This is a genomic window from Loigolactobacillus binensis, assembly GCF_005405165.1.
GTDB classification, from domain to species: Bacteria; Bacillota; Bacilli; order Lactobacillales; family Lactobacillaceae; genus Loigolactobacillus; species Loigolactobacillus binensis.
The window spans coordinates 1-57,671 of the sequence record NZ_BJDN01000017.1 but is presented as its reverse complement, the minus strand read 5'-3'; the positions used below and the strand labels follow the sequence as shown (position 1 = coordinate 57,671).

Below are 57,671 nucleotides of genomic sequence, written 5' to 3'. Positions count from 1 at the left end.
GCATCATTGAATATACTAATTATTGTCGCAATGATTGTAAATATTGCGGCATTCGCCGTTCTAATCATCAGGTACAGCGTTATCGTTTGACTAAAGAAGATATCTTATCCTGCTGTGCCGATGGTTATGCCAGCGGTTTTCGGACCTTTGTTTTACAAGGCGGTGAAGATATCTTTTTCACCACTGATATGTTTACCGACATTATTGCTACTATTCGGCAGCAATATCCGGATTGTGCCATTACGTTGTCAATCGGTGAAGGCAGCCGTGAAGCTTACCAACAGTATTTTGATGCTGGGGCGAATCGCTTTTTACTGCGCCACGAAACTGCATCGGCGGCTTTATACCGGCGCTGGCATCCGGCGTATCAAAAGTTTGAGCACCGAATGGAATGTTTACGTGAACTCAAGGAGATCGGCTACCAAACCGGTTGCGGCTTCATGGTGGGGGCACCATTTCAAACTGCAGACGTTTTGGCGGAAGACATGGAATACGTTACCGCATTTAAGCCGCAAATGCTGGGGATCGGACCCTTTATTCCACATAGCCAAACACCATTTCGCGATTTTTCACCAGGCAACGAGGAATTGACCTTATTTATCCTCAGCCTCTGTCGTATTTTACAGCCGGATGTTTTATTACCGGCCACCACAGCACTCGGAACGGTTCAGGGTAATGGCCGCCAGCTCGGCGTTTTAGCTGGCTGTAACGTGGTCATGCCCAATCTATCACCGCTGCGGGTACGCAAGCAATACCTGCTTTACGATAACAAAGCCGGGATCAGGGATGATGCCGCCTCTGGGATCAAAAAATTAACCGAACAAATGAACCAAATCGGTTATAAAGTTGTTAGTAGTCGTGGAGATTATCAACCGAATACTGGAAAGAAGGGTTAAACATGCTAAAAATAGCTGTTTATGGAAAAGGTGGTATTGGTAAATCAACAACCGTTTCAAATGTGGCGGCTGCCTTAGCTGATAAAGGATTACGGGTCATGCAGATTGGCTGTGATCCTAAAGCTGATTCAACGATTTTATTGCGTGGTGATCAAGGTGAAATGAAAACTATTTTGGATCTAGTTCGCGAAAATGAAGATCAAAATAGTATTACTTTAGATGATATGGTACGGATCGGCTACAAAGATATTGTATGTGCCGAAGCTGGTGGGCCAACACCAGGGTTAGGTTGTGCTGGTCGTGGGATCATCGCGGCGTTGACTAAGTTAGCTGAAAAGGGTGCCTATGATAAATACAAACCAGATGTCGTCTTATACGATGTTTTAGGTGATGTGGTCTGTGGTGGTTTCAGTATGCCGATGCGTCCTGGCTACGCTGACTACGTTATGGTGGTCACTTCTGGTGAAAATATGTCAATTTATGCGGCGGCTAATATTTCGATGGCGGTGGAACAGTTCAAAAACCGGGGCTACGCAAAATTTGCTGGTTTAATTTTAAATCGACGCAAGGTTAAGGATGAAGACGAAAAAGTTGCTGAATTCGCTAAAGAGATCAACAGCAAAGTCGTCGGTAGCATCAACCGTAGTGATTTGATCCAATCCGCTGAAGAACTGAATAAAACCGTTGTCGAAGCTTTTCCAGATTCATCCTTATCAGATGAATACCGTAAACTAGCTGATCAAATCATGGCTAGCTGTGAGGCATTGGTATGCTAAGAAATATTCGCACTGATACTAAACAAATCAGTGTGCCGGTCAGCCAAGCTGAATTTCCTGAACCGTTTCCGATCGGATTAGAATATTCAGCACCAGCGCGCGGCCACTGGACCATTGCGCATGTTGCATTATCGCTACCTGAAGCACACATTATCTACGTTTGTCCCCAAGGTTGTTTACGTGGTGTGGTTCTAACTGCAGCCGAATTAAATGTATCCCAGCGCTTCTCCACCATTGAAGTTGGCGAAGAAAATGTGCTGGAAGGCGATATGGAAGATCAAGTGATCGATGGTGTCGGGCATATTCTCGAAGAATTACCCTACACGCCACCGGCTGTTTTAGTGTTCACCAGCTGCATTCATCAGTTTTTAGGGATCGATCTCAATATGATCTACAGTACTTTGCGGCAACAACACCCTGGCATTCAATTTACAGATTGCTACATGAACCCGATCATGCGTAAAGGTAATTGGAATCCCGATCAAAAAATGCGGCGGCAACTATTTACGTTACTGAAGCCAGCACCACTTGATCAGCACTCTGTTAATATTGTTGGCAATGATTTTCCACTGGATCGCACCAGTGATCTTTATCGGTTGTTAAACGACAATCATTACACTGTCCGCGAAGTGGCGACTAGTCGGAATTACGCGGAGTATCAAAAAATGGCTACCAGCGCTGTTGCCATCACCACGCGCTATCCGGCAGAAGCTGCAGGTAAATTATTACAAACAAAATATGGTCAAAAGTATTTACACCTTCCATTTAGTTATGATTACGCTGAAATTATCGCTAATTTACAAAAATTAAGTGCCGAATTAGGCATTACTTATCAACCAGATCCCAACGCAATTACCGCTACCGATCAGGCTTTGGCGGCTGCCCAGCAGGTGATCGGTGATACTCCGATCGCCATCGACTATACCTTTAGTACCAAAGCATTGGGACTGGCACGGTTATTACTGGATCGTGGCTTTAATGTGACCGATGTTTACGTGGATGAGTTTGATAAAGAAGACCAAGCAGATCTGGCAGCATTAAAGGCTAGCGCACCGAATTTAACCTTGCACCCAACGATCGATGTGGGCATGCGAATTGCACCGCGCCAGAGTTCAGAAAAACTTTTGGCGTTAGGTCAAAAGGCCGCTTACTTTAATGGTAGTCCTTATTTTGTCAATATTGTTGAAGGTGCCGGCTGGTACGGTTTTGATGGTATTCAGCGGATGGCGAAGTTGATGATCGAAGCTTACAACGAACCTAAGGATATTGAATCCGTTATTCAGGTCAAAGGTTTAGGTTGGGGGTGTGGTTGCATTTGAAACATACAGCACAGATTATTTCAACCTATTCGTGTGACACTTCCGGTGTTTGTTCCGCCTTGTACGAATTAGGTGGCATGACCGTAATGCATGATGCTTCTGGTTATGCCGGGATCTACACGACACACGATGAACCACGCTGGTATGAAATGGATAGTCTGATCTTTGTTTCTGGGCTAACTGAAACGGAAGCAATTTTAGGTGATGACGAGAAATTCATTAATGATACTGTGAATGCTGCTAAACGATTACAGCCTAATTTCATTGCATTGACTGGCTCGCCGATCCCAATGGTTATCGGGACTGATTTTCCAGCGTTGGCGCGTGAAATCGAGCTAGCTACCGGGATCATGACCTTTGGCTTCGATACCACGGGGATGAATTCTTATATTTCTGGCGTTGGCTTAGCCTTTGCGGAGTTGGCGAAACGAGTTTGTCAGGAGCCCACTACAAAAAGTGACCAACTAGCGATCAATTTACTAGGAGTTACACCGCTGGACTTCTCGATCAATGACACCGTTGCGTCAATGGAAAAAGTATTGCAAGACCAAGGACTGAAAATACAATCTAATTGGGCAATGGGTGGTTCGTTTGCAGATATCAAAACTGCCAGCGCGGCTCAAGTCAATCTAGTCGTTTCTGCCGGCGGCCTACCTGCAGCTAAAATTTTACAAAAGCGTTTCGGAATACCTTACGTGATCGGTACACCTTATGGGGCTGCCTTTACGACTAAAATTGTTAACGCCATCAAGCAAGCAGCGGCGACAGGTGAGAATCAGTTAGTTTGTCCACCGCAGGGTAATGCCAAAACGGTGATCGTTGGGGAAAGTGTTAACCGGCTTTCACTGGCCAACGCTATATATGATGCAACTGGTGAGGCAGCAACAGTGCTTTGCCCAGTGGATTCGGCACCAGAGCTGTTGACTGATGGCTGTATTTCAGCAGTTGATGAAGATGAGCTTAAACCTTACTTTGCTGAAGCAACCACGATCATTGCTGACCCCTTATATCAGCCGATCTGTCCGGATACTGCCCGGTTCATTCCTGTGCCGCACGAAGGCTTTTCTGGCCGTGTTTATCATGGTTCGATGCCGAATTTAGTGACCGGTTTTGAAAACTTACTAATGAAAATAAATAACGAAACGAAGAAAGGGTAGGTGGGTTCATTATCGAAATTATAGATCAAGCAGGCGTTAAGGTGGCGTTGCCAAACGCGATCCAGCGCATTGGTGTCGTTGGTATCTTACCCTTACCGGCGGTACTAGCCATGTTTTTTGATGTTGCGGACAAAATTGTCACCATTTCGCACCCCAGTATGTTAGCGGCGCAACACGGTCCATTAGCGCAGCTTTATCCCGAAATTTTAAAGGCGGATGATAGCTTTAATCCTGGCCTCGATGTGGACACGACTGCACTTAAAAAACTGGCGCCAGATGTGGTCTTTTATCGGGCTGAAGCCACTGCTATGCAGCAAAAATTAAGGGCCGCTGGGTTTACGGCCGTCGGTATTTCGACGGAAAGTTGGAACCATGATCCGATCGAAACTTTGCGACAGTGGATCATGTTGTTAGAAAAAATATTCCCGAAGAATGCGAAAGCACAGATCGTCGCCGATTACAATATTGCTATGCGCGATCGTGTGCAACAACGCGTTAGTCAAATCAGTCCAGAACAGCGTAAAACTGTCTTTTTCCTTTCCCAATACAGTGCAACCAGATGCGCAACTTCTGGACGTACGCATTGGGGCCAATATTGGGCCGAAACCGTTGGTGCTAAAAATGTGGTGAACGATCCGGGTGGTGCCATTCAGGTAACCATGGCGCAAATCAACCAGTGGAATCCTGAGATCATTTTCATCACTAATTTCACACCAGCACAACCGACTGATCTGTATAACAATACGATTGGTGATTATGACTGGAGCAAAGTTGCCGCAGTTAAAAATAAACAAGCTTATAAAATGCCGTTAGGAATGTACCGCAGTTATGCACCAGGTGGCGATACACCGTTGACGCTGTTGTGGATGGCAAAAACCGTTTATCCAACACAATTTGCGGATATCAATATTATTGAAGAAACGAAAACTTACTATAAAAAGGTGTTCAACGTTACTTTAACGGATCAGCAGGCCGCGAAGATCTTCAAGCCATCATCGGCCGCTTCCGCTTATTAACGTTAATCTAGTTGGGGGAACATGGGGTTATGAAAAAGTGGGTCAAATCGCTGATCACATTGTTGGCAATTGTAACGTTAGTAGTACCGCTTGCTGGGTGTGGTAGCGGTAATAAAAGTAGTGCTAAAAGTCAAAGCACCACAACTAGTAAAACAATTACTGATGAAGCCGGGGATAAAGTACAGATACCTAAGAAAGTTAATCGCATTGCAGTTTTAGTTTTACCGTTGCCTTCTTTTCTGGCAGTATTCTTTAATGCAACTAAAAAAATTGTGACAATGCCACAACCCAGCATGGCGGCTGCAAAAAATAGTTTGTTATCTGAGTTATACCCGGATATTTTGAAAGTTAATACCAAATATAACAAAGGAACCGACATCAACATCGAAGAGTTAAAGAAATCTAAGCCTGATGTTGTACTTTATAATGCTGACGATACGCATATGAAGAAGAAATTACTAAACGCAGGTTTTACCGCAGTTGGTTTTTCAATGAGTAATTGGCATTATAATGCGATGGAAACGCAGAAGCACTGGATCGCGTTATTATCTAAAATGTTCCCAGAAAACAATAAGGTTAAGCTAGTTGACGACTATAGTGATAAAATCACAAATTTAGTACAAAAAAGAGTTAAGAAAATTAGTCCAGCCCAGCGCCAAAAAGTACTTTTCTTATTCCAATACGATAATTCCATGATAGTGACTTCTGGAAAAGATAATTGGGGTCAGTATTGGGCGGATGCTAGTGGCGCTATTAATGTTAGCAAAGGGCTTAAAGGCGCAGCAACAGTCAACATGGAACAGATCTATAAATGGAATCCGCAGCGAATTTTTATCACTAATTTTACTACGGCACAACCGGCGGATTTATATAACAATACGATTGGCAATTATGACTGGAGTAAGGTTGCCGCAGTCAAAAATAAAAAAGTCAGTAAAATGCCTCTAGGAATGTATCGTGGGTATACACCTGGTGCTGATACACCAGTGACATTACTGTGGATGGCTAAAACGGTCTATCCAGATCAGTTTAAAGACATCAATATTCTTAAAGAAACCAAAGCTTACTACAAAAAGGTGTTCAACGTTACTTTAACGGATCAGCAGGCAGAAAAAATTTTTAAAGCACCTTCTGCCGCTTCCGCTTATTAATTAGATCAATAATGAAATTATTCAAATTTATTTTGGGGGGTAGTTTGACATGAGCAAACTTAAAAGAAGAATCATCACGATAGTGGCAGCAATAACCATGGTTTTACCATTTGCCACTTTGGGGAACAGTGCATCAACTAATGCCGCCAGTACCGTTAATGCGGCAGCAACTAGTAAAACGGTGACAGTTACCGACCAAGCTGGGGATAAGGTAACTGTACCTAAGAACAGTAAACGAATTGCCGTTGTCGGCATCTGGCCGTTGCCAGCTGTCATTACAACTTTCTTCAATTCATCCAGCCGTTTAGTTTACATGCCACAAGCTAGTATGGCTGCGGCTAAAAACGATTTACTATCTGAATTGTATCCTAATATTACCAAGGTCAAAGCAGTCAATGATAATGGTGGGGCAACTTTCAATACTGAAGAATTAAAGAAAGCTCGGCCAGATATTGTTTTCTATACAGCAGAAAATCCTAAAACTAAAGCAAAATTGGAACAGGCTGGTTTTAAGGCAGTTGGTGTTTCTACTAGTAAATGGCATGGTAACACAATTGAAACTTTGGATAACTGGTACAGTCTGCTTTCTAAGTTGTATCCGCAAAAGAAGAGCCAGGCAAAGGTTATCAAGAACTACAGTGACAAAACGTACAATCGCGTTCAAAAACAAGTTAAAACCATCCCAACTTCTCAGCGTAAGAGCGTCTTCTTCTTACACCAGTACGCTGCTAGCACACTTTCTACAGGCGGTTCCAACTCGTTTGCCGATTATTGGGCTAAAGCTACTGGCACAAAACAAGTCGTTAAAAATGCTGGTGCCGGCAATGGTTTAGCCGTTACGATGGAACAAATTTATAAGTGGAATCCACAACTGATTTTTGTCACTAACTTTACAACCGCTCAGCCAAAAGATTTGTATAACAATACGATCGGTAACTATGACTGGAGCAAAGTTGCTGCTGTTCAAAATAAACATGTTTATAAGATGCCACTAGGAATGTATCGTAGCTACACACCAGGTGTTGATACACCACTTACTTTGTTATGGATGGCCAAGACTGCTTATCCAAGCAAATTTAAGGATGTCAATATGGTTAAAGAGGCCAAAACTTACTATAAGAAAGCCTTTAAAGTTAACTTAACTACAAAACAGGCTAAGTCGATCTTTAATCCATCTTCTGCAGCTGGGAAGTCAACAATTTCTACACAACAATAAGCAGTAGATCTACAAGCTCGGGGCAATACGTGAAATTATTTTTGGGGGAAACTTGACATGAACAAATTAACCAAACGCATTATCACTTTACTGGCAGTACTAGTGATGGTTCTGCCGTTAGCCACTTTTGGCAACCGCGCTGCTAGCAGTGTTCAGGCGGCAACTACTAGTAAAAGCACCCACGTCATTACTGATCAGGCCGGTAATAAAGTAGCCGTACCGAAAAAAGTTAAACGGGTCGCTGTGGTCGGTTCTGTTTGGCCATTACCATCAGTTATCGCTGTCTTTTTCAACTCGGCCGATAAAATCGTTAGCATGCCGAAACCAAGTATGGTTGCAGCCAAAAGTAGCTTACTATCTGAATTATATCCAGGTATTTTAAAGTCTAAAACGAGTTCTAATGATGGCGTCAGCATCAACACCGAAGAACTTAAAAAGTCAAAACCTGACGTTGTCTTTTACGGTGCTGACGATCCTAAACTAGGTAAACAATTACAAAGCGCTGGTTTTGCTGCAGTTGCCGTTTCTGTCAGCAAGTGGCATTTTGATACGATTGCGACCCAAAATCACTGGATCGATCTATTATCGAAGATCTTCCCGAAGAACAACAAGGCAAAAGTGGTCAAAGATTACAGTAACCAAGTTTACCAACGTGTTCAGAAAAAGGTCAAAAATATCAAACCAGCTGATCAACAAACTGTTTTCTTCTTACGTCAGTATAGTAGTAGTGCCATTACAACTGGTGGGGTCGATTCATTTGGTCAATATTGGGCTAAAGCAATTGGTGCAAAAAACGTTGTCAATACACCTAATTCAAATAATTCAACCATTGTAAATATGGAACAGATCTACAAGTGGAATCCAGACAAGATCTTGATCACTAACTTTAACACTGCTCAACCTAAAGATCTGTATAACAACACTGTAGGTAACTTTGATTGGAGCAAAGTTAAGGCCGTTAAGGACAAACAAGTTTATAAGATGCCATTGGGGATGTACCGTAGTTACACACCAGGTATTGATACGCCACTAACGCTATTATGGATGGCAAAAACTGTTTATCCAAAACAATTTAAAGACGTTAATATCATCAAAGAGACTAAAACGTATTATAAGAAAGTCTTTAAGATCAATTTGACGGATAAACAAGCCAACAAGATTTTTAATCCAGGTAAGTCAAGCTGGAAAAATTAAGGAGTGAACGACCATGAGCCTAAATGTAACCCAAACAGGTAAAGACAGTTACAGTGGCTTCTTGGACCGTCAGCTAAGAAATTGTCAACATATATCTTCGACAGTTACCAGTGGCGGTCAGATCCAAGTTCATTGTGAGGTGGGCACATGCTAAAGAATATGCATACAGCACCTAAGCAAGTCAGTGTACCCATTGCTCAAGCTGAATTTCCGCAGCCTTTTCCTGTGGGTTTGGAGTATTCAGCACCAGCGCGGGGAACCCAGAACATTGTTTTCACTGGCCTCTCGATTCCTGAGGCACATTCGATTTTCGTTTGTCCACAAGGTTGTTTACGCGGGGTAGTTTTAACGGCGGCAGATATTGGTGCATCTGATCGCTTTTCAACGATCGCTGTTGGTGAGAGTAATGTGCTGGAAGGCAATATGGAAGATCAGATCATTGACGGTGTTGGTCATATTATTGATCAATTACCCGTTACACCACCTGCTGTGTTAGTGTACACCAGTTGTGTTCACCAATTTTTAGGGATTGATCTGCACATGGTATTTGGCACCTTGCGGGCAAATTATCCGGCGATTCAATTTACTGATTGTTACATGAATCCAATTATGCGCAAAAGTGGTTGGAATCCGGATCAAAAAATGCGGCGTCAATTGTATAGCCTGTTAAAGCCAGCGCCATTAGATGAACATGCGGTCAATATTTTAGCCAATGATTATCCATTGGATCATAGTAGTGATCTGTATCAATTGTTAAGCCAAAATCATTACACCGTGCGGGAAGTGGCGACTTGTAAAAGCTACGCTGATTATCAGAAAATGGCAACGAGTAAAGTCGCTATCGTCACACGACCTGCTGGTAAGCCTGCCGGTAAATTAGTGGAAAAGAAATTAGGGCAACAATTGTTGTATTTGCCGTTGAGCTACAATTATGAAGAAATCATTCAGAATCTGCAAAAATTAAGTGCAGCGCTGGGATTGAACTATCAACCGGATCCGCAAACGATCGCAGCCTGTGACCAAGCACTGGCGGCGGCGCAGGCAATCATTGGGAATACGCCGATCGCGCTTGATGGCACCCTTGGTCCGCGACCATTAGGATTAGCGCGTTTATTGTTGGAACATGGTTTCCGGGTAACGGATATTTATATTGATATGTTTAACAAGGAAGAAAAGGCTGATTTTGCTGAATTACAGGCCATTGCACCTGACCTAGCTATTCATTCCACGTTGGCGGTAGGTATGCGGGTAGCGCCGCGTACCCGGGAAGAAAAGGTATTGGCGATCGGTCAAAAGGCTGCCTATTTTACTGCGACGGCGTACTTCGTTAATTTGATCAAAGGGTCTGGCCTATATGGCTTTGATGGTATTCAGCGTTTGGCCAGTTTAATGGTTGCGGCCTATCAAGAACCTAAAGATACACAAGCGCTTATTCAGACTAAAAGTTGGGGGTGTGGTTGTCTATGAAAGACGTAGCCCGCATTATTTCAACTTATACTTGTGATACTTCTGGGGTGGCCTCGGCACTGTATGAACTTGGCGGTATGACGGTCATGCACGATGCCGCTGGCTATAATTCGACTTATAGCACTTACGATGAGCCGCGTTGGTACGATACCGAAAGTTTGGTATTTACGACAGGCTTGACCGAAACGCAAGCAATTTTAGGTGATGACAGTAAATTTATTAATGATACTATCGAAGCGGCACAAGAATTAAAGCCGAAGTTTATTGCCTTAACTGGGTCACCAATTCCGATGGTAACCGGTACAGACTTTCCAGCAATTGCGCGGGAAGTTGAGTTGGCCACCGGGATCACAACGTTTGGTTTTGATACCAATGGCATGCACTCATACGTTGCCGGAGTTGGCTTAGCACTAAAAGTTTTAGCTGAACGGATTTGCCAAGCACCAACTCATAAAAGTGAAGCGCTGGCCGTTAATTTACTAGGCATAACGCCGCTGGACTTTTCGACCAATGGTACGGCTACTGCACTGGAAACAGTTTTAGAACAACAAGGTATCAGAATTCAATCAAATTGGGCGATGGGGAGTTCATTTGCCGCGATTCAAAATGCTGGTGCGGCGCAGGTTAATCTAGTGGTTACTGCAGGTGGTTTGCCTGCAGCTAAAGTATTACAAAAACGGTTTGGCATGCCCTATGTTATTGGCACGCCTTACGGAGCTGCTTTTACGGCACAAATTGGGGCAGCTATTCGAAAGGCTGCCACTAGTGGTGAAAATCAAGTTGTTTGTCAACCGCGAGTTAATGCCAAAACGATTATTATTGGTGAAAGTGTTACTGGATTATCGTTGGCCAATGCGCTTTATGCCGCTACTGGTGCGGGTGCAACAGTGCTGTGCCCGGTTACCCCTGCGGTTGAGTTATTAACTACCGGCTGTATTGCGGCGCGGGATGAAGATGAATTGATTCCCCATTTAGCTGCAGCAACCACGATCATTGCGGACCCGTTGTACCAACCGATCTGCCCAGCCACTGCCAAGTTTGTGGCGTTACCACAGGAGGCCTTTTCGGGACGCATTTATCATCAAGTCATGCCGAATTTAGTTAGTCATTTAGGAACACTTTTGGAGGAGTTGGGGTCATGAAAAAATTAAGTAAAGCAAAATGGATCAAAGCAATCGTCACAATTTTGGCGATCGTTACCTTAGTCGTTCCGTTAGCAGGGTGCGGTAGCAGCAGTAGTAGTTCGAGCAAAAGCAGTCAGGTCAGCAAAACAATTACGATCACCGATCAGGCTGGTGATAAAGTAACTGTTCCTAAGAAAATCAAACGTATTGCGGTAGCAGGTATTTTACCATTACCATCGTTCTTAACGGTTTTTTTCAATTCCGCCAGCAAATTGGTTGGTATTCCTAAAGCCAGTATGATCGCTGCTAAAAGTGGCTTATTATCTGAACTGTATCCAGACATTTTAAAGGCCAAAACGAATTACGATAATGGCGATACGGTCAATACCGAAGAATTAAAGAAGCTTAACCCCGATGTTGTTTTCTACAGTGCTAATAACCCGGCTTTGAAGAAGCAACTAAAAAATGCTGGGTTTACGGCCGTTGGTATTTCGGTTGATAAATGGCATTATAATACGATCGAGACACAAAAACATTGGATCGCGCTATTGTCCAAAATGTTCCCGCAAAATAACAAGGCCAAAATTGTCAATAACTATAGCGATAAAATGTATAATTTAGTTCAAAAGCGAGTTAAAAATATCAGTGCTGATAAGAAACAAAAAGTCTTCTTCTTGTTCCAATACAGCAACTCGATGATTGCAACTTCAAGTGATAAGTTCTTTGGTCAATACTGGGCTGACGCTGTTGGGGCAACTAATGTGGGTGAGACATTAAAAACCGACAATGCAACAACCGTTAACATGGAACAAATCTATAAGTGGAATCCGCAAAAGATTTTCATCACTAACTTTACAACGGCACAACCGAACGATTTGTATAACAATAAGATCGGTAATTACGATTGGAGTAAAGTTGCGGCGGTGAAGAATAAGCAAGTTTACAAGATGCCATTAGGGATGTACCGTAGTTATACGCCAGGAGTTGATACGCCGATCACCTTATTGTGGATGGCGAAAACCGTTTATCCTGATCAATTTAAAGATATTAACATTATTAAAGAAACCAAAACTTATTACAAGAAAGTCTTTAACGTTAATTTAACCGATAAACAAGCCCAAAAGATCTTTACACCACCGGCATCTGCATCAGCGTACTAAAAGTTATTTAAGCAAAAATATGAGGTGATAGATTTTGATCACAATTACCGATCAGGCTGGGGATATCGTGACGGTACCGCAGGAGATCAAGCGAATCGTAGTGGCGGGAATCTTGCCGCTGCCATCGATTTTAGCAACTTGTTTTAATGCGGCTGAAAAAGTTGTGGGTATGCCGGTGGCTAGTTTGACTGCCGCTAAGCATGGTTTATTAGCAGCGGCTTACCCGGCGCTTTTAAACGCCAATACCGCTTTTGATCAGGCCGGGGAAGTTGATATTGATAAGTTAGCGGCACTGGCACCAGATGTGGTTTTCTACGCTGCACGTAATCAAGCGCAAAAACGGCAGTTGCAAGCGGCTGGTATTCCGGCTGTTGGCTTTTCTGTTAGTCATTGGCAGTACAATGCGATTGCGACTTTAAAAGGTTGGCTTGATTTATTAGCCCAACTTTTACCACCAGCACCGAAGGCTAAGCAAGTAATTGATTACAGCAATCAAGTTTACCAGCGCATTCGGCAGCAAAGCGCGCTGATCCCTGCGGCCAAACGGCAAAAAGTTTTCTTCCTGTTTCGTTATGATCAAGCTGGCATCACAACATCCAGTGGTCAATTTTTTGGTCAGTACTGGGCGGACAGTGTCGGCGCAACTAACGTAGGTGCGGCTTTGAGCAATGATAATTCAACACCAGTTAGTTTCGAGCAAGTACGGCAGTGGAATCCGCAACAGATTTTGATTACTAATTTTACCGCAGCGCAACCAACTGATCTCTATCACAATACTTTAGGCAATGAGGACTGGCAACAACTTGCTGCAGTTCAACAGCAGCAAGTTCACAAAATGCCCTTAGGAATGTACCGCAGCTATTCACCAGAGGTTGATACTCCGATCACTTTGTTGTGGTTGGCTAAAACAATTTATCCGGATCAATTTTCAGCGCTTGATCTTGATCAAGAAGCGAAGGCTTATTACCAAACTGTATTCAATCTTGAGCTAACCGACCAGCAGGTGGCGAAAATGTTTACACCACCTGCGGCCGCCTCAGCGTATTAATGATTTAGAAAGAGGGAACAACCATGGGCTTAAATGAAACACCCTCCAGCGAACGTGTCCACATTGGTTTTTTCGGGCGGCGCAACGCCGGTAAATCTAGCTTAGTTAATGCGATCACTAATCAGGATCTGGCAGTGGTTTCTAGCAAGAAAGGGACCACGACTGATCCTGTGCACAAAGCAATGGAATTGTTGCCATTAGGGCCTGTGGCGATCACCGATACACCGGGTTTCGATGATTCCGGTGACCTTGGTGAGTTACGTGTTCATAAGGCTCAGCAAACGTTGAACAATACCGATATTGCAGTATTAGTGGTGGATGCTACCGTTGGTGTACAAGCCAGTGAACAGCAGCTACTGCAACTTTTTGCCGCGAAAAAGGTTAACTATTTAGTTGTGTTCAATAAGGCCGATTTGGTGCCTGATCATCTGGCACCGGCTAAAAATGAAATCTATGTCAGTGCGCAAACCGGGGTGGCGATCGCCGCTTTAAAGGAGCGGTTGGCCCATTTAGTTCCCCAAGGTCGCCAGCAGCCACCTTTAGTCAGTGATTTATTAAAGCCACACGACCTGGTCGTACTAGTGACACCAATTGATGCAGCGGCACCAAAAGGTCGGTTGATCTTGCCGCAACAAATGACGATTCGCGATATTTTAGACCACGATGGTATTTGTATGGTGACCAAGGAGACCGAGTTGGCTGCTACTTTAGCTAGTTTGAAGAATCCGCCAGCAATGGTGATCACCGACTCACAAGCTTTTGCCCAAGTTGCTAAGATCACACCGGCGACGATTCCGCTGACTTCATTTTCAATTTTAATGGCCCGTCGCAAAGGCATTCTCAACAGTGCCGTTCAAGGGGTTGGTACCATTGATCAATTACAAGATGGCGATAAAGTCTTGATCGCTGAAGGGTGTACACATCACCGCCAGTGCGGAGATATCGGCAGTGTTAAGTTACCAGCGTGGCTGAAAAAGCGCACTGGCAAAAAATTGACGATCGAACTGTCCAGTGGTCATGGCTTCCCCGAAGATTTAAGTCAGTATGCGTTGGTGATCCATTGTGGTGGTTGCATGCTTAATGCCCGTGAAGTCAGCAATCGGATGCAAACGGCAAATACCCAAGGAATTCCGATGACAAATTATGGGACAGCGATCGCTTATATGAAAGGTATTTTACCCCGCAGTATCGCGATGTTACCGGAAGCTTTAGCCAGCTTTCAAAGCCCGGTAGCGGTGACCAATTAATTTTTACAAAAAGCTAAGTTCTGCTGTCGATCGCTGAAAAGCGATTAATGGCAGAACTTTTTTGTTTACAAGATCGGTTTGGGTGCGCGTGTCAGTAATGTTTGAAACCAATAAGCGACTAGTGTTTTGTCGCGGTCTTTTTACATCTGGTATAATAAGAGTCAGTGAGCTCAATAGCGGACGAAATTTGGGGTAATCAAATGAATAGAAGAAAAATGCCAGTTAAAATTTGGAATCGCGGTAAAAAAATCGCTGTGAATGGTGCTGTGGAAATCCAATATGTAGATAATACTAATCAAGAAGTGGACGCCACGGTTTTTGGAACACATCCGTACGGGGTCACAGTAGGCGCCGATCCAGAGGCTGACTTTTGTGAATGCCCATTTTTTCCTGGTAATGGCTACTGCAAACATATTGCGGCGGTGGTTGACTTATTAAAAGCACAGCAGCGGCCAGTTGAAAAGTTATTTGATCGCCAAAGCGATGATTTAACTTATGAAAAAAATAACGCCGATTATTTGGCACGTTCGCAAAAATTTGAAACTTTGTTAAATGAAAATCCCCAGCACGCGGCAGCAATTTATGCGGATAAATCAAGCTATGATCTTCTACGTGCGGATCCTACGGCCTGGGCTGGTTTGGTGGATCCGGACGAACCAGCGCCGGCACCGCAACCGCCAGTATTGACCACGCAGCTTGAGCAGCCACAACACATTTTGGAACAGTTTAAACAACAGCAACCGCCTAAGAAAAATGGCGAGCGCTTTTTAGCTAATTTGGCGTTACCGCGGCAACACTATTTTAAACCGTTGCAGGCCGCAACTGATGCAGCCTTGACCTTAGAAGTAACGTTGGTTATCGCGGATGCAGGCAGCAATTGGGAATATGATTTTGAAAAGCGTTTCTTCATCAAAATGCGTTTGGCCGCTGCTGAGGGTAAATTCTATGTGATCAGTGATATACCGCGGTTTTTAACTGCTTATCAGTTGGAGCAAACTTACCAAACCAATGGTAAACGGGAATTTGACCTCACCCACGCGGCTTTTTCAACTGCCGAGCAGGCCCTACTAGAATTTCTTGGAACTGCGGATAATGAAGTGCAGATCGTTAGCTATGGTAGCGGTAAAGGCAAGTATTTTGCATTACCAAGTTATAATCTACCGCAAGCAGTGGCCTTGCTGAATAAATTACCGCATTTTGAATTCCGACAAGTAGAAGAACAAGAACAGCCTGGCTATACGGAACTAACGCTGCGGCAATTACAAGCTGCCGACGGTTTATTAAGTGGGGAGTTAACTGCCGAGGCGGGTGGTTACGCGCTGACTTTGACCAGCAACTTTCAGGAATATGTACCAGCTAATCGCGTTTTCGTACAACAGGCTACTTTGTTTCAAGCTACTCGTGCACAAATCAAGATCATCACGGAATTGATCAATAATTATGTGGCTAATACTGAATATAGTGACAGTAGTCAACTTCATTTTCCCAGTGGCAGCGAAGCGCAACTCAGTGATTTTATTGCTTATTTCAAGCAAGTAGGTGTGTTAAATGTACCGGCACAATTGACCATCAGTGCGATGACACCGCATTTCAGTTTACGTAAAAATAAGCATAACTTAGAATTACAGTTGGCTTATGAGTACGCAGGTCAGGTCATTAATAGTGCGACGATCGCGCAGCAGCCTGCAGTCCAACGGAATTTGGCCATGGAGCAACAAGCCCAAGACTATTTGCGTAGCTTAGACTTTCAGCTACAAGGACAATTGTGGGTGAGAGAATTCCCCCAAGCGGCTGCATTATACCGTTTTTTCACCCAAGAACTGCCTAATTTACGGGCAAATGGTGTGGTGGATGTGACGGCTGATTTGCAGGCGTTGTTACATCACGCCGCTGAATTAAAGCCGGCAGTCAAAGTGACTACCACAGCTGGTTTTTTGGCCGTTAATTTTTCGCTGAACGGTATTGGCGAAAGGGAGGTCGATACCGTCTTACAACAATTAGATACGGAACAGCCTTACGTGACGCGAACTGACGGTTCACTGATCTTAGTCGATGCGCACCTAAAGAAAGTAGCGGTGGCCCTGCGGCAATTGCGGCACCAAGGTAAATTACAGCACGGCCAGATCAAAGTTCACGCCGCGCAGGCATTGGCGGTCCAAGCTGTTCTAGGTGACACTGCTACCTTTGATCAAAAGTTCCAGCGTTTGACACAGGATCTAGCCCATCCAGAAAAATTTCCGGTAATACCAAAGCCGGTTCAAGCCAAATTACGACCCTACCAAAAAGTTGGGATCCAGTGGTTGGAAATGCTGGACTCGTATGGTTTTGGGGGTATTTTGGCCGACGAAATGGGCCTAGGTAAAACCCTGCAGCTGATCGGCTTTATCAATGATCATTTAGTGGCTGGACAAACGCATTTGATCGTGTCACCGGCCTCGTTGATCTACAATTGGCAGGAAGAATTTCATAAATTTACGCCGGCGATCAGCGTCAAAGTGGTGGATGGTAGCAAGGAACACCGGCGGCAGTTGATTAACAATACTGACGCTACGATTTTGATCACCAGTTATAACAGTGCGCGCCTAGATATTGCTGAATATCAGCAACGTAAAATCACTTATTTGGTCCTAGATGAAGCGCAGTACGTGAAGAATGCTAGCAGCAAAACTAACCAGAATTTGCGGCAGCTAACTCCCCAGAATACCTTTGCGCTTTCTGGCACGCCGATCGAAAATCGCGCAGCGGAACTGTGGGCTATTTTTGAATTGGTTATGCCAGGGTTATTACCTAGCAAAAAAGCGTTTAATCAGTTATCCCCAGCTGAAATTGCGGCACGGGTCAAACCGTTTATTCTACGGCGGGAAAAAGCGACGGTGTTAAAAGATATTCCAGCCAAAGTTGAATCTAATTTGTATAACGAAATGACTAAAGCGCAAAAGACCGTTTATTTAGCACAATTAAAACAGATGCAAGTGAAGATCAAGGGTATGACCAGTGCTAATTTTGTTAAAAACAAAATCGCAATTTTGGCCGGTTTAACGCGTTTGCGGCAAATTTGTGATACGCCGGCATTATATCTAGACGATTATCGCCAGGCTTCCGGTAAATTAGAACAACTCAAGGAAATCCTACGGCAGGCGCAGGCTAATCAGCGCCACGTACTGATCTTTTCACAATTTACTAGCATGCTGGACTTGATCGAAACCGAATTGGCACAGCAGGGCATCGCGACTTTCATGTTGCAAGGCAGCACCAAACCCAAGGCGCGCTTAGCTATGGTGGATGCCTTCAACGCCGGCGCGAAAAATGTTTTTCTGATTTCGCTCAAAGCAGGCGGCACCGGCTTGAATTTAACGGGTGCCGACATGGTGATCTTAGTCGATCTATGGTGGAACCCCGCGGTGGAAGATCAAGCTACTGCCCGAGCCCACCGCATTGGCCAGAAAAAAACGGTTGAAGTATTCCGGTTGATCACCAAGGGAACCATCGAAGAACAGATCTACAAGTTACAGGAAAAAAAGCGTAATTTTGTGGATCAAGTTTTAAGTGGTACTGAAAATAAAGGCACACTAACTGAAGCAGAGGTACGGTCGATTTTAGGTATTACGGCTAATTAAAATAATGATTGTATTCTAGTTGGTAGTGGTTATAATTAAGTTAATTGAAAGCAGGGGAGCTGTGAGCAGCAGCTGAGAGGAAAATATATTTTCGACCCTTTAAACCTGATTGGTTAAAACCAGCGTAGGGAGCTATGAGTAGTGATAAACGGGCATCCTATTGAAAAAGGATGTCCGTTTTTTGTTTGCAGGTTAACTTTCAATTCTGGGTCTGGAAACGATAAACGTGACCAAAAAGATGGTTTTCTGTGTTGGGCTACATTAGAAAAACGCTGTATTTCATACGTGCTGGCAACACAGTTAGCAAGTATTAGGTGCGAACATATGCGCACTGCCTTACTTTTCGTTGGCGATTGAACCAAAGCAAAATACAATCAGTCCAGATCACGCTGCGGGGAACTTATTTAATACTCAAGTTGCGGTAAGTGTTTTGCCAGAGACAGGATTGTTGTCTGAAATATTGGAATCATTAGCGTTCTTTACTAAGGAAGCTATTACTTGTGGGGAATCGCCTTTTAGAACATGTGCTAATCTTTGGAGGTGTTGGTTTTGCAAAATCGAGTACAAAAGTTGACCGTATTGGCGATGATGATCGCCTTGGACGTGGTGCTATCGCCGTTATTTCGGATCGAAGGGATGGCGCCGATGTCCAGCGTGCTGAATGTGATCGCGGCAGTGGCCTTAGGTCCACTCTATGGAACGATCATGGCCTTCACCTGCGGTTTGTTACGAATGCTGCTATTAGGCATACCACAATTAGCACTGACTGGCGCTGTATTTGGTGCCTTGTTGGCCGGCCTTTTTTATCGGTTGCGGCCGAATATTTGGTTAGCGGTGCTAGGTGAATTTATTGGTACTGGTTTGATCGGTTCATTGCTATCTTACCCTGTAATGGCCGTATTTACTGGCAGCAGTCAAGGGATGTATTGGTTTTTCTACACACCACGCTTTATTGGCGGCGCACTTTCTGGATCATTGATCGCTGTGATCGTAGTACGAGAAATTAAACGGGTAGGGTTGTTAGGTGCGCTACAGCGGGTTTTTGATAGGAGCGAATAGTTAAAATGTGGCCGTGATTGTATTTCATTAATCTATGTTAAGTATAAGTTGCGTAAATTCATTTTAGGAATAATCACTTTAATTAGTACTTTGCTTAGTTTTAAAATTGAATATTAAGTATGATCTGCTTTAAATTGGATATAAAAATCCGCCTATGAGATTAGAATAACTAAATGTTATTTGTGCTCATAGGTGGATTTTTATCTTATTGTTCCTGTTCGTAAACAAATTTAGCATAGTAAAGCGAACCAATATATAAATGAAATAAATCATGATAATTATGGGGGTCTAAATGTAATTCTTCTTTAATTTTTTTAAGGCGATAATTTAGTGTGTTGCGATGAATATGCAATGATTCTGAAGTGATGGAAATGTTGCCATTATCTTCAATAAAAGCATTTAAAGTTTGTAATAGTTCTTGACCGATTAGCGTTTGATCAACTTCAGCGAAGCGTTTGACTAAGTTATTTAGCGGTAAATTACTGGATAACAGCTTATCAATCAAGTGAACTTGTTTGTAATATTTAAGCTTGCTGTCATGCAAAACATGGCGTAATTCAATCGTTTTTTGGGCTTCAGCTACAGAAATGCCGATTCGCGTCGTACTTTTACCGATACCAATGTCTAATTTACGAACTGAACAACTGTGTTTATATTTTTCAATATTGCCTTCAAATTCGGTTAAAATAATTAGGTTGCTAGAAGAGATCAAAAGTTTGAAGTCGGCACTATCAACGGGAAAGTTAGTCAAATTTTTACCTTTGATAACAATGGCATAGCGATCACGAAAAATATCAATTTTAAGTTTTTGAGCATCGATCAGCAGTGCTTGGTTGGTTTCCAATTTAGCTTCCACTTGAACCCATTGATATAAGAAACGATTATACGAAGTTTCGCTGATCAATTTTTGCTGGTCCGCGTAACTTTGGTTCAGTAATAATTCGGTGGCTGTACTGAGCAGCGAGGCTAATGGAACCACTTCATTAGGCTCTCCAGTGATCCCAATGACGCCAATAATTCTATCATTGAAATGCACGGGCATGTTGACCCCTGGCTGGCCATTTTCACCGTGGGAACGTTCCATGATCAAAGTTTTTTGTTGGCGAATCGCATCCAATGCACCGACATGTAATGTATTTAAACGTTCTGAACTACCGCTGGCAATAATATAGCCATTTTCGTCCATCATATTGATATTGTACGGGATCTTACTCATCATTTTATTAACGATTGATTGGGCAAGTTCTGGTTCTAATTTCAAAATTAGCCATCTCCTCTTGAAAAAAATCAAGTAATAAACTAGACCAATATTTTATGTGAAAAATATCTAAAACGAATTGAAAATACACTGATTTAATAAGCTTTTAATTGACTAATTATACACAATTAAATCGGCCTATAATTTCATTTTAACAGTAGCTTTTAAATATTCAAACAAAAAAATTAAAAATCATTGTTCAAATGAACATTGTATGCGAATTCATTAATTGATATTATGATCGAGATGAGTCAGGTTAACCACATCATGAAAAGTTCATTAAGTAACAATGTTGATTAAAAAAGTTTGAGAGTGGGTGAGCTACATGGGCTTCAAAGCAGTTGTTGGTTTTGTAATGATGATCTTGATAACGGTTTTGTTGATGAAGAAAAAAGTCAGCACCATCTTTTCTTTCACAATAATTCCTTTAGTAGCGGCTATTATTATTGGTTCTTCGTTTAAACAGATCGGGACTTATTTAACTAAAGGGTTGGCAATGACAACGCCAGTTTCCTTGATCATGCTATTCTCGTTGCCGTACTTTATGTTGATGGCGGATACCGGGATGTTCAGTGGGATCGTTAAGCGGATTGTTAGCCACGTCAAAATGAATCCAGTCGTGTTAGCGGTGCTGACCGTCATTGTCGCTATGATCACTGGCTTGGATGTCAGTATTACGTCAGTTTACTTGATCACCGTGCCATTGCTGTTACCGTTTTATAAGAAAATGAAAATGCGGCCGGTTATCTTAGTTTTTCTGACTTCACTAGGGATCATTAATACGTTTGATGTTCCGTGGAGTGCCAGAATGTTACGGAGCGCATCCTTGATCCCAAAGATCAATAATGGGACTAACTACTTATTTGGTAAGTTATTCCCACCACAGATCGTTTTGACGATCGTGATTTTCGGAATCGCAGTTTTCTTGGGTCTACGCGAAACAAAGCGTCTGAAAAAGGCAGGTATTGATCCTGCTGCAGCCGCAGCAGCCGATGATGACGAGACGGATGTTGTTGAAGAAGACAAAGAGCTGATCCAACCTAAGAAGTTTTGGATCAATGTTGCTTTAACCATCTTTATTATCGTTCTCTTGTGCGCATTACCGGATGTTCCGTCGTACTATACGTTTGCTTTTGGTTTAGTTATTGCCTTAGAGATCAACTACCACGATCAAAAAATGCAAACGAAATTGTTAAAGAAATATGCCAGCTCTTTATTCCCCGTTATGCCGGCGATCCTCTTATCAGGTGTTGTTGTCGGGGTCATGGAATTCAGTGGTATGATGCAGTCCATGGTTAAATTCTTGGTCGGTATTATTCCTGCAGCCATGGGGCCTTGGGTTTATATCATTATTGGTTTAGTTGGCACGCCGTTGATGTTTGTCTTCACCAACGATACTTGGTACTACGTTTTAATGCCAATCGTTATCGGTTTAATGCGGGCTTACGGCATTCCGGCCGACGTTGTTATTGTGACCTTATTCATGAACATGGGCGCAATGTTAACCCCAATTGCACAACCACAATTGTATATTGGGACTGACTTAACTAATGGTGAAGTTGATTTACCGCAGTATATGAAATTTGCGTTTATACCAATCTGGCTATTGAACATTGTTTGGATCGGTATCGGTTTATTGATGGGCACATTCAGATAATGCATCTGCACAAAAGCGCTACCAAAACGTTAGACTAATGAACATTGTTAATCAATGTACAAAACACTAGTATAAATATGTAAATAAAACAATAATATTTGAAGGAGATCATAAATATGACAAAAATTGGATTTGTTGGTTTAGGTATTATGGGTAAGCCAATGGCAAAGAACTTAGTTAAAGCAGGCGAAGACGTTACCGTTTATGACTTTAAACAGGCCTCAATTGATGAATTGGTTAGTGTTGGTGCTAAAGCGGCCAAAAGTGGTAAAGAAGCAGCACAAAATGCTGATGTTATTTTCACAATGGTTCCTAATTCACCTAACGTTGAAGCCGCTTTGTTCAATGAAGGCGGGATCGCTGAAGGCTTAACTGCTGGTAACACAGTCATTGATATGAGTTCAATCAATCCATTAGCTAGTCAGGGTTTTGCTAAACGCTTAGCCAAGTTGAACGTTGGCTTCCTAGACGCGCCAGTTTCTGGTGGTGAACCTAAAGCAATTGATGGATCCATCGCAATTATGGTCGGTGGCGAAAAAGACTTATTCGATAAATTCAAGGATCTATTAGGTATTATGGGCGGCACAGTTACTTATGTTGGCGCTGTTGGTGCTGGCAATACGACTAAATTAGCTAATCAAGTTATTGTTGCTTTAAACATTGCCGCAGTTAGTGAAGGCTTCTCCTTAGCCGAAAAGGCTGGCCTCGATCCAGAATTAGTTTTCAAAGCGATCCATACTGGTTTAGCTGGTAGCACAGTCATGGACGCGAAAGTTCCCAAGATCGTCAACCGTGACTTCACCCCTGGTTTCCGGGTAGATCTGCATATCAAGGATTTACAAAATGCCTTGGATACATCACATTCATTACACGTTTCACTTCCGTTAACTTCAGAGGTTATGGAAATCTTGCAAGCTGTTAAAAATGACGGTAATGGTTCAGATGACCATTCGGCGATCGCTAAATACTATGAAAAGATCAACGACATTACGATTTCAAAAAAATAAATAGCTAGAGTTAGAGGTGAAGTGATTCGCTTCACCTTTTTCTCACGGTATTAAAGTGAAGGAATGATCAAGATGGTCCCTAAAATTGTTAAAATGGACGTGTACCCGGTTGCTGGTTATGACAGTATGCTACTGAACTTAAGTGGTGCACACGGTCCCTTCTTTACCCGTAACATTGTGATTTTAACGACGGATGAAGATAAAGTTGGTGTTGGTGAAGTTCCTGGCGGTGAGAAAATTACCGCGCTCCTTGAAAAAACAAAGACATTAGTCGTTGGCCAACCGATCAGTCAATTTAAAGGTGTTTTGTTAGCAATTCAGAAGCAATTTGCTTATTTAGATGCTGGTGGACGCGGGCAGCAAACGTTTGATCAACGCATTATGATTCACGCCGTTACCGCGATCGAAACGGCTTTTCTCGATTTACTAGGTAAATATCTACACGTACCAGTAGCCGCGTTACTAGGAGCTGGTCAGCAGCGTGAAAAAGTTGATGTGCTTGGCTATCTATTTTACGTAGGTGATCGCACTAAAACTAATTTACCTTATATTCATGACGACGATGATGCTGATGCCTGGGGCAAAATTCGGCGTCAACCGGCTTTAACTCCGGAAGGAATCGTCCGGCAAGCTCAAGCCGCTTATGATCGTTATGGGTTTAAAACCTTTAAGCTTAAAGGTGGTGTTTTCGCTGGTGAAGACGAAGTTGCTGCCATTAAGGCTTTGCATACGGCTTTTCCTGACGCTAAATTAGATCTAGATCCGAATGGTGCATGGTCACTGAAAGAATCCATTGAATACGCTAAAGAACTGAAAGGGATTCTAACTTATGCTGAGGATCCTTGTGGCGCCGAAGAAGGTTTCTCCGGACGTGAAATTTTAGCCGAATTTAGAAAGGCCACGAATTTACCAACAGCGACTAATATGGTGGATACCGATTGGCGGCAAATGCAACACGCTGTTGCTTTGAACAGTGTTTCCATTCCTTTAGCTGATCCTCATTTTTGGACAATGGAAGGTTCTGTACGGGTCGCACAATTATGCCATGATTTTGGTTTAAATTGGGGAATTCATTCCAACAATCATTTTGATATTTCTCTGGCGATCGTGGCGAATACTGCCGCCGCTGCACCTGGGAGTATTTACGCGATCGATACGCATTGGATCTGGCAAGATGGTCAAAATTTAACTAAGAATCCTTACCAAATTAAGGATGGCCAATTAACGGTTCCTAAAACTAATGAAGGTTTAGGTGTCGAAATTGATTTAGATGCTGTCAAGGCGGCACATCAACTGTACTTAGACAATAACCTAGGTGCGCGTGATGATGCTAAAACCATGCAGTTCTTGATCCCAGGTTGGAAATTTGATCCGAAAAAACCAGCTTTAGTTCGCTAGAAGGGTGATAAAAAATGGATACAACAAGAATTAAAGGGATTATTGTACCGCTATTAACCCCAGTTGATGATCAAGAAAATATTGATGATGTTAAATTACGCCAAATTGTTGATCACGTCATTGAAGGTGGCGTGCAAGGGATTTTGGCCTTTGGCAGTAATTCCGAATTTTATATGTTTACCGATGAAGAATTAATCCATGGCTTTAAAGTTATTAAAGAAGAGGCTGCCGATCGGGTGCCTGTATATTTCGGCATGGGACCGATCCGGACACGTGAAGGGATCAAATTAGCTAAAAAAGCGCAAGAATTAGGCGCCGATGCGGTTTCGATCTTACAACCGATGTTCTTAAAGCCAACTGAAGCAGAACTCTTTCAGCATTATAAAACGATTGCTGCAGCGATTCCAGATACACCCGTTTTGATCTACAATAATCCCCGGGTAGGTTATGGTTTATCCGCACAATTAGTCAGCGCTTTAGCACATCAAGTCAAGAATATTGTCGGTATGAAAGACTCCAGTGGTAATTTGACCTTGCTAAGTGAGATCATTCGCTTGACCCAAGACATTGAATTCAGAGCGTTTACTGGTAAAGATACCTTGATCTATTTAGGCCTTTGCTTAGGGACCTATGGCAGTGTTTGCTCAACCGCCAATGCTTTAGCACCACTGATCGTTTCAATTTATGATAAGTTCAAGCAAGGTGATTATACTGGTTCGCGCGCGGCGCAATTTAAATTAAATCCAGCGCGCTTGGTTCAAAATGAAGCCAGTTTTCCAGTAGCTACTAAAGACATGGCCAATATTCTTGGTCTAGATATGGGTAAACCAATTCTGCCAAGCCAACCATCGACTGGCAAAGTTTACGCTGATATTAAGCGAGAATTGGATAAATTAGATTAGTAATCGAGGGGATTGTGATGCACAGAGTACTTATAGCATCTGACTCTTTCAAGGGAAGTGCAACTTCAAAAGAAATTGCCCAGTATCTGACCGCTGGCATTCTACGTGCGGATAGCACTGCCCAGATTGATTCGGTTTCGATCGCTGACGGCGGTGAAGGAACAGTGTGTAGTGTTGTGGCGGCTACAGGTGGGAAACTACTTAAAACTGAGGTGGTCGGACCACTAGGCACACCAGTAGCGGCAACTTGGGGGTTGTTGAATGATAAAACGGCAATTATTGAGGTTGCTGAATCTTCGGGAATCACCTTGATAGCTGATCATCTGGATGCTGGTAAAACGACTACTTATGGGGTCGGACAATTAATTAAGGCAGCATTGGATCATCAAGTCAAGCAGATCTATGTTGGTTTAGGCGGTAGTGCCACCAATGATGGTGGTGTTGGTATGGCCCAAGCATTAGGTGCGCGTTTCTACGATGCCCAAGATCATGAGCTAGCAACTGGCGCCAATTCATTATGTGATCTGGCTAGGATTGATCTAACGACGATTGATTCACGGTTAGCGACCACTAAAGTAATTGGATTATCGGACGTTAATAATCCGTTGACCGGAGAACAAGGAGCTAGTAAAATCTTTGGCCCTCAAAAAGGCGCAACACCGGATCAAGTAAAAACATTAGATCATAACTTACAGTGCTTGGCAAAATTAGTTCAACAGACGACACAGGTTGATTATGCAAACAAAGCAGGCGCTGGTGCTGCCGGCGGAACAGGTTTTGGTCTTTTAGCCTTTTGTCACGCGGAAATTCGTTCGGGAATCAGTGAGATCATTAAGTTACTGCAATTAGATCAGCGAATGGCGCGAGTAGATTTGGTGATCACCGGCGAAGGACAAATTGATGGGCAGTCACTACATGGTAAACTACCGGTTGGGGTAGCTAAGCTGGCTAAACAACATGGCTTACCGGTGATCGCTGTGGTTGGCAGTATTGGTTCAGATTTAGAAGAGATTTATAAAGCTGGTTTTGACTTGGTTTTGTCATCAACGAATCGACCGATGACGATCAAGCAGGCAACGGAAAATATTGCGACTTTAGTTGCTAATGCTGGCTTTACTGCATTCAAAGCTTTTAACTCCTTTAGACAAGAAAGTTAGAGGGCGCAAAAAATGAGAAATACAGTGATGATGAGGAGCAATGACAATGTGGCCATTGCGATCCACGATTTAAAAAAAGGGGATCACGCAACCGCGGAAGTGTGCGTGAATGAAGCCATTCCACAGGCGCATAAAGTTGCGCTAGTGGATATTCCCAAAAATGGTGTCGTTCGGCGGTACGGGGTTGTGTTAGGCTACGCTAAAGCCGCTATTAAAGCTGGTGACTGGATCAACGAAACTAGTTTGATCTTACCTAAATCACCAGAGCTGCATGATATGCCGTACAATACCAATATTGATACTGATTTGCCGACACCACCGCGGACAACCTTTATGGGCTACGATAATGAAGGTAGTGATTACGCGGGGACACGCAATATTTTGGGAATTCAAACCACCGTTCAATGCGTGGTCGGTATTTTGAAAGTTGCTGTTAAAAAAATGAAGCAAGATCTATTGCCTAAATATCCTAATGTCGACGATATTGTCATTATTAGTCACGCCTATGGCTGTGGGGTAGCGATTGATGCGCCAGAAGCGAAAATTCCGATTCGGGCCGTGCGCAATATTATGAAGAACCCTAATTTTGGTGGCCAATTAATGGTCGTTGGCTTGGGCTGCGAGAAATTGACACCAGAACGTGTGATGGATGAAGCTGATATCAATGATGATAACTTTATTTTATTGCAAGATCACCATGGTTTCCAAAATATCCTCAAAGCGTTATACGCAATGGCGGAAAAAAAGCTAGCCGTTTTAAATCAGCGGCAACGGGTGGCCTTACCACTTTCTAAATTATCCGTTGGAATGCAGTGTGGGGGGAGTGATGCCTTTTCTGGTGTCACTGCTAATCCAGCTGCCGGCTATGCTTCTGATTTATTGGTCAGCGGTGGGGCAACGGTGATGTTTTCTGAAGTCACTGAAGTTCGTGATGGTGTCGAATTCATCGCACAGCGAATCCCGGATAAACCTAATTGTGATAAATTAGCGCAAGAAATGAGTTGGTACGATCATTACTTGGCCGAAGGTGGCGTTGATCGGTCGGCTAACCCAACACCGGGGAATAAGGCCGGTGGTTTATCCACAATTGTTGAAAAATCAATGGGATCAATTGCTAAATCTGGCGCTGCACCAGTTAGTCAAGTTGTTAGTGCTGGCGAGATCCCGACTAAACACGGTTTGATCTTCAATGCGACACCAGCTAGTGATTTTGTTTGTGGCACGATGCAATTAGCATCTGGCATGGCCATGGAAGTCTTCATGACTGGCCGCGGAACGCCTTATAATTTGGAAGCGGCACCGGTGATCAAGGTTTGTTCGCGAACGGATCTCAAAGAGTTTTGGCAAGATTTGATCGATATTAATGCGGGAACGATCGCAACCGGCGATAAAACCGTTGAAGAAGTCGGTACCGAATTATTCAATTTCATTATTGATGTTGCCAGTGGGGCAAAACCAGTTGCCGAACAATTAGGGTTGTACAATGATATTTGTATTTTTAACCCGGCACCAATTACCTAGGATAGGTTGATAAGCAGTATAAAACGGTGGTAAACCTAATTGTTATCACCGTTTTAAATTTGATTTTATTTTAAAGGAGGAAACGACAATGACAGTTGCAGTTCCCAAAATTACTGATATGAAGGTTTACCCAGTTGCAGGTTACGATAGTATGCTATTGACCTTAAGCGGGGCGCATTATCCGTACTTTACCCGGAATATTGTGGTTCTAACCGATGATTCAGGTCAAATGGGGATTGGCGAGATCCACGGTGGCGATTCGATCACTAAATCTTTAGAGAGTTATCGGCCCTTAGTTATTGGCCAGAAAATTAGTGCCTATCGCCAAATTTTAAATGATATTCGCCAAAAAGGCTGGCGGGAGAAAAATGATAGTGGCCAAGGCTTGCAGCAATTAAACTTGGCTAACTTAAAATATGTGGTTCATGCTGAGGCCGCAATTGAATGTGCCTTACTCGATTTGTATGGTAAGTTCGTTGATCTACCAATGTGCGATATCATTGGGGATGGTCGGCAGCGCGACGCGGTAGAAATGTTAGGGTATTTATTCTATATTGCGGATTACCATAAAACTGATCTGCCTTACATTCATGATGATGACAACGACGATGCTTGGGGAAAAGTAAGGCGTCAAGAAACGTTGACTGTTGATGGCATTGTTAAGCAGGCTGAAGCGGCCCAAGCTCGTTACGGTTTTAAAAGCTTTAAATTAAAAGGCGGTGTGCTCAGCGGTGATGAAGAGATGCAGGCAGTTGTTGCTTTGCACAAACGTTTTCCAGATGCGCGGATCAACCTTGATCCCAATGGCGCTTGGTCATTACAGGAAGCCATTGATTTAACAAAAAAATACGGTACTGCATTGACTTATTTAGAAGATCCTTGTGGGCCAGAAGCCGGCTTTTCTGGCCGTGAAATTATGAGTTTTTATAAAAATGCCACGAATATGCCGGTGGCCACCAATATGATCGCCACGGATTGGAAACAATTCTACCCGTCATTAATGATGAAATCGGTTGATATTGTTTTAGCGGACCCACATTTTTGGGGTATCAATGGCAGCTTGAGAATGGCTAGTGTGCTCAATGATTGGGGCCTAACTTGGGGATCACATTCGAATAATCATTTTGATATTACCCTTGCACTATACGCCCAAGTTTCGGCTGCAGCGCCTGGAAATATTACCGCCATTGATACACATTTCATTTGGCAAGATGACCAACAATTATGTGATGATGCCTTGAATATTCGTAATGGTGAAATCAAAATTCCTAAGCGTCCTGGTTTAGGGATCAACATTAATCTGGAAAAACTTGCAGCAGCTAATCAATTATATACAACCTTAAAGCGCCATGATCGTGATGATTCCCGAGCAATGCAATATTTGATCCCAGGTTGGCAGTTTGATCCTAAGCAACCGACACTAGTGCGATAAAATAAGCTTTATTACCACTTTTAAGCGTAAACAAAAACACTTACCTTGAGTTGGTAAGTGTTAGTCATTAATATTCAGCAACTAAATTTGTGCTTGCATGGCGATCGCCCCAGCGTTCTAATTCATTCAGTACCCGTTTGAGTTGTTCACCTTTAGCGGTTAATGTGATCTGTTGGTCTTCAGTTAGATCCAATAGGTTGAGTTGATCAAGCTCACTAACTTTGTTGTGTAAATTCAGCGTATTTATGCCACTAATTTTTTCCCGAAGATCCATAAAGTCAAGTGGTGTCATTGCTAAGTTTGCGATGATCAGGCCCGCCCATTTGTCATTTAATATTTTTAAACCCGCGTTGATTCCTAGTGAATAATTGCTCATCAGTGAACTTCCTTTCTCTATTATAGCTTGATATTAAGCCGTTTCCATTGCTTGTTTCATTAAAGGTTAACGCGTATCATTCTAACATAAAGCTGAGCAGAATTTAAATGATTTGTTTTTAAAATTAACAAATTGACAGGTCACTTTTTGGATAGTTCATGTGTCTATAATGAACATTTAAGCACGCAAGACCGGGACTTGATCCGCTTCGGATGGATTGAAAATGACACGACCAGCTGGCAAAGTTAAAATAAAAAATGTCCGTGTAAATGATAAATTTACACGGACATTTTTTATTATCTATAGACTATGAAGAAAATTTAAATTATTTACCTGGTTGGTAGTCAGGATCAATGACCAAAATTGGCTTGATCGTTTTGCCGCTGATGGAATCAGCGTTAGCTTGGTTGATTTCTGCAAACTTGTAGAACTTTTCAGTTTTATCGAAGTCAAACATTCCTTGACGATAAAATTCAAGTAAACGGGGGATATCAATTTGTGGAATTGAATCGCCCATGTTAACACCGATCACAGATTTGTCATCAACACAAAGATCATTCCAAGTGTCAACATCAATGTGGTGTGCAGTAACGGCGATACATGCGGAGACACCACCTTGTGCCAGTGCTTTAATAGAAGATTCCATTACGGCAGTGACCCCAGTTGTATCAACTGCATAAGTGACCCCATGACCGTTTGTCAGTGCTTTGATAGCTGCAACTGGATCTTCATTTTTACTGTTGATCGTGTTAGTTGCGCCTAATTCCTTAGCCAAGGCCAAACGTTCGTCAACGATATCAACGGCGATAACACGAGTACAACCAGAGATCCGGCCGGCCATCATGGCAGCCAAACCGACGGCACCAGTACCGAAGACCGCAATCGTGTCACCAGGGCGTGGTTGTAATGTGTTTAAAACTGTCCCACTACCAGTGACGTAACCACAGCCTAAAGGTCCTAATTTCCGTAGGTCTAGATCTTTAGGAACTTTGACTGCATTACGTTCACGAACAACTGTGGTCGTGGTGAATGAAGACTGATCGAACATATCGGCGATTTTTTCACCATTTTCAGTAAAGTGTGCAGTTCCATCCGGGCGGACACCGGAAAGGTTGTTATCCGCATAATGTAAACATTGAGTTGGGATACCTTTTAGACAATTTTCACAATTACCGCAAGCATAAAACGACATGATCACATGATCACCAGGCTTGAAGTTTTGTACATGGGAGCCGACTTTTTCAACGATCCCAGAACCTTCATGACCGAGAATGATCGGGTAACCAATTGTAGCATCACCTTTACGTAATGCTTCATCAGAATGGCAAACACCACTTGCTACCATATGGACTTGAATATCGTCGTCCTGCATTTCTGCAAGCTCGATATCATTCTTCATTGTGAATTGTGCACCTTGTTTATCAACAACAGCTGCTTGAATTTTCAATATATGTCACTCCTTGATGGACTAAATTTGTTTTCATTGAGAATTATTTCACATAAATATTACGAATGCAATCACTCAAGGACTGATTAAGTCAAGTGGTGAAGATATGATAGCGCTATCCAATTTATAAAGCGCTTTACAACAGCTGATTCATGAAACGGGCAGCATCTATTCGTAATTTTTAGTATCATATATACATATTCGCAGTTATTTGCTGGCCTGTTTGCGTGCAGCACTAGGCATGATATGGTACTGCTTTTTATATTTATCATAGAAAAAATTCTTGTTTGAAATCCCAACTTTCTCAATAATATCAGTGATCGGTAGGGTCGTCGAAGTGATCAAGGTATGGGCTTGGATCATGCGTTCTTGTGTTAATGCTTCAGAAAAGGTTTTGCCAACCTCTTGTTTAAAAATATTGCTCAAATAGTTCTTATTATAATTATATTTCCGAGCAATTTTATCTAAAGTAATGGTTTGGTAGTTCTGAATGATGTCGCGTAGGATCTTGATCATTAACTGTTGGCTGGACGAAGCCTGTTTTGTTTGAATGGTATAGTTACGGACCAATTGTGTCAATAAAATCGAGAGGTAACTCTTAATGATCGAATCGGAAAATTCGCGATTGGAAAAATATTCCTCAATGATCGTATCTAAGGTCACGCGAACTTCGCTATTTTCGGCCTGTTTATGGAAGATCAAATAATTGTTTTGCGGATCACCATCCTTATTAGTTACCCGATTAATTAGAAATTCATAGAGAATACTTTTACTGCGGCGCAGATCGTTTAACAGGTTGATGCTGATATTTTGATCTCTAAATAGCAGGTTGATCAAAATATCATTGTCGCCAAGATAACCGATCGAATGCTGGCTACCAACATCTAATAATACTAAGTCACCAGCTTTTAAATGGACCTTCTTACCATTGATTATTTCATCGGCCTTACCAGACAACATATAATTCATTTCGAGAAAAGTGTGGGTGTGCGTCGGGTAAGGGGCGTAGCGATTATGCTTACTAATATAAATATCCTTATTGCGGAAAAAATAATTATTTAAAACTGGTATATGTCGTGTTGCGGATAAACCGGTATTAATGGCCGAGGTTGGAATGTCATCGTGAAAAATATCACTATTTTTTTGCTCTTGTTCAATTAACGTGGGTTCTTTAAGTAAATCAAGGATACTTTGCTTCAAAACGAGGTGCCTCCTGTAAATATGATATTTTTGTTCAGACTTTATGATATTGCCATCATATCATGAAAGCGGTTAATATGAAATTGCAATTAAGTCATTATTATTTATTATTCTTTTAGGAGGTTAAGGCATGGCTGAAGGATCATTAAAGTCCACGGTACGTGTTTCAATCACAAATTTCCTTGATTCGGGTTGTATTGTTGCCGGATCAGTTGGGATGGCGTCTTGGAGCTCACACTTTGGTCTTAGCACATTTCAAATAGGTATTTTAGGTGCCTTGTCGGCTAACGCATTTGGGGCCGCTTTAGGCGCACTGATCGGGGGACCTTTATCTGATAAGTATGGCCGTCGTTTCATTTATGTTTATGACATGTTAGTTTATATGGTCGGTTGCTTGATGTGCGTATTTGCTAATAGTTTTGCGTTCCTGTTAGCAGGTTTCATCATCACTGGGATCGCCGTTGGTGCTGGGGTTCCAGCATCCTGGTCATATATTGGTGAAACAGCTGCAGGTAATGAACGGGCAAAAAATATTGGGGTTTCCCAGTTTGCCTGGTCACTTGGTCCAGCAGTGATTTTCATTGCAGCATTATTGGTCGCACCATTAGGCTTGTTAGGTTACCGCCTGATCTTTGTTGGTTTGGCTATCGTTGCTTTTATCGCTTGGAACTTGCAGCGGACGTTGCCAGAATCACAAGATTGGTTGGATCAGAAGGCGGAAGAAAAGAAGACTGGACATAAGAGCAAGGCAGATGCCCATCCGTACCGCACCTTATTCTCCAACAAAACTTCCATCAAATGGTTATTCTTCCTGATCGGTGTTTACGCTTTATGGAATTTAGTTGCTGGTTCTCAAGGTATGTTTTTACCGTACATTTTTGAAAGTGTTGTTAAGCTTGATGCAACACAATCTAGTTTGTTGAATATTGTGATCTGGGTATTGACCGCTTGTGGCACTTACTTTGGTTTTGCCAAGTATGGCGATAAAGTTAATCATCGTTTGTTCTTCGCAATCGGTGCAACAATGGCATTACTTTCTTGGATTATCTTGACCCTCTTTGGGATGAGTCAATCATGGGCATTATGGATTTTCGCCGCACTTTGGGGGATCTCAGCCGGGATCGGTGCTCAAGCTTGGTATGCGCTATGGGCAACTGAGCTTTTCCCGACCCAGTTCCGGGCTGGTTCTCAAGGTATTATGTTCTTTATTGTTCGTGCTTCTGCCGGTGCTTATACGATTTTTGTTCCAACTATTATGGAAAAACTTGGTTTCAGTGTTGGTGGTTACATTATGATCGCAATTCTGATCGTATCCTTGCTAGTTGGGATCATTTGGACACCGAAGACCCGCGGCAAGAGCTTGGAAGAGATCACCAAGGAACAATATGGGGAAGACTTCCTGACACAAAGTCAACGCGATACACTGAATAAATAATGAATTTGAGGTGTTAACGAATGAATACGTATGTAGCAGTTGATATCGGTGCTTCAAGTGGTCGCTTGATCCTCGGCACGGTTGCTGAAGGTCGGTTGAAACTTGAAGAAGTGCATCGGTTTAAAAATGGATTTAATAGTGAAGATGGCCATGATTGTTGGCAGATCGACCATCTTGTTGATGAAATATTAGCTGGTTTAGTCAAAATCAAAGCCCGCGGCATTAATCGCGTTAACTTAGGTATTGATACTTGGGCAGTTGATTACGTGCTAGTTGATGAAGATGGCAATAAATTACATGATCCGATTGCCTATCGTGATTCGCGAACTAATTCAGCGATCACTAATTTAACTTCAACCTTACCAAAAGAATATATTTATGAAAAAACGGGTATTCAGTTCCAGAATTTCAATACCTTATATCAGCTTTATACCGAAGATAAGGCCGTTCTTGAAAAGACGGATAAGATCATGATGATCCCAGACTATTTAGGCTATATTCTGACCGGTAATGCAGTTACTGAAGTCACTAATGCGTCAACCACGCAGATGCTGAATTTACGGCAAGGGCTGTTTGACAAAGATCTGATGAGTGAAGTTAATGTTGAAGCTGATCAGTTCCCGCATTTAGTTGAAGCGGGCACCTTATTAGGGGCTGTCCGGCGTAAATGGCGTAAACGTTATGATATTCCGGAAACTGATGTGATTACGACCGCGACCCATGATACGGCCAGCGCAGTTGTTGGTACGCCAGGCTTTGGCGATAACTGGGCCTTCCTAAGTTCAGGTACTTGGTCATTGCTGGGGGCCGAACTTAATACGCCAGAAAATGGGTTGGCTGCTTTTCGTGAGAATTACACCAATGAGTGGGGTGCTTACGGGACTTACCGTTTCCTGAAAAATATTATGGGCCTGTGGATCATCCAAAAGGTAAAAGAAGAACTGAACGATCAATATTCCTTTGCTGAATTGGCGGCACTTGCGGAAAAGGAGGAATCGTTTAAAGTCTTCATTGACGTTAACGATCTGCGTTTCCAAAATCCGGAGAATATGATCCAAGAATTACAGGCTTATGCTAAGGAAACTAACCAATTTGTACCCAAAACACCAGGTGAAATTGCGCGGGCAATCTACGATAATTTGTCCTTATATTATGCGGATTCAGTCCATAAACTGAGTACGATCATCGGGCATCCGATCACGACCTTGAACATTGTTGGTGGCGGCTCTAATGTTGCTTTGATGAATCAGTTGACCGCGGATCTTGGTGGCGTGACGGTGGTTGCCGGGCCAGGTGAAGCAACTGCTATCGGTAATATTATTGTACAGATGATCACCAGTGGTGAGCTTAAGGATGTGGTTGCCGGACGGCATTTGATCGCCGATTCATTCAACTTAAAGACTTTTGTGCCCCAGGCAGATGCCTATCAAGGTGTTTTAGCTAAATACCAAGCATTCTTGGCCAGTAACCAATAATTTAGGTCATAAATCAAAACTTGTAAGGAGAGGTGTGTAATTGATGAAGCGGATCGCACAAGTGATGTACATTAATCCAGATTCTTATGATGAATACGCTAAGCGGCATGCAGAACTTTGGCCAGAAATGAAAACTGCGCTTAAGGAACATGGGGCTACCAACTATTCGATCTATCTCAATCGCGCTAACGGTCAGACTTTGGCGTACTTGGAAGTACCTGATGTTGCTGCCTATAATGCCATTGCTAATACTGATATTTGTAAGAAATGGTGGCACTATATGGCGCCGATCATGAAGACAAACCCTGATGAAAGTCCGGTAGCCGATGATCTTGAAGAAGTTTTTCATTTAGATTAATGTCGGCGTAAGTTGTATAAATTAAGGATTTAAATTTTAAAAAACTAATCTTAGCAAGAAGAGGAGCTATTATAATGGTTCAAAAACAATCAGTTGATCAAGCTTATGAAATTGCCAAGGCACGTTATGCTGAACTCGGTGTTGATACTGAAGCAGCTATGGCAGAATTAAAGAAAGTTAAATTATCACTTCATTGCTGGCAAGGCGATGATATCCATGGTTTCCTATTCCCAGGCCAAGCCTTAACTGGTGGGATCGGTGTCAGTGGTAACTACCCTGGTATTGCCCGCACCCCAGATGAATTATCTGGCGATCTACACGAAGCATTGTCATTGATTCCTGGTAGTCATAAAGTTCAATTACATGCTATTTATGCAGTTACTAATAAAAAGAAGGACTTAGACGAAATCGAACCAGAAGATTTCAAGTATTGGGTCGACTGGGCTAAACAAGAAAAAATTGGCTTGGATATGAACGGCACCTTCTTCTCTCATCCTAAGGTCAAGGAAAACTTTACTTTAGCTAGCCCTGAAGCAGGTATCCGTGATTTCTGGATCGAACATGGTAAACGGACTCGTGCAGTTGCTAATTACTTCGGTGAACAATTAGGCCAACAATCAGTTAATAACTTGTGGATTCCAGATGGCTTTAAAGACAATCCAGTTGATAAAGCAACACCGCGTTTGCGCTTAATCAAGTCATTAGATGCGATTGACGAAAAACAATATGACGAAAAGAACACGATCGAAGCCTTCGAAGGTAAATTATTCGGGACAGGAATCGAATCTTACACGGTTGGTTCACATTTGTTCTACAATAACTATGCCATCACCCGGAACAAGTTATGGACGATCGACGCTGGACACTGGCATCCAACCGAAGATGTTTCGGATAAGTTCTCTGCCTTCTTACCATTTGGTAAAGGGTTGATGTTACATGTTTCTCGTCCTGTTCGTTGGGATAGTGATCATGTTGTTATCTTCGATGAAGCATTAGTTCGGATCACACGTTCATTGGTTCGGGACAACGAATTAAGCAAGACTAATATCGGCCTTGATTTCTTCGATGCAACGATCAACCGGGTTGCAGCTTGGGTCATTGGTGCGCGCGCAACACAAAAGGCTTTATTACAAGCTATGCTTGAACCAATTGATCAATTGAAGAAAGCCGAATTGAACTACGACTTCACCCAACGTTTAGTTGAAACTGAAGAATTGAAATCTTATCCATTTGCCGCTGTTTGGGACAAATTCTGCCAAGACAATGGCACACCTGTTGGCATGGACTGGATGAAGAATATTCGTCAATATGAAAAAGACGTTCAATTCAAGCGTGACTAAACTAAGAATGTGTTTGAAAAAGTGTTCAGATTTTGCGTACTAGCCTACTCCTTCACAATAGCTCCCTCTATTGTGAAGGAGTAGGCTAGGCGACAAAGGGTTCTGGTTTGCGAATTAGTAACCCTGTCTGGTATTTGTTAGATAGAGTTGTTAAGAACAAACGACAATGCTTTTTCAACCTCGTTTTAACCTAAAAGATTATTGCTCCGTGTAAAGACGGAGCAATTTTCGCTGAAACAGATTTAAAAAATACAAATCCTTAAGTAACGAAAAGGAGATCATTGATCTTGACTAAAGAAAAATTTATTAATTCACCATATGCTGACGAAATGCGTAAAATCACCCTCGGTTTGTACACTCACGGCTGGGACGAACGGAATGGCGGTAATGTTAGTTATCGTTTGACCAAAGAAGAAGTCAGCCAATATGCTGATGTTGACACAGTATTGCGTAACGTAAAAATTGATTTTGATGCTAGTGAATTAGCGGGTCAATACTTCTTAGTTACTGGTACTGGTCGCTACTTCAAGAATGTTTATGATCATTGTGAACGCGATGCTGGCTTGGTTCAGATCGCCGCAGATGGCCATAGTGTCGACATTCATTGGGGCTTCAACGATGGCGGCCAACCCACCAGTGAATTCCCAGCACATTTGATGACCCATATCAATCGTCTAAAAGTAGATGCTGACCAACGCATCGTTATGCATTGCCACCCAACTAATTTAGTTGGCATGAGTTTCACTGTACCGTTAGATGAAAAAACATTTAGCCGTATTTTATGGAAAATGCAAGCAGAATCAATCGTTGTCTTCCCTGAAGGCCTTGGTGTGATTCCTTATATGACACCTGGTACTAATGATATTGGTGCAGCAACTGCGGCTAAAATGAAAGACTTCCGGGTTGTTTTGTGGCCACATCACGGGATCTTTGCCGCTGGTGATTCGATGGATGAAACCTTTGGCTTGATCGAAACAGTTGAAAAAGCTGCCTTGATCTATACAACTGTTCAAGCACAAGGCGGCCATTTCTTACAAGAAATTACGGATAAAGACTTGGCTGATTTGGCGGCTCGTTTCAGTATTAAACCAAATCCTGATTTCTTAACTGGGAAATCGTTGGTAGAAGGTAAATAGTCTACTTTCAATGGTAAGTGAGCTTTATAAAGCGGTTAAAATTACTTTATGGAACATGCTTCAACGCTAATGTTCGAAAAACAAAGAGGTTGTGACATATGTAATGTATGTTGCGACCTCTTTGTTATTTAAAGCTCGATCGGTTAGGGGATGAGCAACATCGATGAGCGACGATCAAATGATTTAATGATGCGCTGGGGGTATCTTGGCTTATCACTATTGATCAATGCAACTGGCCATTCATTGACCATTGCAACTAATTTAGGAAGCGCCGTTTGGACTGCTTCAGCGGTGAATTTATATCATTTATGGCCCTTAAGTTTGCGGCTGACTTTATTTATTTGTGGTGTTTTAGTGGCTTTAGCAAATATGGTTTTGACCCGCAAACTTTCGTGGCGGCGTTTTTTAGGTAATTTACTTTTTATCACGCCGTTTAGTTATTTAATTCAATTATTTACGCAGGCTATTGTGCATTTAGGTATTAATCAGCTACCATTAGGATTAAGAGTTGTTGTGGATATTTTTGGTATTCTTTGTGTTGCTTTAGCAACATCGATTTATCAACGGGCCAATATTGTGTTGCATCCCAATGATGATTTCATGCAAATATTACGCTTCCGCTACTTAAAAGGCAGTGCGACGATTGCCCAAATGGTCCATTATATTCCGCCAGTATTGATCATGCTCATAACTTTTCTTGTGTCCGGACGTTTATTTGCTGTCAATATTGGCACTGTGGTTTGTTTGTTTTTTCAGGGGACGTTCATTGGTTTCTTTGATGGACATACTTTTAAGCGTTTAAAGCATTATGGTATTAGCGGGCTGTCACGGGTCACTGCAGTTCAACCGGTTACCGGACATAAGTAGACAAGGACAGTCGCTTGAGCAGGGAGGTCAAGCAAGTGCGAAGTTTTAGTTACAAAGGTCTAAAAAGTTACTTAACAACGTTAGGCGATTTTAGTGAAATCGATGTTTATGTGATGGAAACGCCTAGTCGGTGCTACCATGTGTATGTCCATCAGTTACAAGATCTGGAGCAACTGACACGACAAGCTATTTTTAATGTTGATAATAATAAAATCGAGCATGGTTGACAAAAAAACTAGTGGCGCTGAGGTTTAATTCAGCCACTAGTTTTTTGTTTTTTTTAGATTAAAGAGTAGCACCACCAGCGTATTATTTACCGGTGTACGCTTGATCCTTAGTTGCGACGGTTAAACCGACAATGTTTTTGTGATAGCCAGGTGTGAAGAGACTGACGACATAGCTGATAACAAAGGCCGAGATAAAGGAAACACAGCTAACAATAAAAGGTGAAACCGCGGCTGCCTGAACAAAATAAGTGATGATCGCAGCTGCGATCAAGCCGATCAACACACCTGGTGTATTGGCTTTTTCGGTAAAAATACCGACCGCGAAGATCCCGGCGATTGGGACACCGAAGATCCCGGTAATGGCTAAGAATAAGTTCCAAGTTTGGGAAGTGTTGCCTAGCATCAAATAAATGGCTAAGGCCAAACTCAATAGGCCGGCAACCACGATGATGATTCGCGCTAAGGTAACATCGCTGATTTTTTTAAATTTATCATCGAAGAACCGTTGTTTAAAATCAGTAACGGCACATGATGAAATGGCATTTAAACTGGAGGCAACAGTTGATTGAGCAGCGGCAAAAATTGCTGCAATAACTAATCCAGCAATACCGGCGGGCAAAACGTTAACGATAAAGTAAGGAACGATCGCCGAAGTATTGAAATTTTTTGGTAAGGCAACGGTATGTTTGTAATAGCTGAATAAAACAGTGCCCATACCGTAGAAAATAGGAATGGTGATCAATGCCAAGAAACCATTAGTCCATAATGACTTAGCAGCTTCTTTCATAGAACCAGTTGTCTGGTAGCGTTGAACAACATCCTGGCTGCCAGTATATTGATATAAACCATTGAAAATTTGACCGGCAAAAATCAAGGGAACAAATTTAGAGAGATCACTAAATTGGAAATCATAACCTGAAATCAATTTGTGATTTGTGACGGCATCATGAGCGATCGTCCCCCAACCGCCAGCAATGTAATGGGCACCTAAAATAGAAACTAAAATCGCGCCACCAAGTAATAAGAACCCTTGGATAACATCGCTCCAGATAACGCCTTCAATACCACCAAGAAACGTGTAAACGATACATAAACCACCGACGATCAATGGAATAATGATCGGATCAATATCGGAAACTGAAGTGATCGCAAGAATGGGTAAGTAGATAACAATTGCAATTCGGCCAATATGGTAAAGCATAAATAAAACACTACCCAAGATCCGCATTACTGGGTGAAAGCGCTCTTCTAAATACTCATAAGCACTAGTGACCTTTAACTTTCTAAAGAATGGGACGTAGTATTTTATCAGGAAAGGAACCATCAGCAGAATACTCAGATTACCGAAAGCGTAGGACCAATCTTGTAAAAAGGCTTGTTCAGGTGTCGACATAAAAGTGATTGCACTTAATGTGGTGGCATAAATACTAAAACCGGCGAGGTACCAAACCCAGCTTTATTCATTAGACTTCACCTCGTTGATTTTTATAGACTTAACAGGTTGGTTAACAGATTGTTGAATAAATAATTTCAGAACGAATGGGGCAATGATCGTAGTGACTACGGTGACCACAATCATGGCTGTATAGTGATTTTGATCGATCAAATGGGCGCCTAAAGCCACGTTAGCAACGACTAATGCCATTTCGCCGCGGGAGATCATTCCAGCTCCGACAACATTAGCGGCCGGCCAATCCAAATGGAATAAACGCGCGCCTAGTGCGCCACCAATTTGTTTACCGAGAATAGCGATAATGATCAATGCACCAATAAACGGTAGATCGTGTTGCATGCCGGTAAAGCTAATATTTAGACCAATGCTAACAAAGAAAACAGGAATGAAAAGTGCATAACCGATCGGTTCGATTTTCAGTGCAAGTTTGTCTTTAAAATTAGTTTGGGAAATAGCAAGTCCAGCAAAATAAGCACCGAGAACGTCACTCATACCCAACGCCACAGCAATTGCTGCAAAGCCAAAACATAAAATAATGGCGCCGGTAGTTTCATTTTCACTGGCAGTTAACTGACTGAAAAATTGCAGAAAACGGGGAACAAACCACCTGCCTAAAATAAACATGGCTCCGAAAAATAAAAGCTTAGTTAGCAGCATTAATGCCAGCGGTTGGTTACTGGCGGCACCTGTACCGAAAATGCCCACACAGATCCCCAAGAGAATGACGCACATAATATCATCAGCAACGGCAGCGCCTAAAATAATGGCGCCTTCACGGGTATTTAAGTGGCCCATTTCTTTCAATACTTGAACTGAAATGCTGACCGAAGTGGCACTGAGCACTAAACCGATAAATATGGAAGTACTCCAGTGAAAACCAAATACAAAAATACATAGTGCCGCTGCGCCGACTGTAGGGAAGATTACACCTAAAGTTGCCACGGTTAATGCGGGACGCCAGTAACGCAGCAATAAATTAAGGTCGCCTTCGAGGCCAGCGATAAACATTAAAATAATGACCCCTAGTTCAGCAAAATAGTGAACAAAAGTCGTTGGCACCAATAGATGCAGGATCGCTGGTCCGGCGATCACGCCCACCAGTAACTCACCGATCACACTGGGAAATTTTAGTCGATTTGAAACGTGCGCCCCTAGTTTGGTCAACAATAGAATAAGGACTAGTTGGACTAAATAGGTCATAGTAACGCCTGCCGTTGTACTAATTGCTGATTAACCAGTGCAATTTGTGCTGCTAACTGTTCCGCAGGGATTGCGTATTCCAGAAAAACTGGTATATCAGCAGCCAAACGGTTTAACATTTGTTGCCAATCGGCTGGTTGGGTATCCAGTAAAACGGTTGTGCGTGCTCGGATCGCCTTTAAATGGAAAATAGTTATGGCCGGTTGAACTTGCATGAAGGCGGCCAAAGGATCAGTAGCGACCCAGCACCAGTTACCGGCATCAAATGTATAGCCTAACGGTAGCTGCTGCTGTTTCAACCATGCTAAGCGCTGAGCAAAAGTGGCCAAAATACCGTTAGCATTGGGCTGATTTTCAATGGTCACCTGAATGGTGGTGGCGGCCAATTGCTGGCGTAACGCAATTAAATCGGCAGTTGTAATGTTCGTGATGTTGCCTAAACTGAATTTTAGTGCCTTAATGTGATATTGTTGGGCCATTTTAAGTGTGGCGGCTAAGGTAGGGTTAAGATGATCGCCTTGAAAAAGTTCTTCAGGAACAGAATAGTAGAACTGCCAATGTTGTTGTTGGCATAAAGTACTAATTGCTGCCAATTCTGCATCCTTAGTTTTAGGCTTAAAGAATTCGCCGCGCACTTCGATGGCCGCAATGGCCGAATCAGTTAAGCGGCGTAAACAATCTAGTTGCGAAGTTTGCGCTTGGAGATCAGTTAGAAACACAGCCGTATTGATTGATACTTTCATGGTTTGGCACCTCTTCATAAATATCCAGAAATAAATTTTGTCAACAAAAAAAGCCGCTACTAACAGACTTTGTCAAAACAAAGTGGTTAGGTAGCGGTTGTATTTATTTGAGCGAGTTATTCCGTTAAGTACCATAACACGCAGTTGAGATTTTGTAAACGCTTAATTATAAAATTTGGCCACAGCACCAAATAATTGGGCTTTGTCGGCTAATTGGGTCACGCACAATTCAGTTTTACATAAATTAGGCGGCAATAATGGTTCTAATGCACGATTTAGTAGGCCTAATAAAAAGTCACCTTGCTGGGAAACGGCGCCACCAATGAGCAAAATTTCCGGATCAAATAATAAAATAATATTGGCTAAACCAGTTGCAACTTCGGTAGCCCAATCCGTGATTAGCGTGACGAAAGGAGGCTCACTTCGGCGGGCACGATCAAAGGCCGCCGGCACGCTGATGCCTAATTGGGCTAATTGATGGTCTAAAGTCAAAGTAGAAGCACGTTGTTCATAATTGGTTTTGGTTGCTGGATCATATAAGGTATAACCTAAAGAATTTGCTGTGGCGTGAGCGCCATTTAATAGCTGGCCATGATCTAAATAAGCGCCCCCGATGCCGGTACCTAGTGCTACGCAATAAACAGTCTGTTTTCCTTGGGCGGCACCCGCTAATTGTTCCCCCAGTAGGGCGGCATCAACGTCATTAACCACCAATACTGGTAAGCCACTTTGTTTTTCCAAAGCAGCCTTGATCGGGGTGCCTTGATAACCAGGGATTGTTGGTCCAGCATATTGAATTTGGCCGGCGGCACCGACGATACCAGCAGTACTGACACCAATACCGCTTAATTCGTGTTGTGTTTGGTAGTCGGCAGTGATCTTCAAAAGTTGCTGTAAAATATGGCCGCCCTGATTATGTTCGGTTGGACAGCGACCGCCATGACTCAATTGACGTTGTTGGTCGATCAAGCTGTATTTGATCGTGGTTCCGCCAATATCAAAGGTTAAGTAAAGTTGATCAGACATCGACTCATCTCATTTCTATAAGTTATAAAATAATGGATTTTAAAACGTTTTCATCGTAGCATGTAATAATTGTTTTCTCAAACTAAAAAAATAAAAAATTTTATCTTTCTAGTTATAGCAGAGTTTTATTGCCTTTTTGAAAATAATTATCATATAAAACGTTTGCAATATTTTTTATCCAAGTGTATGGTACTGAGTGAGCGGTTGGATAACTTTTGAGCGAGTTAGACCAATAATAAAATAAATCAAATGAGGTATACAGGATGAAAAAATTATACTCGGCTTTAATGACGGCCTTTAATGAAGACGATTCAATTAATGAACAAGGTATTCGCGAAATGGTACGCTATAATATCGACGTCAATAAAATTGACGGTTTGTACGTTGGTGGCAGCACTGGTGAAAGCTTCATGTTAAGCACAGAAGAACGTAAACTAGTTTATAAGATCGCTTACGAAGAAACTGCCGGTAAAGTCGATTTGATCGCCCAAGTTGGTTCCGTTAATTTACAAGAAGCTAAGGAACTGGCCAAATACGCTGTTGCACTTGGCTATAAGACAATTTCTGCAGTACCACCATTTTATTATCATTTCACCTTTGATCAGATCAAAAACTACTATGATCAGATTCTGGCCGGGTTGGATACACAATTGATCATCTACTCGATTCCGGCCTTATCAGGAGTTACTTTGTCCTTAGATGAATTCGCTAAATTATTTGAAAATCCGAAAGTGATCGGGGTTAAATATACAAATAATGACTTCCTATTGTTACAGCGGATCCGGGCGGCTTTCCCAGAAAAAGTGATCTATTTTGGCACGGACGAAATGTTGATCTCTGCCTTACCATTAGGTATCGACGGTGCGATCGGCTCAACCTTTAATTTAAATGCTAAGCGGGCCAAAGCTGAAATTGCTGCCTTTGAAGCTGGTGATATTAAGCAGGCATTTGCCTTGCAAGATGTCAGTAATGATTGTATTTTGGATCTGATCGCCAATGATATTTATCCCAGTCTAAAATTGGTCTTTGAAGAAATGGGCGTTCACGCTGGCTGCAGTCGTGCCCCAATGAGTAAGCCAACACCAGAAATGCGCGCCGGTGCTAAAAAAATCTATCAGCAATATTTTGCATAATTAAGGGACATTTTAGTCTAGAAAAGAGCCACAACAATGAAAAATACTTTTTTAGAAACGGTCAAAGGCAAGTTGATCATTTCCTGTCAGGCCTTAAAAGGTGAGCCGCTGTACAGCTCATTTATCATGGCCCGAATGGCTTTGGCAGCAAAGCAAGCCGGTGCGGTTGCCATTCGTGCTAATTCAATCGTAGATATTCAAGCAATTCAAGATGAAGTTGGTTTACCGATGATCGGGCTGAACAAAATTGATTACCCTGATTCGCCGGTGTACATTACGCCGACTATCAAAGAAATGCGGGCGGTTGCCAGTACCGGTGCCGAAGTGGTGGCCTGCGATGTTACCGGGCAAAAACGGCCGCATGATGAGCAACTGGTAGATATTGTCAAACAAATGCGTAGTGAATTTCCGGATACGTTATTGATGGCGGATACTGCAACGCTAGATAATGTTCGTGAAGCCAATCAACTGGGCTTTGACATTATCGGGACTACAATGCACGGTTATACACCTGATACTAAAGGAATGAATATTGCTGCCGATGATTTTGCTTACTTGAAGCAAGTGATCGCGGTCGCCGAACGCCCCGTTATTGCTGAAGGTAAGATCGATCTTCCGGAAAAAGTTCGCCGCTGCTTAGATCTCGGTTGTCATGCGGTCGTTGTCGGTGGTGCGATCACACGACCATTAGAAATTGCCAGTCGCTTCATCGCCGCAATTTAACCTAAAACGATAATATTTTCCAAACGAAGAACCGCGTATAATCTAGCCGTTAAGGACATGTTCAGTTAGCTGTCATTCCAGCCGGCTGCGGTGGCACATGCGAAATTTAATTATGAATGGTCAGTGCGTAACTAAAAATAATAGACACAGAAATACCCGCAAAAAACAGCTTGGGCTGTTTTTACGGGTATTTTGTTTAGAAATGATTCATGGATAGTCATAATTGATCTATATTAAATTTTATATATTTAGACAACAAAAAATCCGACCCTGCTTATTTGGTCGGATTAAAGGTGGGGATACGCCTCTGGAGGAAGACGTAAATTGTTTAGTCAGTTATATTAAAAGGAATAAATGATCCGAAAAATCATCTATGAAACATAATTAATTATAACATCAATGAATTTAAAGACAAGTTGTTTTTGTAAAAAATGTATATTAATTTTATTTAAATAAGTATTAAAAGCATAAAACAGATTGAAATCGGTCTACAAAACTAAGCGCCAGAACTAGATGAAGTTAATTTATTATGATCGGATGATAGCACCAATTGAAATCAAGCGCTTTCTTATTTAATTTAACGCGTTTTTGTGCTAAGCTTGGGGCTAAATCTAATTTGGAGGAACCGAATATGAAAATTGTCGTACTTGCCGGCGGCCGTAGCCCAGAGCGCAACGTTTCCTTATCATCAGGTGCCAAAATTACAGCAGCATTGCGTAAGAAAGGGCATGCTGCGGTTTTGATCGATTTATTTTTAGGTGATGCTTTGAGTGATGTTGCCACGATTGATGAGCTATTTCAACGGCAACCAGTTAATAACGATTATGCGATTAGCACGGAGATTTTGACCAATGCAGCGATCGATGCTTTACGTACCACTGACCGATCTGGCTTATTTGGTCCCCATGTTCTAGAGATTTGTGCCGCTGCCGATATCGTTTTTTTAGCGCTACATGGTGAGGATGGCGAAAATGGTAAGTTGCAGGCCACCTTTGACTTGTTCGGCATTCGTTATACAGGTAGTGGGGCCTTGGCTTCGGGTATTGCAATGGATAAGCAGCTAACAAAGGAACTACTGCTGCAGCACAACATTCAAACTCCAGGGTATGCAGTGGTCAAAAAAGGCGAACCTCTACCTACTCTGACTTTCGGTTTGCCAGCAATAGTCAAGCCAGTAAACGGTGGTTCCAGTATTGGGATGCAGATTGTTCATACATCAATGGAATTGGAACAAGCGGTGGTGGCAGCCTTTCAATTCGATAGTAAGGTTGTGATCGAAGCGTACATTACTGGCCGGGAATTTTCAGTAGGGATAGTCAACGGGCAAGTTTTACCAGCCATTGAGATCATAGTCGATCAGGGTTGGTATGATTATTTGCATAAGTATCAAACTAATGGTGCTACTTATCAAACACCACCGCAAATTCCAGTGGCCGTTTATGAAGACATGCAGGCGTTGGCCGTGACAACAATGGCAGTGCTCGGTCTGACTAATTATGGACGGATCGATTTTCTTTGGGATCAGCAAGCGCTTTACGTACTCGAAGGTAATTCATTGCCAGGAATGACACCACATTCGCTGTTACCGCAAGAAGCCGCTGCGGTGGGAATCAGTTATCCTGAATTATGCGAACAGATTATTTATGGTAAGTTAGCGTTATTGGCCGACTAAGTAAAGTAACTGAATAGTAGCCGAAAGAGCGTGGTATACTAAAGCTGTAATCGCTAACAGTTATATTCTTATCAGTCACTTAACGTTAAAAAAAGGAAGCGAGATTTACGATGAGTAAGGTTTTTCTATCCGCTAAATTGCCTGCTGCAACCACTAAAATTTTGACTGACCATGGGTTAACGGTCAGTGTGTACGCCGGCGAAGGCTTGATTTCACACGCGGAATTATTGAAAAGTGTCGTTGATGTCGATTATTTGATTACGCCATTGTCAACGCAGGTGGATGCAGCCGTGATCGACGCAGCGCCTAAGCTGAAGTTGATCGCTAATTTTGGCGCCGGCTTTAATAATATTGATGCCGCCTATGCCAAAACTAAAGGCATTCAAGTTACGAATACACCGGCAGTCTCCACAAATTCAGTGGCAGAAGTGACGGTGGGCTTGATGTTAGCGCTGAGCCATCGAATCGTTGAAGGAGATGCGCAGATGCGGACCAGCGGTTTTCCAGGTTGGGCACCGTTGTATTTCTTAGGTAGTGAGATTGCTGGCAAAACTTTGGGAATCGTTGGTTTCGGTAATATTGGTCGTGAAGTCGCCCGTAAAGCACGAGCACTAGCGGTGAACGTTCAATATTGGCAACCCCATCGTTTGACTGATCCTGAGGAACGTAGTTTGGGTGTGCAATACGTTGAATTCGCTGATTTGGTTCAAACCAGTGACTTTATCAGTATCAACGCACCTCAAAAACCAGATAACCACCATCAATTTAGTGCTGCAGTTTTCAAAGAGATGAAAGCCACTGCTTTTTTGATCAATGTTGGGCGGGGGCCGATCGTCGATGAAGCCGCGTTATTAACTGCATTGCAACAAGGTGTGATCGGTGGGGCGGCGCTGGATGTTTATGAGCACGAACCGCAAGTTACGGCGGGGTTGGAGAAATTAAACAATGTTATTTTAACGCCACATATTGGCAATGCCACCGTCGAAGCCCGGGCTGCCATGGGAACGATCGTTGCCAACAACGTGGTTTTGTTAGAGCAAGGGCACAATGCTAAATTCATCGTCAATGCATAAACATCATTAGAAACCTGTAACTTAAATCTACACTAAATTCAAAACTTCTTCATATTTTTTTAATATAATCATGGTGATTATAATCTTAGGATAAGGAGTTTTGTATAATGGGTAGACGAGGTCACAGGTTTTTACATATTATTGGTGCTTTGGCAATTATTTTAGTGGTAGTGGGTCTGACTGGCTGTAAGCAAACTAAAAAAACACTGAACCGCAAACTAATTCGGCTAAGCTATTGATTGACGGTCAAACAGATCAAACAGAATATTGGTAGCCAGTTAGTCACGACCAGAGCGGATAAACAAAAAAGTGCCAACCAAACTTATCAGGCAGCGTTGGCAAATTCAGCGTATACATTGGCGGCACCATACGTAAAGGTCAATCCGTACAACACGTCACCTTTAACCGCATTGGTTATTTTTCAAACCGATCAGGCAGCGAAAGTAACCTATACAGTGGTTGGCAAGACGGCCAATACGTCGATCACTAATCAAGTTAACGGTGGGTACAGTACGAAACACCAAGTTCCCCTCGTTGGTTTATATTCTGGTAACAATACCGTTAATTTACAGTTAACCTATGCGGATGGTACAACTGCTACCAAGACGTTAACGATCAAAACAACGACGCAACTGCCAAAGTATTTACGGCAAACTAAAATCAAAGTCACCAAAAATAATAAGCAGCAGATGGTGATCGGCAACAATAAGTTGACCTTCATAATCCGGACGACGAAGGAATCTTTTGCTATCGACGCTGATGGCGCGATCCGCTGGTATTCGACACTTTATGTGCAACATATGTTACAGCCAATCCATAACGGTCATTTACTTTTATTAAGCAAGAAAACACAATCGGCCTTAGTGTACAATGATTTGCTAGAAACGGATTATTTAGGTCGTGTTTATAAGGAATATAATTTCAGCGCCAAAACCAGTAACAGCGACGGTGGAAACGAAACGACGGTTTTGCACCACGATATTATCGAGTTACCGAATCACGATCTGGTTGCCACGGCCAATGATGGTTCGGATTATGTTGAAGACACGATGATCGTCATTTCCCATAAGACTGGTAAAGTAACTAAGGTGATCGATTTAAAGCGGTTGTTACCTAAGGCGATGTATTTAAAGTATAAAGCAGGGAGTAATGGTGATGTCGATTGGTTCCACCAAAATGCGGTATATTATGATAAAAATGATCAAAGTCTAATGATTTCCGGACGTAATCAAGATATGATCATGAAACTTGATCTACAAACGACTAAAATTAAATGGATCTATTCTGGTAAAAAGAAAGCGACTTGGCCTAAAAAATATCGTAGCTTATTATTGACACCCACTAAAGGAACGACGATCACTGGTGGTCAGCATGGTTTAAACTTATTAGGGGACGTCAAGCATGATCCTACTAGTGAAAATATTTTACTTTATGACAATAATATTAATGTGACTAACGGCAATGCGAAGACTTCTGGTAAGTATTCACAAGGGGTTCAGTATCATATTGATACGAAGAAGATGACCATTAAACAGACTTGGGCTTACGGTAAAGCGTTAGGCGCGGCCAATTTCACCGCAATCATTGGCTACACGCAGAAATTAAATCGCACTAATTACTTACTGGACTTTGGCTTTAAGAACAAAGGGAAGGAAAGCAATGTGATCGAAGTCAACGGCCAACAACAAGTTTTCAATGTGACTTTTTTAATTATGTACTAACATAATTAAGAAAAGTAGGTGACCGTATGTCAGTTAGTAAGCAACCATTACATCAGCAAATCGAAAATGATCTGCGGCAAAAAATTCAGGATGGTACCTATCCAGAACAACAGCTGATTCCTAAAGAAATTGAATTGGCGCAATACTATCAAGTCAGTCGGCCAACAGTTCGTCAAGCAGTGCAAACTTTAGTTGATCAAGGTTTTCTGGAGAAACGTAAACGTCGCGGAACACTGGTCAAGCGTGCTAAAATTGGCCCCAACTGCTAAAGTCTATAAGTTAGTACGGTTACGTTATGCAAATCAAACACCATTAGTGATGGTGACCACTTATATTCCGCAACTGGCTCAAGTGGATTTTAGTCAAACATCGCTGTACGCCACGTTTGCGGCCCAACAACAAGCAGTGGTGCGGGTGACCCGCAAGCTAGAAGTCAGTGCTGCAACTGAAACAAGTGCTGATCTATTGGATATTGACATTGGTGCGCCGCTATTTTATTTCCACAGCCAGGGCTATACCAGTGCGGAAGTACCAATTGAATACTCAATTGCCAAATACCGGGGGGATTTAAATTATTTTCGGTTAGAGATCACACAAAAAATGCCTTGAAACTCAAGGCATTTTTTGTGTGACTAAACCTGCTGTTTCAAGGCTTCGATGATCTTGACACCAGCACTGGTGCCAATCCGTTCGGCGCCGGCTGCAATCATGGCTAGAAAATCTTCAGCGCTACGAATACCGCCGGCCGCTTTGACCTTGACTTGGTCGCCAACTGTTTGTTTCATCAATTGAACATCAGCAACGGTGGCGCCTCCGGTTCCAAAACCAGTGGAAGTTTTGATGAAATCAGGTTGAACCGTCTTAGCAATCAAGGCCAGTTGGCGAATTTCGTCCTTAGTGAGATAGCAATTTTCAAAAATCACTTTACAGGGGATTTGCTGCTGATGACAACAAGCTACCATTTGTGTCATTTCTGATTTGATGTAGGGGTAATTGCCATTTTTAACTTCGGTTAGGTTCAGCACGTAGTCAATTTCGGTGGCGCCGTTGGTGATGGCTTCGCGCGTTTCAAATAATTTAGTTGCAATAGTAGTTTGGCCTAAAGGAAAGCTGATTGCGGCACCGACATCAATATCGGTATTTGCTAAATATTGGGCACAGCGTTCGGTTTGGACTTGATTGATCGCCACCATTTTAAAATGATACTGTTTGGCTTCAGCACAAAGCTTTTTCATAGCAGCGGCTGATGCGTCAGCATGTAAATTAGTGTGATCGATCATTTGGGCATAATGATCTAATTTTTCTGGAGACATAAATGGCATCCTTTCTATATATGTAATTACATATTATAATAAACGGTTCGCACTAGGCAGTCAAATTTTAATCTTGACGATTATGATAAATAGCCGTAGTATTATTAGAAAACAATGAGAAAAGGTGCTGCTATGTCTTTAGAAAATGTTCAACGCTATTTTGCTGACTTCGGTATTAGTCAGCGAATTATTGTATTACCGGAATCCAGCGCCACTGTGGCGTTGGCCGCGGCCGCATTACATACTCAGCCAGAAAGAATCGCTAAATCATTAACCTTTGCGGTGGCCGAAAAACCAGTACTGATAGTCATGGCAGGGGATGCTCGCATTGCCAACCCTAAGTTTAAAGCACAATTCAAAGTCAAGGCGCACATGTTGGCACGTGACCAGGTGGAACCATTAATCGGGCAGCCAGTCGGTGGTGTATGTCCTTTCGCAGTTAAAACTGGTGTTGCCGTTTATTTAGATGAATCATTACGCCGCTTCGAAACTGTTTTTCCAGCGGCTGGCAGTACCAATAGTGCGATTGAATTGACTTTACCAGAATTAGAACAGTATTCTCACGCTCAAGGGTGGATCGATATTGCTAAGACAGCCTAAAGCAGGCCATTAAAAAAGCCGCGTAATTGCGGCTTTTTTTAGCGTCCTTAATCAGCAAGTGGTGCTTTGCCAAGAAAAGCACTGATCATCCAAATGTTCTTATCAGTTTCATCTTTGAAACCATTAAGCATATCTTGTGTTGGAAAATCTTTTTCGCCATCAGTAATTTCAATACCTTTTTGATACTGATCACGTAAATACTTGAATTGGTTGACTAAACGTTGCATGAATTCAGTCATTGTGAGTTGATCGAAACTAACTTTTTCATCTGGTAAACCAGTATTTTCGATGAATTCATGAGTAGTGGAAAGTGGGCTGCCATTTAGGGCAATTAAACGTTCAGCAATTTGATCGAGCTGTTCGCTGAGCTGGTCACCGTATTCATCCATTAATGGATGGAGCCGAAAGAAGTTTTCGCCACGCATGTACCAGTGAGTCTGTTGAACATTGACCTTTAATTGACTAATGTCAGCGATCAGTTGGTTAAGTTGAGCCTTTGATTTTGGAAAGTCATAATTATAAGTTGTCATAATTAACCTCTTTTCTGTATTATTGGTTACAAGCTAACCATACCAGTTTTGAAAGCGTTTTTCAATGGATATGCTCATTAAAAATTTAATCAGTCGTTGTCCATTTCTGATAAAGTTGTTCCATGATGGCAACTGTTCGGCAAGTAATCGCCGGTGTCATCGTGGAACTGATCAGTTGGTGCTGCCGCAGCAGTTGATTGAAGTGTTGAATTTCAAAGATGAATTCGCTGTTTTGTTCCACTTTGAAATTAGTGGTCGCGCCGTCAATAGAATACAAAGTAGCAGTAGTTGCTTTCCAATAGTTTGGAATAACGATTTTACCTTGCGTACCGTAAATGATCAGGCGACTATGCAGCGGGTTAATTGAAGTGATGGCCAAGCTAACTAAAACGTTTTGGTCAGTTTTTAAAACCACATTGCTTTGACGATCAACTTCAGGTGCCTGCGGTTGACAATTTCCAGTGTAATCAATGAAGTGTTGGCCTAATAAATATTGAATATAATCCAATGGATAAGCACCGCTACCACGAAAAGTACCGCCACCGGCTGCTAAATCACGGAACCAAGCAACGTCCGTGCCGCCAGGATGATAACTTTGCGCGTCGATCCAAGTGATCGTTCCAAGGGTACCAGCCGTAACCAACTGTTTGATTTTCTGCGTCAATGGTAAGAAAACCGCCTTTTGTGCTGCCATCAAGGTAACCTGTTGTTGCTGGGCAAGGGTAAATAATTCCTGAGCCTGCGCTACGGTCAAAGTAAACGGCTTTTCCAACAGCACATTTTTACCGTGGCTTAAAGCTAGTTTGGCACCAGCATAATGTCCGCCATTATATAAGGGAATATAAATCGCGTCTAAGTCAGGGTCATTAACTAGTTCAGTGTAGCTACCATAGGCGCGGGGGATCGCGTGATTTTCGGCAAAGTAACGTGCCGTGGTGAATTGCCGTGTGGCGATCGCCAAAGCTTTAGCGCCGCCGGCTTCCTTTAAACCAGCAAGAAAGCGCGGTGCAATTTGCGCCGCGCCCATAATGCCGTAATTAATGATTTTTTGTGTCATTAGTAGGTTGCTCCCATCTGACCACTAGGACCACCAAAGTTTTGTGTGCCCGTGGTATCGGTGGTGCCGTTGCTGGTTGTACTACTATCACTACCACTGCTGTAGCTACTACCGTCGCTATAGGTACCAGTGCCATAATCGACGGTACTGTCGCTACCATAGATCGTATAGGTGGTATTGTTGATGCCATCAAAATAAGGATTAGCTTTGTTCAGTTTAGTTTCCTTGTTGCTGACTTTAGTAAAAGTCAGTCCTAGCTGTTTGCGTAACTTTTTGGAGATGCGGTTGATTTCTTTGGTTGAAGCGATCTGATATGAGCTACCGTTGATATAAGCATCTTGCCCCTGTAATTGGTCTGAATCCATTTTTTTAGCGGCAGAACGATAATTAACGGCTAGGCCTTTCATATCGGAGAAACTGAGATCAGTTTGTAAATTATTTTGAACGACTTTCAAGATCTTTTGGTAATTAGCGACCCCATTCATTGAAAGTAATTTTTTAGTGACGGCTTTGATCACTTGTTGTTGGCGTAGCTGCCGCCCATAATCACCTTTAGGATCATCATAACGCATACGGGCGAAGGAAAGGGCCTGCTTACCATTCAAATGGTGTGTGCCTTTTTTGATGGTGATGTTGTTGAAGGTAAAAGTCAAGTTGCTGGTGACGGTAACGCCGCCGACAGCATTAACGATTTTAGCTAAGCCCCCCATATTTAAAGTCAAATAATAATTAATGGGGATGTTTAGCAATTTGCTAACGGTTTTTTTAGCAGTTTTGGCGCCACCGATTTCGTAGGCAGAATTAATTTTTTGAATACTAGTTTCGCCGCTGGCAGTCATTTCGGCCATTGTATCGCGGGGAATACTGACAAAAGTCGTTTTCTTGGTGGTCGGATTGATTGTGGCGACGATCATTGTGTCGGAACGGCCTTTATCAGTACGACCATCAGCACCGGTATCAATACCTAATAATAAAATCGACAGCGGCTTTTTTTCTTTGACCGCTGCGGTTGCATTAGCATCACTATCATTGCTAGATTTGTAGATTTTATCAGCTGTTTGTTTGGTTTGATAATAAGCATACGCGGCGAATCCGCCACCGATCAACACAATAACTGCGATCACGGCAAGCAAGATCTTGGGCCAGCGTCGGGCTTTCTTTTTATGCAACATAGACTAATCCCTTTCGTTTCATCTCTTATTTCATAGCAAGTATAGCAGTTTCGACTTAAATCAAGCTTAAATATTTTCGTAAGATTAATTATGAATTAATCATAATATAAAAAAAGTACCGCTGTCGCAGCGGTACGTCAAGCATAATCTGGTTATTTTTCTTCATCATTAGAAGGCGTATCAGTGCTTACTGCAACCTTACGGGTGACGGTAAACCAACTGATATAGGCATTGTCGACGGCGCCCACAGTAAAAGCAAAATCAGCAACGGTGAACACATCGCCAGGCTTGGTAGCAGGATTATCTTTCATAATGTAGCCGGTTAAAGTGACAACATCAGAATCATCGAATTCACGAATTTTAACGTTGAAATAACGCTCAAAATCATATAACGTGATTTTACCGTTGACCCGATAGCGCCCGTTACTTTGTTTTTCAACGTACTCTTCGGAGGGGATTTCGTTTTCATCCTTGACGGTACCAAACAATTCCTCGTAAATATCCTTATCGGTGACGATCCCGCTAGTTCCGCCGTATTCATCAACGACGACGACGATCGGTGTACGTTTTTGCACCATTTGCGCTAGAACATTTTGTAAAGAAGCGGTTTCGGGAACCGTAATAATGTTGCGGAGTAGTTTACTAACTCGAGTTTGATCGCTAGTTTCGGCTTGTTTGATCAAGTCATAATTGTAAACATAGCCGATGATCTTATCTTTATCATTATCTTCAACAACAGGAAAGCGACTAAAGCCATTAGTAATGTACATTTTGATCGTGCTGGCCACGGTTGCGGTCACATCCACGACCATTAAGGATGTCCGATCGACCATAATATCCTTCGCAATTTTATCGTTCATGGCGAAGGCACGTTCCATGTAGATATAATCATTGCGTTCCAATTGACCACCGGTGACAGCGTTACGCGATAACGATAGAATTTCGGCCTGCGAAAAGTTTTCGTTTTCTTCATCGGCCGGTTTTAAACCGATCAGGCGAACAACGCCACTGGCCGAAATGTTCAGTAACCAAACGAATGGGTAAAAGATCAGATGGAAATAGCGCAACGGTGTTGTGATAAACATCATTGTTGGTAAGGGCATATCAATACTGATGTTTTTGGGCACGATCTCGGTAAAGACCACTTCCAAGTAAGTCAATACGATGACCCCTAAGACTGCACCGACAGCATGCAAGGCCGTGGGATTCATCAAGTGACCTAAATTAAATAGATCAACTAGGATCGTTTCAACGGTCGCTTCACCGATCCACCCTAAAATAATACCGGCTACACTGACCCCAACTTGTGTCGTAGACAAATATTCATTTAAATTATGGACCATGTTCAGGGCAGTGCTAATTTTTTTCGAATGCCCACCACGTTTTTCTAATTCTTCTTCAAGTGCACTCGGCCGAGTTTGCACTAAGGCAAATTCTGAGGCCACGAAAAACGCCGCAAATAAAAAGGTGATCAACATAATGACCAAATTTACAGCGATCTGACTACCAGTCACAATCATTCCTCATTTCAATCAATTTACTTCAATTAACTACATTTTAACATGTTTAGCGCCTAATTCTATCATTCGGAAAAAATAAGTAACTTAATTCGTCCAGCAACCACACTAACTAAGCCTGGCGGCGGTGCCCGAATTGTATCGACGTCCGGTGACAGTTGCGTTTGCTATTTTTTAGATTACACTTTTTAAGCTAAGGTTAAATCGGTCGCAAGACGGTGGTTAGATGATTAAAATCTGGTAAAGTTAAAGCGTGGCAGGCGACTGCTACTGCTTTTAGGCGCTGTTAAATAGAATGAGCGTCGAAATATGGCTGTTGGAAAAGTGTTGCAACTGACTATGAGCTGTTTGCATTAAAGGGGAACAAAACATGATCGTTACCATTATTATTGCAGTGATTTTAATTTTAGCGGTGTATCGGGGCATGAAGCGTGGCCTGATCATTCAATTACTTTATACGTTAGGCTACATTGGCGTTTATATTTTTGCGCGGGTAACTGCACCGAATGTCAGCACTTGGCTGGCAACTTGGTCAGGTAGTGCGGCAGCTAGCTTAGGGGTTACTAGGACGATCGCTTTTTTGATGATGATCGCCCTCGGTTGGTTTATTGTGCGAATGCTAGCCCGTTGGTCGCGGTTGCTCACTTGGTTACCAGTGATCAAGCAAGTCAATAGTGTGGCGGGAGCAGCAGTGGCTTTCATTCTTAACTATCTCGGCTTATTTATTGTTTTGACCGTTTTGAATTTTATTCCTAACACAGCGGTCCAATATCAGATCTCGCAGTCTAGCGCGGCGCAAGTGATCATCAATAAAACGCCAGTACTTACTAGTCAATTATTACAGAAATACCTTTTTGATACTAACGATAGTGACAATACCGATAACAGTGGTACCACTAATGACGAGTCGACCAGCAATTCGGCTCAAAATGACGCTGTTACGATCCCGGATACTAATGACATTTAAATGAAGCCTGTACATTGACCGTTGATAATTATGGCTCTCTGTCAAATCCTGTTGATAGTCAATTTTACAGTGTTAGAAGTTACTTAACTTCTAATGCTGTTTTTTTACTTGGTTTGGTCCGCATTTGTTGC

48 protein-coding genes, 2 pseudogenes and 1 riboswitch (1 of these 51 running past the window's edge) are annotated in these 57,671 nt (G+C 42.4%); of the genes and pseudogenes, 37 read left to right on the top strand and 13 right to left on the bottom strand.

What is annotated here, in order from left to right:
* From hydE to thiW, 15 genes are all read left to right on the top strand, one after another.
* Positions 1-896, top strand: partial view of a [FeFe] hydrogenase H-cluster radical SAM maturase HydE gene (gene hydE, locus FFM78_RS08850; RefSeq protein WP_137638078.1) — the 3' portion only. 169 nt of this gene lie to the left of the window's left edge; only the last 896 of its 1,065 coding nucleotides appear in the window; its start codon lies off the left edge, out of view; it ends in the stop codon at positions 894-896.
* Between the two features lie 2 nt (positions 897-898).
* Positions 899-1,672, top strand: a complete 774-nt coding sequence (locus tag FFM78_RS08845) for a nucleotide-binding protein (RefSeq protein WP_137638077.1) — start codon at positions 899-901, stop codon at positions 1,670-1,672.
* The gene (locus FFM78_RS08840) at positions 1,666-2,991 is read left to right on the top strand and encodes a nitrogenase component 1 (RefSeq protein WP_137638076.1); all 1,326 of its coding nucleotides are present in this window, start codon (positions 1,666-1,668) and stop codon (positions 2,989-2,991) included. Before FFM78_RS08845 ends, FFM78_RS08840 begins: the two co-directional genes overlap by 7 nt.
* Positions 2,988-4,148 (top strand): nitrogenase component 1, encoded by a 1,161-nt coding sequence (locus FFM78_RS08835; RefSeq protein ID WP_223877046.1) that lies wholly within the window; start codon positions 2,988-2,990, stop codon positions 4,146-4,148. The genes FFM78_RS08840 and FFM78_RS08835 overlap by 4 nt, the downstream gene beginning before the upstream one ends.
* A 41-nt stretch (positions 4,149-4,189) precedes the next feature.
* Positions 4,190-5,164 (top strand): ABC transporter substrate-binding protein, encoded by a 975-nt coding sequence (locus tag FFM78_RS08830; RefSeq protein ID WP_137638075.1) that lies wholly within the window; start codon positions 4,190-4,192, stop codon positions 5,162-5,164.
* A 29-nt stretch (positions 5,165-5,193) separates the two neighbouring features.
* Entirely contained in the window at positions 5,194-6,315 is a 1,122-nt protein-coding gene (locus FFM78_RS08825; protein WP_137638074.1) for an ABC transporter substrate-binding protein, read from the top strand.
* Between the two features lie 49 nt (positions 6,316-6,364).
* Positions 6,365-7,531 (top strand): ABC transporter substrate-binding protein, encoded by a 1,167-nt coding sequence (locus FFM78_RS08820; protein ID WP_137638073.1) that lies wholly within the window; start codon positions 6,365-6,367, stop codon positions 7,529-7,531.
* A gap of 57 nt (positions 7,532-7,588) precedes the next feature.
* The gene (locus tag FFM78_RS08815) at positions 7,589-8,725 is read left to right on the top strand and encodes an ABC transporter substrate-binding protein (protein WP_137638072.1); all 1,137 of its coding nucleotides are present in this window, start codon (positions 7,589-7,591) and stop codon (positions 8,723-8,725) included.
* 147 nt (positions 8,726-8,872) lie between these two features.
* The gene (locus tag FFM78_RS08810; protein ID WP_137638071.1) at positions 8,873-10,192 is read left to right on the top strand and encodes a nitrogenase component 1; all 1,320 of its coding nucleotides are present in this window, start codon (positions 8,873-8,875) and stop codon (positions 10,190-10,192) included.
* Positions 10,189-11,334 (top strand): nitrogenase component 1, encoded by a 1,146-nt coding sequence (locus tag FFM78_RS08805; RefSeq protein ID WP_137638070.1) that lies wholly within the window; start codon positions 10,189-10,191, stop codon positions 11,332-11,334. The genes FFM78_RS08810 and FFM78_RS08805 overlap by 4 nt, the downstream gene beginning before the upstream one ends.
* Positions 11,331-12,476 (top strand): ABC transporter substrate-binding protein, encoded by a 1,146-nt coding sequence (locus FFM78_RS08800; RefSeq protein ID WP_137638069.1) that lies wholly within the window; start codon positions 11,331-11,333, stop codon positions 12,474-12,476. The genes FFM78_RS08805 and FFM78_RS08800 overlap by 4 nt, the downstream gene beginning before the upstream one ends.
* A gap of 34 nt (positions 12,477-12,510) precedes the next feature.
* Positions 12,511-13,524, top strand: coding sequence for an ABC transporter substrate-binding protein (locus FFM78_RS08795; protein ID WP_137638068.1), 1,014 nt, complete (start codon positions 12,511-12,513; stop codon positions 13,522-13,524).
* 23 nt (positions 13,525-13,547) lie between these two features.
* Positions 13,548-14,771 carry a [FeFe] hydrogenase H-cluster maturation GTPase HydF gene (gene hydF / locus FFM78_RS08790; RefSeq protein ID WP_137638067.1) on the top strand — a complete coding sequence of 408 codons (1,224 nt, stop codon included), beginning with the start codon at positions 13,548-13,550 and terminating at the stop codon, positions 14,769-14,771.
* 200 nt (positions 14,772-14,971) lie between these two features.
* Positions 14,972-18,388 carry an SNF2-related protein gene (locus tag FFM78_RS08785; protein ID WP_223877045.1) on the top strand — a complete coding sequence of 1,139 codons (3,417 nt, stop codon included), beginning with the start codon at positions 14,972-14,974 and terminating at the stop codon, positions 18,386-18,388.
* Between the two features lie 42 nt (positions 18,389-18,430).
* Positions 18,431-18,536: riboswitch (TPP riboswitch) on the top strand.
* A 395-nt stretch (positions 18,537-18,931) separates the two neighbouring features.
* Positions 18,932-19,447 (top strand): energy coupling factor transporter S component ThiW, encoded by a 516-nt coding sequence (gene thiW, locus FFM78_RS08780; RefSeq protein WP_137638066.1) that lies wholly within the window; start codon positions 18,932-18,934, stop codon positions 19,445-19,447.
* 205 nt (positions 19,448-19,652) lie between these two features.
* On the opposite strand, the gene FFM78_RS08775 is transcribed toward thiW, so the two are convergent.
* Positions 19,653-20,708 carry a CdaR family transcriptional regulator gene (locus FFM78_RS08775; protein WP_137638065.1) on the bottom strand — a complete coding sequence of 352 codons (1,056 nt, stop codon included), beginning with the start codon at positions 20,706-20,708 and terminating at the stop codon, positions 19,653-19,655.
* A 322-nt stretch (positions 20,709-21,030) separates the two neighbouring features.
* Here FFM78_RS08775 and FFM78_RS08770 point away from each other — a divergent pair, with 322 nt between their 5' ends.
* The 7 genes from FFM78_RS08770 to FFM78_RS08740 all read left to right on the top strand — a co-directional run bounded on the left by FFM78_RS08770 (position 21,031) and on the right by FFM78_RS08740 (position 29,779).
* Entirely contained in the window at positions 21,031-22,362 is a 1,332-nt protein-coding gene (locus tag FFM78_RS08770) for an SLC13 family permease (RefSeq protein WP_137638064.1), read from the top strand.
* A gap of 116 nt (positions 22,363-22,478) precedes the next feature.
* Positions 22,479-23,369 carry a 2-hydroxy-3-oxopropionate reductase gene (gene garR, locus FFM78_RS08765; RefSeq protein ID WP_137638063.1) on the top strand — a complete coding sequence of 297 codons (891 nt, stop codon included), beginning with the start codon at positions 22,479-22,481 and terminating at the stop codon, positions 23,367-23,369.
* Positions 23,370-23,441: 72 nt separating this feature from the next.
* Positions 23,442-24,767 (top strand): enolase C-terminal domain-like protein, encoded by a 1,326-nt coding sequence (locus FFM78_RS08760; protein WP_137638062.1) that lies wholly within the window; start codon positions 23,442-23,444, stop codon positions 24,765-24,767.
* Positions 24,768-24,781: 14 nt separating this feature from the next.
* Entirely contained in the window at positions 24,782-25,669 is an 888-nt protein-coding gene (locus tag FFM78_RS08755; RefSeq protein WP_137638061.1) for a dihydrodipicolinate synthase family protein, read from the top strand.
* Between the two features lie 17 nt (positions 25,670-25,686).
* Entirely contained in the window at positions 25,687-26,826 is a 1,140-nt protein-coding gene (locus tag FFM78_RS08750; RefSeq protein ID WP_137638060.1) for a glycerate kinase family protein, read from the top strand.
* Positions 26,827-26,838: 12 nt separating this feature from the next.
* Positions 26,839-28,347, top strand: a complete 1,509-nt coding sequence (locus FFM78_RS08745) for a UxaA family hydrolase (RefSeq protein WP_137638059.1) — start codon at positions 26,839-26,841, stop codon at positions 28,345-28,347.
* Positions 28,348-28,435: 88 nt separating this feature from the next.
* Positions 28,436-29,779 (top strand): enolase C-terminal domain-like protein, encoded by a 1,344-nt coding sequence (locus FFM78_RS08740; RefSeq protein ID WP_137638058.1) that lies wholly within the window; start codon positions 28,436-28,438, stop codon positions 29,777-29,779.
* Between the two features lie 67 nt (positions 29,780-29,846).
* On the opposite strand, the gene FFM78_RS08735 is transcribed toward FFM78_RS08740, so the two are convergent.
* From FFM78_RS08735 to FFM78_RS08725, 3 genes are all read right to left on the bottom strand, one after another.
* Positions 29,847-30,155, bottom strand: a complete 309-nt coding sequence (locus FFM78_RS08735; protein WP_137638057.1) for a winged helix-turn-helix transcriptional regulator — start codon at positions 30,153-30,155, stop codon at positions 29,847-29,849.
* Between the two features lie 325 nt (positions 30,156-30,480).
* Positions 30,481-31,602 carry an NAD(P)-dependent alcohol dehydrogenase gene (locus tag FFM78_RS08730; protein WP_010011918.1) on the bottom strand — a complete coding sequence of 374 codons (1,122 nt, stop codon included), beginning with the start codon at positions 31,600-31,602 and terminating at the stop codon, positions 30,481-30,483.
* 207 nt (positions 31,603-31,809) lie between these two features.
* A complete protein-coding gene (locus FFM78_RS08725; RefSeq protein WP_137638056.1) occupies positions 31,810-32,802 on the bottom strand; it encodes an AraC family transcriptional regulator in 993 nt (330 codons plus the stop codon).
* A gap of 130 nt (positions 32,803-32,932) precedes the next feature.
* Between FFM78_RS08725 and FFM78_RS08720 the strand changes: the two genes are divergently transcribed.
* The 7 genes from FFM78_RS08720 (at position 32,933) to FFM78_RS08690 (ending at position 39,640) form a co-directional block, all read left to right on the top strand.
* Entirely contained in the window at positions 32,933-34,237 is a 1,305-nt protein-coding gene (locus FFM78_RS08720) for an MFS transporter (protein ID WP_010011916.1), read from the top strand.
* A gap of 20 nt (positions 34,238-34,257) precedes the next feature.
* The gene (gene rhaB / locus FFM78_RS08715) at positions 34,258-35,712 is read left to right on the top strand and encodes a rhamnulokinase (RefSeq protein ID WP_010011914.1); all 1,455 of its coding nucleotides are present in this window, start codon (positions 34,258-34,260) and stop codon (positions 35,710-35,712) included.
* 43 nt (positions 35,713-35,755) lie between these two features.
* Entirely contained in the window at positions 35,756-36,070 is a 315-nt protein-coding gene (rhaM, locus tag FFM78_RS08710; RefSeq protein WP_010011913.1) for an L-rhamnose mutarotase, read from the top strand.
* Between the two features lie 74 nt (positions 36,071-36,144).
* A complete protein-coding gene (locus FFM78_RS08705) occupies positions 36,145-37,410 on the top strand; it encodes an L-rhamnose isomerase (protein ID WP_137638055.1) in 1,266 nt (421 codons plus the stop codon).
* 287 nt (positions 37,411-37,697) lie between these two features.
* Positions 37,698-38,546 carry a rhamnulose-1-phosphate aldolase gene (gene rhaD / locus FFM78_RS08700; protein WP_137638054.1) on the top strand — a complete coding sequence of 283 codons (849 nt, stop codon included), beginning with the start codon at positions 37,698-37,700 and terminating at the stop codon, positions 38,544-38,546.
* Between the two features lie 150 nt (positions 38,547-38,696).
* Positions 38,697-39,413, top strand: a complete 717-nt coding sequence (locus tag FFM78_RS08695) for a YczE/YyaS/YitT family protein (protein WP_223877044.1) — start codon at positions 38,697-38,699, stop codon at positions 39,411-39,413.
* A 35-nt stretch (positions 39,414-39,448) separates the two neighbouring features.
* Positions 39,449-39,640, top strand: coding sequence for a hypothetical protein (locus FFM78_RS08690; protein ID WP_010011907.1), 192 nt, complete (start codon positions 39,449-39,451; stop codon positions 39,638-39,640).
* A gap of 82 nt (positions 39,641-39,722) precedes the next feature.
* Here FFM78_RS08690 and FFM78_RS08685 read toward each other — a convergent pair.
* The 4 genes and pseudogenes from FFM78_RS08685 to FFM78_RS08670 form a co-directional block, all read right to left on the bottom strand.
* A pseudogene (locus tag FFM78_RS08685) lies at positions 39,723-41,084 on the bottom strand (sodium:solute symporter family protein); the annotation flags it as partial.
* Between the two features lie 12 nt (positions 41,085-41,096).
* A complete protein-coding gene (locus tag FFM78_RS08680) occupies positions 41,097-42,293 on the bottom strand; it encodes a cation:proton antiporter (protein ID WP_137638053.1) in 1,197 nt (398 codons plus the stop codon).
* Positions 42,290-43,036: a sugar phosphate isomerase/epimerase family protein gene (locus FFM78_RS08675; RefSeq protein WP_137638052.1), complete on the bottom strand. Its 747-nt coding sequence runs from the start codon at positions 43,034-43,036 to the stop codon at positions 42,290-42,292. Before FFM78_RS08675 ends, FFM78_RS08680 begins: the two co-directional genes overlap by 4 nt.
* Before the next feature lie 162 nt (positions 43,037-43,198).
* Complete coding sequence (locus FFM78_RS08670) at positions 43,199-44,062, bottom strand: ROK family protein (protein ID WP_137638051.1); 864 nt, start codon at positions 44,060-44,062, stop codon at positions 43,199-43,201.
* 263 nt (positions 44,063-44,325) lie between these two features.
* On the opposite strand from FFM78_RS08670, the gene FFM78_RS08665 reads away from it, so the two are divergent.
* The 6 genes and pseudogenes from FFM78_RS08665 (at position 44,326) to FFM78_RS08640 (ending at position 50,993) form a co-directional block, all read left to right on the top strand.
* Positions 44,326-45,195 carry an N-acetylneuraminate lyase gene (locus tag FFM78_RS08665; RefSeq protein WP_137638050.1) on the top strand — a complete coding sequence of 290 codons (870 nt, stop codon included), beginning with the start codon at positions 44,326-44,328 and terminating at the stop codon, positions 45,193-45,195.
* Positions 45,196-45,231: 36 nt separating this feature from the next.
* Positions 45,232-45,918, top strand: coding sequence for an N-acetylmannosamine-6-phosphate 2-epimerase (locus FFM78_RS08660; RefSeq protein WP_137638049.1), 687 nt, complete (start codon positions 45,232-45,234; stop codon positions 45,916-45,918).
* 631 nt (positions 45,919-46,549) lie between these two features.
* On the top strand, positions 46,550-47,590 hold the full coding sequence (locus FFM78_RS08655; protein WP_137638048.1) for a D-alanine--D-alanine ligase family protein: 1,041 nt from the start codon (positions 46,550-46,552) through the stop codon (positions 47,588-47,590).
* 110 nt (positions 47,591-47,700) lie between these two features.
* Positions 47,701-48,663, top strand: coding sequence for a 2-hydroxyacid dehydrogenase family protein (locus FFM78_RS08650; RefSeq protein ID WP_137638047.1), 963 nt, complete (start codon positions 47,701-47,703; stop codon positions 48,661-48,663).
* 239 nt (positions 48,664-48,902) lie between these two features.
* On the top strand, positions 48,903-50,384 hold the full coding sequence (locus tag FFM78_RS08645; protein ID WP_137638046.1) for an aryl-sulfate sulfotransferase: 1,482 nt from the start codon (positions 48,903-48,905) through the stop codon (positions 50,382-50,384).
* Positions 50,385-50,410: 26 nt separating this feature from the next.
* Positions 50,411-50,993 (top strand): annotated as a pseudogene (locus tag FFM78_RS08640) (GntR family transcriptional regulator).
* A 23-nt stretch (positions 50,994-51,016) separates the two neighbouring features.
* On the opposite strand, the gene deoC reads toward FFM78_RS08640, so the two are convergent.
* Complete coding sequence (deoC, locus tag FFM78_RS08635) at positions 51,017-51,697, bottom strand: deoxyribose-phosphate aldolase (RefSeq protein WP_137638045.1); 681 nt, start codon at positions 51,695-51,697, stop codon at positions 51,017-51,019.
* 132 nt (positions 51,698-51,829) lie between these two features.
* Between deoC and FFM78_RS08630 the strand changes: the two genes are divergently transcribed.
* Positions 51,830-52,297: a YbaK/EbsC family protein gene (locus FFM78_RS08630; RefSeq protein WP_137638044.1), complete on the top strand. Its 468-nt coding sequence runs from the start codon at positions 51,830-51,832 to the stop codon at positions 52,295-52,297.
* Positions 52,298-52,344: 47 nt separating this feature from the next.
* On the opposite strand, the gene FFM78_RS08625 is transcribed toward FFM78_RS08630, so the two are convergent.
* The 4 genes from FFM78_RS08625 to FFM78_RS08610 form a co-directional block, all read right to left on the bottom strand.
* Positions 52,345-52,827 (bottom strand): Dps family protein, encoded by a 483-nt coding sequence (locus FFM78_RS08625; RefSeq protein WP_137638043.1) that lies wholly within the window; start codon positions 52,825-52,827, stop codon positions 52,345-52,347.
* A gap of 85 nt (positions 52,828-52,912) precedes the next feature.
* On the bottom strand, positions 52,913-53,884 hold the full coding sequence (locus tag FFM78_RS08620) for a Gfo/Idh/MocA family protein (RefSeq protein WP_137638042.1): 972 nt from the start codon (positions 53,882-53,884) through the stop codon (positions 52,913-52,915).
* Positions 53,884-55,056 (bottom strand): LCP family protein, encoded by a 1,173-nt coding sequence (locus FFM78_RS08615; protein WP_137638041.1) that lies wholly within the window; start codon positions 55,054-55,056, stop codon positions 53,884-53,886. The genes FFM78_RS08620 and FFM78_RS08615 overlap by 1 nt, the downstream gene beginning before the upstream one ends.
* Positions 55,057-55,208: 152 nt before the next feature.
* On the bottom strand, positions 55,209-56,570 hold the full coding sequence (locus FFM78_RS08610) for a hemolysin family protein (RefSeq protein ID WP_223877043.1): 1,362 nt from the start codon (positions 56,568-56,570) through the stop codon (positions 55,209-55,211).
* Positions 56,571-56,943: 373 nt separating this feature from the next.
* Between FFM78_RS08610 and FFM78_RS08605 the strand changes: the two genes are divergently transcribed.
* On the top strand, positions 56,944-57,540 hold the full coding sequence (locus FFM78_RS08605; RefSeq protein WP_137638039.1) for a CvpA family protein: 597 nt from the start codon (positions 56,944-56,946) through the stop codon (positions 57,538-57,540).
* Positions 57,541-57,671: the final 131 nt, after the last annotated feature.

Bases quoted from the DNA above. Each gene is read 5' to 3' on its own strand.
- FFM78_RS08845 (WP_137638077.1), top strand. From the start codon at position 899: ATGCTAAAAATAGCTGTTTATGGAAAAGGTGGTATTGGTAAATCAACA.
- FFM78_RS08840 (WP_137638076.1), top strand. From the start codon at position 1,666: ATGCTAAGAAATATTCGCACTGATACTAAACAAATCAGTGTGCCGGTC.
- FFM78_RS08825 (WP_137638074.1), top strand. From the start codon at position 5,194: ATGAAAAAGTGGGTCAAATCGCTGATCACATTGTTGGCAATTGTAACG.
- FFM78_RS08820 (WP_137638073.1), top strand. From the start codon at position 6,365: ATGAGCAAACTTAAAAGAAGAATCATCACGATAGTGGCAGCAATAACC.
- FFM78_RS08815 (WP_137638072.1), top strand. From the start codon at position 7,589: ATGAACAAATTAACCAAACGCATTATCACTTTACTGGCAGTACTAGTG.
- FFM78_RS08810 (WP_137638071.1), top strand. From the start codon at position 8,873: ATGCTAAAGAATATGCATACAGCACCTAAGCAAGTCAGTGTACCCATT.
- FFM78_RS08805 (WP_137638070.1), top strand. From the start codon at position 10,189: ATGAAAGACGTAGCCCGCATTATTTCAACTTATACTTGTGATACTTCT.
- FFM78_RS08800 (WP_137638069.1), top strand. From the start codon at position 11,331: ATGAAAAAATTAAGTAAAGCAAAATGGATCAAAGCAATCGTCACAATT.
- hydF (WP_137638067.1), top strand. From the start codon at position 13,548: ATGGGCTTAAATGAAACACCCTCCAGCGAACGTGTCCACATTGGTTTT.
- FFM78_RS08785 (WP_223877045.1), top strand. From the start codon at position 14,972: ATGAATAGAAGAAAAATGCCAGTTAAAATTTGGAATCGCGGTAAAAAA.
- FFM78_RS08770 (WP_137638064.1), top strand. From the start codon at position 21,031: ATGGGCTTCAAAGCAGTTGTTGGTTTTGTAATGATGATCTTGATAACG.
- garR (WP_137638063.1), top strand. From the start codon at position 22,479: ATGACAAAAATTGGATTTGTTGGTTTAGGTATTATGGGTAAGCCAATG.
- FFM78_RS08760 (WP_137638062.1), top strand. From the start codon at position 23,442: ATGGTCCCTAAAATTGTTAAAATGGACGTGTACCCGGTTGCTGGTTAT.
- FFM78_RS08755 (WP_137638061.1), top strand. From the start codon at position 24,782: ATGGATACAACAAGAATTAAAGGGATTATTGTACCGCTATTAACCCCA.
- FFM78_RS08750 (WP_137638060.1), top strand. From the start codon at position 25,687: ATGCACAGAGTACTTATAGCATCTGACTCTTTCAAGGGAAGTGCAACT.
- FFM78_RS08745 (WP_137638059.1), top strand. From the start codon at position 26,839: ATGAGAAATACAGTGATGATGAGGAGCAATGACAATGTGGCCATTGCG.
- FFM78_RS08740 (WP_137638058.1), top strand. From the start codon at position 28,436: ATGACAGTTGCAGTTCCCAAAATTACTGATATGAAGGTTTACCCAGTT.
- FFM78_RS08735 (WP_137638057.1), bottom strand. From the start codon at position 30,155: ATGAGCAATTATTCACTAGGAATCAACGCGGGTTTAAAAATATTAAAT.
- FFM78_RS08720 (WP_010011916.1), top strand. From the start codon at position 32,933: ATGGCTGAAGGATCATTAAAGTCCACGGTACGTGTTTCAATCACAAAT.
- rhaB (WP_010011914.1), top strand. From the start codon at position 34,258: ATGAATACGTATGTAGCAGTTGATATCGGTGCTTCAAGTGGTCGCTTG.
- rhaM (WP_010011913.1), top strand. From the start codon at position 35,756: ATGAAGCGGATCGCACAAGTGATGTACATTAATCCAGATTCTTATGAT.
- FFM78_RS08705 (WP_137638055.1), top strand. From the start codon at position 36,145: ATGGTTCAAAAACAATCAGTTGATCAAGCTTATGAAATTGCCAAGGCA.
- FFM78_RS08695 (WP_223877044.1), top strand. From the start codon at position 38,697: ATGAGCAACATCGATGAGCGACGATCAAATGATTTAATGATGCGCTGG.
- FFM78_RS08680 (WP_137638053.1), bottom strand. From the start codon at position 42,293: ATGACCTATTTAGTCCAACTAGTCCTTATTCTATTGTTGACCAAACTA.
- FFM78_RS08675 (WP_137638052.1), bottom strand. From the start codon at position 43,036: ATGAAAGTATCAATCAATACGGCTGTGTTTCTAACTGATCTCCAAGCG.
- FFM78_RS08670 (WP_137638051.1), bottom strand. From the start codon at position 44,062: ATGTCTGATCAACTTTACTTAACCTTTGATATTGGCGGAACCACGATC.
- FFM78_RS08665 (WP_137638050.1), top strand. From the start codon at position 44,326: ATGAAAAAATTATACTCGGCTTTAATGACGGCCTTTAATGAAGACGAT.
- FFM78_RS08660 (WP_137638049.1), top strand. From the start codon at position 45,232: ATGAAAAATACTTTTTTAGAAACGGTCAAAGGCAAGTTGATCATTTCC.
- FFM78_RS08655 (WP_137638048.1), top strand. From the start codon at position 46,550: ATGAAAATTGTCGTACTTGCCGGCGGCCGTAGCCCAGAGCGCAACGTT.
- FFM78_RS08650 (WP_137638047.1), top strand. From the start codon at position 47,701: ATGAGTAAGGTTTTTCTATCCGCTAAATTGCCTGCTGCAACCACTAAA.
- deoC (WP_137638045.1), bottom strand. From the start codon at position 51,697: ATGTCTCCAGAAAAATTAGATCATTATGCCCAAATGATCGATCACACT.
- FFM78_RS08630 (WP_137638044.1), top strand. From the start codon at position 51,830: ATGTCTTTAGAAAATGTTCAACGCTATTTTGCTGACTTCGGTATTAGT.
- FFM78_RS08625 (WP_137638043.1), bottom strand. From the start codon at position 52,827: ATGACAACTTATAATTATGACTTTCCAAAATCAAAGGCTCAACTTAAC.
- FFM78_RS08620 (WP_137638042.1), bottom strand. From the start codon at position 53,884: ATGACACAAAAAATCATTAATTACGGCATTATGGGCGCGGCGCAAATT.
- FFM78_RS08615 (WP_137638041.1), bottom strand. From the start codon at position 55,056: ATGTTGCATAAAAAGAAAGCCCGACGCTGGCCCAAGATCTTGCTTGCC.
- FFM78_RS08605 (WP_137638039.1), top strand. From the start codon at position 56,944: ATGATCGTTACCATTATTATTGCAGTGATTTTAATTTTAGCGGTGTAT.